This is a genomic window from Amycolatopsis sp. NPDC028719 (genome assembly GCF_055565395.1).
The window spans coordinates 468,472-518,422 of record NZ_JBVHUL010000003.1 but is presented as its reverse complement, the minus strand read 5'-3'; the positions used below and the strand labels follow the sequence as shown (position 1 = coordinate 518,422).

Annotated in this window: 18 protein-coding genes and 2 pseudogenes (1 of these 20 cut by a window edge); 11 read left to right on the top strand and 9 right to left on the bottom strand. The window is 73.3% G+C overall.

Features of this window, described 5'->3' with window-relative positions; translation table 11 throughout:
- The 5 genes and pseudogenes from ACZ4TR_RS16225 to ACZ4TR_RS16205 form a co-directional block, all read left to right on the top strand.
- Nucleotides 1–9,479, top strand: a 9,479-nt coding sequence (locus ACZ4TR_RS16225; RefSeq protein ID WP_465287763.1) for an SDR family NAD(P)-dependent oxidoreductase, incomplete at its 5' end; no start/stop codon positions are given.
- Nucleotides 9,480–9,523: 44 nt separating this feature from the next.
- Nucleotides 9,524–18,334, top strand: a pseudogene (locus ACZ4TR_RS16220) (type I polyketide synthase); the annotation flags it as partial.
- A gap of 40 nt (nt 18,335–18,374) precedes the next feature.
- Nucleotides 18,375–28,748, top strand: a pseudogene (locus ACZ4TR_RS16215) (type I polyketide synthase); the annotation flags it as partial.
- Nucleotides 28,741–29,499, top strand: a complete 759-nt coding sequence (locus ACZ4TR_RS16210) for a thioesterase II family protein (protein WP_465287762.1) — start codon at nt 28,741–28,743, stop codon at nt 29,497–29,499. The pseudogene ACZ4TR_RS16215 and the gene ACZ4TR_RS16210, both read left to right, overlap by 8 nt.
- 12 nt (nt 29,500–29,511) lie before the next feature.
- Nucleotides 29,512–30,765, top strand: coding sequence for an activator-dependent family glycosyltransferase (locus ACZ4TR_RS16205; RefSeq protein WP_465287761.1), 1,254 nt, complete (start codon nt 29,512–29,514; stop codon nt 30,763–30,765).
- A gap of 60 nt (nt 30,766–30,825) precedes the next feature.
- Here ACZ4TR_RS16205 and ACZ4TR_RS16200 read toward each other — a convergent pair whose 3' ends face one another.
- Nucleotides 30,826–32,013, bottom strand: coding sequence for an aminotransferase class I/II-fold pyridoxal phosphate-dependent enzyme (locus tag ACZ4TR_RS16200; RefSeq protein ID WP_465287760.1), 1,188 nt, complete (start codon nt 32,011–32,013; stop codon nt 30,826–30,828).
- Nucleotides 32,014–32,278: 265 nt separating this feature from the next.
- Between ACZ4TR_RS16200 and ACZ4TR_RS16195 the strand changes: the two genes are divergently transcribed.
- Nucleotides 32,279–33,493 carry a macrolide family glycosyltransferase gene (locus tag ACZ4TR_RS16195; RefSeq protein ID WP_465287759.1) on the top strand — a complete coding sequence of 405 codons (1,215 nt, stop codon included), beginning with the start codon at nt 32,279–32,281 and terminating at the stop codon, nt 33,491–33,493.
- A complete protein-coding gene (locus ACZ4TR_RS16190) occupies nt 33,490–34,548 on the top strand; it encodes a ketoacyl-ACP synthase III family protein (RefSeq protein WP_465287757.1) in 1,059 nt (352 codons plus the stop codon). Before ACZ4TR_RS16195 ends, ACZ4TR_RS16190 begins: the two co-directional genes overlap by 4 nt.
- Nucleotides 34,549–35,180: 632 nt before the next feature.
- Here ACZ4TR_RS16190 and ACZ4TR_RS16185 read toward each other — a convergent pair.
- From ACZ4TR_RS16185 to ACZ4TR_RS16170, 4 genes are all read right to left on the bottom strand, one after another.
- Nucleotides 35,181–35,327 (bottom strand): hypothetical protein, encoded by a 147-nt coding sequence (locus tag ACZ4TR_RS16185; RefSeq protein ID WP_364512412.1) that lies wholly within the window; start codon nt 35,325–35,327, stop codon nt 35,181–35,183.
- A 224-nt stretch (nt 35,328–35,551) separates the two neighbouring features.
- Nucleotides 35,552–36,244: a helix-turn-helix transcriptional regulator gene (locus ACZ4TR_RS16180; protein ID WP_465287756.1), complete on the bottom strand. Its 693-nt coding sequence runs from the start codon at nt 36,242–36,244 to the stop codon at nt 35,552–35,554.
- Nucleotides 36,245–36,625: 381 nt separating this feature from the next.
- Nucleotides 36,626–37,810, bottom strand: a complete 1,185-nt coding sequence (locus ACZ4TR_RS16175; RefSeq protein WP_465287755.1) for a cytochrome P450 — start codon at nt 37,808–37,810, stop codon at nt 36,626–36,628.
- Nucleotides 37,811–37,836: 26 nt separating this feature from the next.
- Nucleotides 37,837–39,048, bottom strand: a complete 1,212-nt coding sequence (locus ACZ4TR_RS16170) for a macrolide family glycosyltransferase (RefSeq protein WP_465287754.1) — start codon at nt 39,046–39,048, stop codon at nt 37,837–37,839.
- Between the two features lie 108 nt (nt 39,049–39,156).
- Here ACZ4TR_RS16170 and ACZ4TR_RS16165 point away from each other — a divergent pair, with 108 nt between their 5' ends.
- Nucleotides 39,157–40,161, top strand: coding sequence for an ATP-binding cassette domain-containing protein (locus ACZ4TR_RS16165; protein WP_364512402.1), 1,005 nt, complete (start codon nt 39,157–39,159; stop codon nt 40,159–40,161).
- 3 nt (nt 40,162–40,164) lie between these two features.
- Complete coding sequence (locus ACZ4TR_RS16160) at nt 40,165–41,013, top strand: ABC transporter permease (RefSeq protein WP_364512399.1); 849 nt, start codon at nt 40,165–40,167, stop codon at nt 41,011–41,013.
- A gap of 130 nt (nt 41,014–41,143) precedes the next feature.
- Here the strand turns inward: ACZ4TR_RS16160 and ACZ4TR_RS16155 are convergent, their stop codons facing one another.
- The gene (locus tag ACZ4TR_RS16155; protein WP_465287753.1) at nt 41,144–42,370 is read right to left on the bottom strand and encodes a macrolide family glycosyltransferase; all 1,227 of its coding nucleotides are present in this window, start codon (nt 42,368–42,370) and stop codon (nt 41,144–41,146) included.
- A gap of 205 nt (nt 42,371–42,575) precedes the next feature.
- Between ACZ4TR_RS16155 and ACZ4TR_RS16150 the strand changes: the two genes are divergently transcribed.
- Nucleotides 42,576–44,069, top strand: coding sequence for an ArnT family glycosyltransferase (locus tag ACZ4TR_RS16150; protein WP_465287752.1), 1,494 nt, complete (start codon nt 42,576–42,578; stop codon nt 44,067–44,069).
- Nucleotide 44,070: 1 nt separating this feature from the next.
- On the opposite strand, the gene rfbB is transcribed toward ACZ4TR_RS16150, so the two are convergent.
- From rfbB to ACZ4TR_RS16135, 3 genes are all read right to left on the bottom strand, one after another.
- A complete protein-coding gene (gene rfbB, locus ACZ4TR_RS16145; RefSeq protein ID WP_465287751.1) occupies nt 44,071–45,042 on the bottom strand; it encodes a dTDP-glucose 4,6-dehydratase in 972 nt (323 codons plus the stop codon).
- Nucleotides 45,043–45,061: 19 nt separating this feature from the next.
- Nucleotides 45,062–45,949, bottom strand: coding sequence for a glucose-1-phosphate thymidylyltransferase RfbA (gene rfbA / locus ACZ4TR_RS16140; RefSeq protein ID WP_364512388.1), 888 nt, complete (start codon nt 45,947–45,949; stop codon nt 45,062–45,064).
- A 398-nt stretch (nt 45,950–46,347) separates the two neighbouring features.
- On the bottom strand, nt 46,348–47,583 hold the full coding sequence (locus ACZ4TR_RS16135; protein ID WP_465287750.1) for a sensor histidine kinase: 1,236 nt from the start codon (nt 47,581–47,583) through the stop codon (nt 46,348–46,350).
- Between the two features lie 853 nt (nt 47,584–48,436).
- Between ACZ4TR_RS16135 and ACZ4TR_RS16130 the strand changes: the two genes are divergently transcribed.
- On the top strand, nt 48,437–49,951 hold the 5' portion of the coding sequence (locus tag ACZ4TR_RS16130; protein WP_465287749.1) for a LuxR C-terminal-related transcriptional regulator. Its footprint extends 684 nt past the window's final position; the window shows 1,515 of its 2,199 coding nt (coding positions 1–1,515); the start codon lies at nt 48,437–48,439; the stop codon falls past the right edge of the window.

Here is a 49,951-nt window from a genome sequence, read left to right as displayed (position 1 = left end):
TGTTGGCGTCAGACCCCACAAGGGAGTCTTTGGGGGCGCCCAAAACACGAAAGGCCACGTTGGGGCGCTCGGGTCCGGTGCCGCTGCTGCTGTCCGGGCGGAGCGCGGAGGCGCTGCTCGAGCAGGCCGGGCGGCTGGCCGAGGTGGTGGCTACGGAGGACGTCCACGACGTCGCGTGGTCGCTGGGGACCACGCGGTCGGCTTTCGAGCACCGGGCCGTCGTCGTCGGCGCCGACCGGGACACCCTGCTCGGCGGGCTGAGCGAACTCGCCGTGCGCGGGGTCGCCGGGACGCCCGGCAAGACCGTGTTCGTCTTCCCCGGCCAGGGTTCGCAGTGGGTCGGGATGGCCCTCGAACTCGCCGAAGCCGCGCCGGTGTTCGCCGACCGGCTCGCCGAGTGCGCTGCCGCACTTGCACCGTTCGTGGACTGGCAGCTGACCGACGTCCTGGGTGACGCCGAGATGCTCCAGCGGGTCGACGTCGTGCAGCCGGCCTGCTGGGCGGTCATGGTGTCGCTCGCCGCGTTGTGGGAGTCCTTCGGCGTCCGGCCGGAGGCCGTGATCGGGCACTCCCAGGGCGAGATCGCCGCCGCCTGCGTCTCCGGCGGCCTTTCGCTGGAAGACGGCGCGCGCGTCGTCGCGCTGCGGAGCCAGGTGATCCGGACGTCGCTGGCGGGCCGGGGTGCGATGGCATCGGTGGCCCTGCCGGCCGAAGACGTCGAACTGCTGCTGACCGAATACCCCGGTCTGTCGGTGGCCGCGCTGAACGGCGCCGCCGCGGTGACCGTCTCCGGCGATCCCGGCCAGGTCGACGCGCTGGTGGCCCGCTGCGCCGCCGACGGCGTCCGGGCCCGCAAGGTCCAGGTCGACTACGCGTCGCACTCCGCGCACGTCGAAGCGATCGAGGCCGAGCTCCTCGACGTCCTCGCACCGGTCTCGCCGGCGACGGCGCGGATCCCGTTCTACTCGACCGTCACCGGCGACTGGCTCGACACCACCGAGCTGACCGCCGCGTACTGGTACCGGAACCTGCGGCAGCGCGTGCTGTTCGCGCCCGCCACCGTGGCGCTCGGCGAGCAGGGCTTCGGCGTGTTCGTCGAGTCCAGCGCGCACCCCGTGCTGGGCACCGCGATCGCCGGGACCCTCGACGACGTCGTCGTCACCGGCTCACTGCGTCGCGACGAGGGCGGGCTCGCCCGCTTCCTCACTTCGGCCGGGGAGCTGTGGGCGCGCGGGGCCGAAGTGGACTTCTCGCCGGTCCTCGCCGGTGGGTCCACTGTGGATTTGCCGACTTATCCGTTCCAGCGCGCGCGGTACTGGCCGACGCTGCCCGGCCCGGGTGACGTCGCCGCGGCCTCGGACGCCGCCGACGCCGGGTTCTGGTCGGCCGTCGAACGCGACGACGCCGGCGACCTGGCGAAGACGCTCGGCCTGGACGCGTCCGCCGTCGAAGGCCTGCTCCCCGCCTTGGCGGCCTACCGCAGGCAACGCCGAGAAGAATCCACAGTGGACAACTGGCGGTACCGGGTCGGCTGGCAGCCGGTCACCGTCGAGGCCTCGCCGCGCCTCCAGGGCACCTGGCTCGTCGTGCGCCGACCGGACGACGAGACGGCGGTGCCACTGGACCGCTTCGGTGCGGAAATCGTCACCGTCGAGGCCGAGGTCGGCGTCGACCGCGCCACACTGGCCGAGCGGATCGGGGACGTCGAACCGGCGGGGATCCTGTCCCTGCTGGGCACGGACGAGTCCTATCGCGGGCTCGTCGACACGCTCACCCTGATCCAAGCCCTCAACGACCGGGACGCTCCCTTGTGGACGTTTACCCGGGGTGCCGTCTCGACCGGCAAGGCCGACGGGCTGCGCAACCCGGCCCAGGCGCCGGTGTGGGGTCTCGGCCGGGTCGCCGCCCTCGAACACCCCGGTCGCTGGGGTGGCCTGCTCGACCTGCCCGCGGACCTCGACGAGCGCGCGTTCGCCCGCGTGGCCGCCGCGCTCACCGGGGACGAAGACCAGGTCGCCGTCCGCGCGTCCGGGGTCTTCGCCCGCCGGCTCCTGCGGTCTCCGCTCGGTTCGGCGACCCCGGACCGCACCTGGACGCCGGAAGGAACCGTGCTGGTCACCGGCGGTACCGGTGGTCTGGGCGCGAAGGTCGCCCGCTGGCTCGCCGGTCGCGGAGCCGAGCGGCTGGTGCTGACCAGCCGCCGTGGCGCGGACGCCCCGGGCGCGGCCGAGCTGTGCGAAGAACTCGCCGCGCTCGGTGCCGAGGCGACCGTCGTGGCCTGCGACGTCTCCGACCGAGACGCCTTGGCCGCCGTGGTGGCCGAGTACCCGCCGACCGCCGTCATCCACGCCGCCGGTGTGCTCGACGACGGTGTGCTGTCGGCCCTCACCCCGGACCGGCTGGCCGCGGTGCTCGAGCCCAAGGCCCTGGCCGCGTTCCACCTGCACGAGCTGACCAAGGACCTCGGCCTGTCGGCGTTCGTCTCCTTCGCGTCGACGGCGGGGGTCTGGGGCGGGCCCGGCCAGGGCAACTACGCCGCCGCCAACGCCTACCTCGACGCGCTCGCCGAACACCGGCGTTCGCTCGGCCTGGCCGCGACGTCGATCTCCTGGGGCCCGTGGGCCGACACCGGGATGGCCGACGCCGCCGCCGTCGCCGAACGGCAGCGCCTGGGTGGCATCCACGCGCTCGACCCGGAGCTGGCGATTTCGGCGCTGCAGCAGGCCCTCGACCACGGCGAGACCACCCTGACCGTGGCGGGCGTCGACTGGGCGCGGTACGTGCCGTCGTTCACCGCCGTCCGGCCGAGCCCGCTGCTGCTCGGCATTCCCGAGGCGCGGCAGGCGATCGAAGCCGCGGGGGAGAAGACCCAGGGCGTCGGGCTGACCGAGCGCGACGTGCTGGAATTCGTCCGGACCCAGGTCGCCGGGGTGCTCGGCTACGCCGGACCGGGCGACGTCGAGCCGAACCGCGCGTTCACCGACCTCGGGTTCGACTCGCTGACCGCGGTCGACCTCCGCAACCGGCTCAGCGCCGCCACCGGCCTCAAGCTGCCCGCGACGCTGATCTTCGACTACCCGACCACGACCGCCCTGGTCACGCACCTCAAGGGCGAGCTGGGCGGCCCGGCCGAGGTCACGTCCACAGTGGACGTCACCCCGGCGAGCGTCGAGGACGACCCGATCGCCATCGTCTCGATGGCGTGCCGGTTCCCCGGCGGCGTGCGCTCGCCGGAAGACCTGTGGGCGCTGCTCTCCGGAGGCGCGGACGCGATCACCGACTTCCCCGGCGACCGCGGCTGGGACCTCGACGCGCTCTACGACCCGGACCCCGACCACCAGGGCACGTCCTACACCCGCCGCGGCGGGTTCCTCGACGGCGCCAGCCGGTTCGACGCCGCGTTCTTCGGCATCAACCCGCGCGAAGCCCTGGCGATGGACCCGCAGCAGCGCCTGCTGCTCGAGACCGCGTGGGAAGCCGTCGAACGCGCCGGGATCGACGCGACGTCGTTGCGCGGCGGCCCGGTCGGCGTCTTCGCCGGCTCCAACGGGCAGGACTACACCCCGCTGCTCGCGCTCGGCGACGACGAGGGTGTCGAGGGCTACACGATGACCGGCAACGCGGGATCCGTGGTGTCCGGCCGGATCTCCTACGCGCTCGGCCTGGAAGGCCCGGCCGTCACGGTCGACACGGCCTGCTCGTCTTCGCTGGTCGCGGTGCACCTCGCCACGCGGGCGCTGCGGTCGGGCGAGTGCTCGCTGGCCCTGGCCGGCGGTGTGACGATCATGTCCACCCCGTCCGGGTTCATCCAGTTCAGCCGCCAGCGCGGCCTCGCGCTCGACGGCCGCTGCAAGGCGTTCTCCGACGACGCCGACGGCACCGGCTGGGGCGAGGGCGCCGGGATGGTGCTCCTGGAAAGGCTGTCCGACGCGCGCCGCAACGGGCACCCGGTGCTCGCGCTGGTCCGCGGAAGTGCGGTCAACCAGGACGGCGCGTCGAACGGCCTGACCGCTCCGAACGGACCGTCGCAGCAGCGGGTGATCCGCGCGGCGCTGGCCGACGCGCGGTTGACACCGTCCGAAGTGGACGCCGTCGAAGCGCACGGCACCGGCACGGTGCTGGGCGACCCGATCGAGGCGCAGGCCGTCCTGGCCACCTACGGGCAGGACCGCGACCGGCCGCTGTGGCTCGGCTCGGTCAAGTCCAACATCGGGCACACGCAGGCCGCCGCCGGCGCGGCCGGGATCATGAAGATGGTCCTGGCCCTCGGCCACGACCTGCTGCCGAAGACCCTGCACGCCGACGTCCCGTCGTCCCATGTGGACTGGAGCACCGGCGACGTGCGACTGCTGTCCGACGCCGTCGAGTGGTCGCCCGACGGGCACCCGCGCCGGGCCGGGATCTCGTCGTTCGGCGTGAGCGGCACCAACGCCCACGTGATCGTCGAGCAAGCCCCGGAAGAGGCGCCGGTGGCCGAACCGACGTGGTCCGGTCCGGTGCCGTGGGTCCTTTCGGGACGGTCCGAAGCGGCGTTGCGGGCCCAGGCGGCTCAGCTCGCCGAGCAGCTCGAGACAGGGCAGCGACCGGCCGACGTCGGCTGGTCCCTCGCGACCGGCCGCTCGGCGTTCGAGCACCGCGCCGTGGTGATCGGCACCGAGACCGAGGAGCTGCTGCGGGGCCTGCGCGACCTCGCCGACGGACCTCTCCCCGGCCCGACGAGCGAAGGCCGGATCGGGTTCCTCTTCACCGGGCAGGGCGCGCAGCGGCTCGGCATGGGCCGCGAGCTCTACGCCGAACACCCGGTGTACGCCGAGGCGTTCGACGCGGTGTGCGCGCACTTCGACACCGAGCTGGACCGGCCGCTGGCCGACGTCGTCTTCGGGGACGAAGGCCTGCTGAACGAGACCGGCTACACCCAGCCGGCCCTGTTCGCGGTCGAGGTGGCGCTGTTCCGCCTGCTGGAGTCCTGGGGCGTGCGGCCCGAGTACCTGGCCGGGCACTCGATCGGCGAGCTGGCCGCCGCGCACGTCGCCGGCGTGTTCTCCCTCGCCGACGCGTGCCGGCTGGTCGCCGCGCGCGGCCGGCTGATGCAGGCGCTGCCCCGCGGCGGCGGCATGCTGGCCCTCACCGCTACCGAAGACGAGGTCACCCCGCTGCTCACGGACACGGTGAGCATCGCCGCGATCAACGGGCCGACGTCGATCGTGGTCTCCGGCGACGACCTCGACGGGATCGAGCAGCACTTCACCGCGCTGGGCCGCAAGACCAAGCGGCTCACGGTGTCGCACGCGTTCCACTCGCCGTCGATGGATCCGATGCTGGCCGAGTTCGCGAAGGTGGCCGAGCAGATCACCTTCACCGAGCCGAGCCTGCCGATCGTGTCCACGGTGACCGGTGCGGCCGCGTCCCTGCTCACGCCGGAGTACTGGGTCGGCCAGGTGCGCGCGGCCGTCCGGTTCGCCGACGCCGTCACGACCCTGCACAACCTCGGCGTCAACCGGTTCGTCGAGATCGGGCCGGACGCCGTCCTCGCGCCGATGGTCGAGGCGGCCGTGGCGGTCCCGACGTTGCGCAAGGGCCGCGACGAGCGGGTCACCCTGCTGGCCGCCGTCGGCGAGCTGCACGTCCACGGGCAGAGTCCCGAGTGGATGGCGGTGTTCGCCGGGACCGGCGCGCGCCGCGTGGATCTGCCGACGTATGCGTTCCAGTACCAGCGCTTCTGGCCGCACCTGTCCGGCATGCCGCTGGGCGACGTCGCCGCCGCCGGGCTCACCGCGGTCGACCACCCGCTCCTGGGCGCGGCGGTCTCCGTGGCCGGGGCCGACGAGCTCCTGTTCACCAGCCGGCTCGCGCTGTCCACGCACCCGTGGCTGGCCGGGCACGAGGTCATGGGCCAGGTGCTGCTGCCGGGCACCGCGTTCCTGGAGCTGGCCGTCCGCGCCGCGGACCAGGCCGGCTGCGCCCGCGTGGAGGAGCTGACGCTGGCCGCGCCGCTGGTGCTGCCCGCCCGCGGCGGCGTCCAGCTGCAGTGCTCGGTCGGGACACCCGCCGAGGACGGGACGCGCGCCTTCACCGCGCACTCGCGGATCGAGGGCACCGACGACTGGGTCCTGCACGCCACCGGCCTGCTCGCCGTCGAAGCGGGAAACCCGGGCGAACCGCTGTCCGAGTGGCCGCCCGCGAAGGCGGAACCCCTTGCCGTGGACGACTTCTACGACACCTACGCGGCGGGCGGGTTCGCCTACGGGGACGCCTTCCGCGGCCTGACCGCCGCCTGGCAGTCCGGCGACGACGTCTATGCCGAGATCGCGCTGCCCGAATCGGCCCGCACCGACGCACGTCGCTTCGGACTGCATCCGGCCCTGCTCGACGCCGCGCTGCAGGCCCTGCTCTACCTGCCTTTGGCGGGGTCCGGGCAGAGCAGGCTCCCGTTCTCCTGGTCGGGCGTCACGCTGCACGCGTCCGGCGCCGACGCGCTGCGCGTCAAGCTCGGTCTGGCCGGACCGGACGCCCTGGCGCTGACCATCGCCGACGCCGCGGGGAACCCGGTCGCCACCGTGGACTCCCTCGCCATGCGCCAGGTCTCGGCGGACCAGCTGACGACCGAGCCCAGCGGGCTGCGCGACTCGCTGTTCCAGGTGGACTGGGTCCCCCTGGAAACCGGGTCCGAACCGGACACCGGGTCCTGGGCCGTGCTCGGCCCGGACCAGCACAAGCTCGGCGTCCAGCTCGGCACGTCCGGCCCGCTGGTGTCCTATGGGGACGTCGACGCGCTGGTGGCCGCGATCACCGGCGGCGCCACACCTCCCGAGGTCGTCTTCGCGCCGCTCGCTCCCACCGGCCGGACGGCGGACCTCCCGGGCTCGGTCCGGGCGGCCACCGGACTGGCCCTGGACACCGTGCAGCGCTGGCTGGCCGAAGACGCCTTGGAAGGCGCGAAGCTGGTTTTCGTCACCTCCGGCGCGGTGGCCCACCGCGGCGAGGTGACCGACCTGGCCAACGCCGGTGTCTGGGGCCTGGTCCGCTCGGCCCAGGCCGAGAACCCGGCGCGGTTCCTGCTGGTCGACGTCGACGGCAAGGAAGCGTCCTACGGCGCGATCCCGGCCGCACTGGCCACCGGCGAGCCGCAACTGTCCCTTCGCGACGGTGAACCGCACGCGGCCCGGCTGGTGCGCGCCGAAGCGGCCGGTGGTGTGCTCAGCGCTCCGAAGGACGGGCACTGGCGGCTCGACATCGTCGACAAGGGCACCTTGGAGAACCTCACCCTGCTGCCGTGCCCGGAGGTGGCCGCCCCACTGGCGGACGGCCACGTGCGGATCGCCGTCCGCGCGGCGGGCGTGAACTTCCGCGACGTCCTCAACGCCCTCGGCATGTACCCCGGCGAGGCCGGCGCGATGGGCCTCGAAGGCGCGGGCGTGGTCACCGAAGTCGGCCCCGGGGTCACCGGGCTCGCCGTCGGCGACCGGGTGCTCGGCATGTTCCCCGGCGCGTTCGGGCCGATCGCGGTCGCCGACCAGCGGCTCGTCGCCCGCGTCCCGGACGGCTGGTCGTTCGCCGAGGCGGCGTCCGTGCCGATCGTGTTTCTCACCGCCTACTACGCGCTGGTCGACCTCGGCCGCGTGCAAGCGGGGGAGACCGTGCTCGTCCACGCGGCCGCCGGCGGCGTCGGCATGGCCGCGGTCCAGCTCGCGAAGCACCTCGGCGCCGACGTGTACGGCACCGCGGGCGCCGGCAAGTGGGGCGCGCTGCGCGAACACGGCCTCGCCGACGACCGGATCGCCTCGTCCCGGACCCTGGACTTCGAGGAGCGGTTCCTCGCGGCCACCGGCGGCCGGGGCGTCGACGTCGTCCTCGATTCCCTCGCCGGGGAGTTCGTGGACGCGTCGCTGCGGCTGCTGCCGCGCGGCGGCCGGTTCCTGGAGATGGGCAAGACCGACGTCCGGCTCCCCGCCGACGTCGCCGCGGCCCACCCGGGCGTCGCCTACCAGGCCTTCGACCTCATCGAGGCCGGGCCCGACCGCATCGCCGAGATGCTGCGGGAGATCCTCGGCCTGCTCGGCCAGGGCGTGCTGCGGCCGATCCCGGTCACGGCCTGGGACGTCCACCGCGCCCCCGCGGCGTTCAAGCACCTCCAGCAGGCCAAGCACGTCGGCAAGGTCGTGCTGACCGTGCCCGCGCCGCTCGACCCCGAGGGCACGGTCCTGATCACCGGCGGCACCGGCGGCCTCGGCGGGCTGCTCGCCCGGCACCTCGTCACCGAGCACGGCGCGCGGCACCTGCTGCTCACCAGCCGCCGCGGCCTCGCGGCCGACGGGGCGGCCGAGCTGCGCGACGAGCTGACCGGCCTGGGCGCGACCGTCACCGTCGCGGCGTGCGACGCGGCCGACCGCGACGCCCTGGCCGGACTGCTCGCCGGAATCCCCGACGACCACCCGCTGCGGGCGGTCGTGCACACCGCCGGGGTGCTCGACGACGGCGTCGTCGGCTCGCTGGACGCGGCCCGGCTGGACAAGGTGCTGCGGCCCAAGGTCGACGCCGCGGTGCACCTCGACGAGCTGACCCGTCACGCCGACCTCACCGCGTTCGTGCTGTTCTCCGGCGCCGCCGGGCTGTTCGGCGGGGCGGGACAGGCGAACTACGCGGCCGCGAACGCCTTCGTGGACGCCTTCGCCACCCACCGGCACGCCCTCGGGCTGCCCGCGGTGGCTCTGGCGTGGGGCCCGTGGTCGGCTGCCGCCGGCATGACCAGCGGGCTGACCGAGACGGACCTGGGCCGGATGGCCCGCGCCGGGCTGCTGCCGCTGTCCGCCGAGCTCGGCCTCGCCCTGCTCGACGCGGGTGTGGCTTCCGGCGAGGCGGCCGTGGTGCCGATGCGGGTCGACCCGGTCGCGCTGGCGTCCTCGGGCGCTCCGCTGTTCCGGGGGTTCGTCACCGCTCCGCCGCGGCGGGCGGTCGCGGCCGTGGCGAAGGCCGAGCCGGCCGGCCTGGCCGAGCGGCTGGCGGCGACGCCGGTCGCGGACCGCGAGGACCTGGTGGTGGGCCTGGTGGCCGGCCAGGTCGCCGCCGTGCTCGGGCACGCGTCCACAGTGGACATCGACGCCGGCAAGGCGTTCAGCGAACTGGGCTTCGACTCGCTCACCGCGGTCGAGCTGCGCAACCGGCTCGGCGCGGTCGCCGGGCAGCGGCTGCCCGCGACGCTGGTGTTCGACTACCCGACGGTCGCCGAACTGGCCGGCTACCTGCTCGAAGCGATCGCGCCGCCGGCACCCTCGGCGAACGGCCTGGTCGACGACCTGCGCGGTTCGCTCGCCTCGCTGCCCGAGGGCTACGAGGGCCGCGAGGAGATCACCGAACGGCTGCAGAGCCTGCTTGCGTGGTGGACCGGCACCACCCCCGAAGAACCGCAGTCGGACGACGAAGTCGCGGCCGCGTCCGCCGACGAGCTGTTCGACCTGATCGACAAGGAGTTCGGGGCGTGACCTCCGACAACGAGAAGAAGCTGCTCGACTACCTCAAGAAGGTCACCACCGACCTGAGGGCGGCGAACCAGCGGCTGCGCGAGGTCGAGGAGTCCGACGCCGAGCCGGTCGCGGTGATCGGCATGGGCTGCCGGTTCCCCGGCGGCGTGCGCACCCCCGAGCAGCTGTGGCAGCTCCTGGCCGCCGGCGGCGACGGCATGTCCGGCTTCCCGACCGACCGCGGCTGGCCCGCGTCGCTGTACTCCGGCGACGCCGGGCAAGCGGGCACCAGCTACGTCCGCGAGGGCGGCTTCGTCTACGACGCGGCGGAGTTCGACCCCGGCTTCTTCGGGATGAGCCCCCGTGAGGCGCTGGCCACCGACCCGCAGCAGCGGCTGCTGCTCGAGACGGCGTGGGAGACCGTCGAACGCGCCGGGATCGACCCGCTGTCGTTGCGCGGCACGAAGGCGGGCGTCTTCGTCGGCGGCACGTCCACCGGCTACGGCTCCGGCCTGACCGCGCTGCCGGAAGGCGTCGAAGGGTACCTGCTCACCGGCAACTCGACCGCGGTGATCTCCGGCCGGGTCGCCTACCAGCTCGGGCTCAAGGGCCCGGCGGTCACCGTGGACACCGCTTGCTCGTCTTCGCTGGTCGCGCTGCACTGGGCGGCCCAGGCGCTGCGGCGCGGCGAATGCTCGCTGGCGCTCGTCGGCGGCGTGACCGTGATGTCGACGCCGGGCATGTTCCTCGAGTTCAGCCGCCAGCGCGGGCTCGCCCCGGACGGGCGGTGCAAGCCGTTCGCGGCCGCGGCCGACGGCACCGGCTGGTCCGAGGGCGTCGGGCTCGTCCTGGTCGAGAAGCTGTCCGACGCACTGGCCAACGGGCACCCGGTGCTGGCCGTGCTCCGCGGGTCCGCGGTCAACTCCGACGGCGCGTCGAACGGCCTCACCGCGCCCAACGGACCGGCGCAGCAGCAGGCCATCCGGGCCGCGCTGGCGAGCGGCGGGCTCACGCCGTCCGATGTGGACGTCGTGGAGGCGCACGGCACGGGCACCACGCTGGGCGACCCGATCGAGGCGCACGCGCTGCTGGCGACCTACGGCCAGGACCGCGACCGGCCGCTCTGGCTCGGCTCGGTGAAGTCCAACATCGGCCACACCCAGGCCGCCGCCGGCGTCGCCGGCGTGATCAAGATGGTGCTGGCGCTGCGCCACGAGTTGCTGCCGCGCACGGTGCACGTCGACGAGCCGTCGCCGCACATCGACTGGTCGGCCGGGTCCGTCGAGCTGCTCACCGACAACGTTCCGTGGCCGGCCGGGGAGACTCCGCGCCGGGCCGGCGTTTCTTCGTTCGGCATCAGCGGGACCAACGCGCACGTGATCCTGGAAAGCTACGACGCGGTGCCTGCCTCGCCGGCTTCTTCGCCCGGCGGACCGGTGCCCCTGGCGTTGTCCGCGCGGACTGGCGAAGCCCTGCGCGAGCAGGCCGTACGGCTGCGCGAACACCTGCTCGGTCACGCGGAGCTGCCCCTCGCCGACACCGCGCTGTCCCTGGCCACGGAACGGTCGGCGTTCGAGCACCGCGCCGTGGTACTGGCCGCCGACGTCTCCGAGGCCGTGACAGCACTGGACGCACTGGCGGCCGGCGAGCCCGCACCGTCCCTTGTGGAGGGTGTCGCGCCGGGCAAGGCCGGCAAGACCGCGTTCCTCTTCTCCGGCCAGGGTTCCCAGCGGATCGGCATGGGCGCCGGCCTGCGTCGCGCGTTCCCGGTGTTCGCCTCGGCCTTCGACGAGGTGTGCGCGGGCTTCGGCATTCCGCTGGCCGAAGTGATCTCGGGCGAGTCCCTGGACGACACCGGGTACACGCAGCCCGCGCTGTTCGCGGTCGAGGTCGCGTTGTTCCGGCTGCTGGAGTCCTGGGGCGTGAAGCCGGACTTCCTCGCCGGGCACTCCATCGGTGAATTGGCCGCGGCACACATCGCCGGAGTCTTGACGCTGGCCGACGCCTGCAAGCTGGTCGCCGCCCGGGCGCGGTTGATGGCCGCTCTCCCGGCCGGCGGCGGGATGGTCGCCGTGCAGGCCACCGAGGACGAGGTCACGCCGTTGCTCGGCGAGCGCGTGAACCTCGCCGCCGTCAACGCGGCCGACTCCGTCGTCCTGTCCGGCGACGAGGACGCGGTGCTCGCGGCCGCGGCCGAACTGGCGTCCCGCGGTCGCAAGACGAAGCGGCTCGCCGTGTCGCACGCCTTCCACTCGGTGCTGATGGAGCCGATGCTGGCCGAGTTCCGTCAGGTCGTGTCCGGGCTGAGCTTCTCGACGCCGAAGATCCCGATCGTCACCGGCGAAGCCGCCGATCTGACCGACCCGGAGTACTGGGTGCGCCACGTGCGCGAGCCGGTCCGGTTCGCCGACCGCATGACGGCCCTGGAGGCTCGTGGTGCGACGCGGTTCGTCGAGGTGGGCCCGGACGGGACCCTCACCGGCATGGCGAGCGTGCCCGTCGTGGCGATGCTGCGCGCGTCGCGCGACGAGCGGGAGTCGGTGCTGTCCGCGCTGGCCGAGCTGCACGTCCGGGGTGGCGCGCCCGACTGGACCGCGCTGCTCGACGGCGCTCGCCGCGTCGAGCTGCCGACGTATGCCTTCCAGCGCGAGCGGTTCTGGCTGACCTCGCCGGAGTCCACCGCGGTCGGGGACGTCGACGCCGACCGCTTCTGGTCGGTGGTCGAGCGCCAGGACCTCGACGAGCTGGCCGCCACCTTGGACATCCCGCCGGAGACGCCGCTGAGCGACGTCCTGCCCGCGCTGGCGTCCTGGCGGCGTCGTCACCACGACGAGTCCACAGTGGACCAGTGGCGGTACCGGATCGACTGGCGGCCGGTGACGGGGACGACCGCGACCCGGTTGTCCGGTCGTTGGCTCGTGGTGGCGCCAGAAGGCGCCGGCGACGTCGTCGAGGGTCTGCGCGACCGGGGCGCGGACGTACGGCACGTGGCGGCTGTCGCCGCCCTGTCAGGGGACGAACCTGCCGGAATCCTCTCGTTGGTGGGCGTGGAGGACACCCTCGCGCTGGTCCAGGTCCTCGGCTCGCTGGGGTGGTCCGCGCCGCTGTGGTGCGCGACCCGGGGCGCGGTCTCGACCGGCCGGTCCGATCCCCTCGCGCACCCGGAGCAGGCGCAGGTGTGGGGCCTCGGCCGGTCCGCCGCGGTGGAGCACCCGCGCCGGTGGGGCGGCCTGATCGACCTGCCCGAGCGCCTCGACGGCCGTGGCCTCGACCGCCTGTGCGGAGTGCTCGCCGACGGCGCCGAAGACGAGGTCGCCATCCGGCCCGCCGGGGTCTTCGGCCGGCGGCTCGTGCGCGCACCGCTGTCCGCCGAATGTCCTGAGTGGACAGCGAGCGGCACGGTGCTGATCACGGGCGGTACCGGAGCGCTGGGCGGCCACCTCGCGAGCTGGGCGGTCGCGCGCGGGGCGTCGCGAGTGGTGCTGGCGAGCCGTCGTGGCCCGGCCGCGGTCGCACCGACCGCGCCCGAGATCACCGTGGTGGCCTGCGACTGCACCGATCGGGACGCGGTCACCGCGCTGGTGGACTCCCTGCCGGACCTGAGTGTCGTCGTGCACGCGGCGGGCGTCCTCGACGACGGCGTGCTCGACGGCCTCACCCCCGAAAAGCTCGACCGCGTGCTGCGCGCCAAGGCCACCACCGCCCGGCTGCTGCACGAGGCCACCACCGAGCGCGAGCTTTCGGCGTTCGTGCTGTTCTCCTCGCTGGCGGGCACCGTCGGCTCGGCCGGGCAGGGCAACTACGCGGCGGCGAACGCGTACCTCGACGCCCTGGCCGCGTACCGGCGTGCGCGCGGGCTTCCGGCGACCTCGCTGGCTTGGGGCCCGTGGGCCGACGCCGGGATGGCCGCCGACGAAGCCGTCAGCGACCGGCTGCGGCGCGGCGGTCTCGCACCGCTGACCCCTGAACTCGCCTTGTCCGCGCTCGACCGGGCGCTGGGCGCGGGAGACGTCACGGTCGCGCTCGCCGACGTCGACTGGCGGGTTTACGGGCCGGGTCTCACCGCCGTGCGGCCGAGCCGCCTGCTGACCGAACTGCCCGAAGCGGCCGCCGGAACCCCGCCGGTGGAACTGTCCGGACTCTCCGAAGCGGACCTGCTGACGCTGGTGCGCCGGCAGGTCGCGGCGGTGCTCGGGTACACCGAGGAGGTCGCCGCGGACAAGTCGTTCGCCGATCTCGGGTTCGATTCGCTGACCGCCGTCGAACTGCGCAACCGGCTCGGCCTGGCCACCGGGACCGAGCTGCCCGCGACGCTGATCTACGACTACCCGACCGCCGCCCACCTGGCCCGGCACCTGGCGGGCACGTCGAGCGAGGCGCCGGTCGCCGAGCGGGCGGCGGTGTCCACCGAGGACCCGATCGTCGTCGTGGCGATGGGCTGCCGGTTCCCGGGCGGCGTGCGGACCCCGGAGGACCTGTGGGAGCTGCTGCATTCCGGCGGTGACGCGGTTTCGGGCTTCCCCGCCGACCGCCACTGGGACATAGCCGGCCTCATGGCCGCCGGGGTCGTCACGGGCGGCGGCGCGTTCGTCGACGGCGTCACGGAGTTCGATCCGGCCTTCTTCGGCATCTCGCCGCGGGAAGCCCTGGCGATGGATCCGCAGCAGCGGCTCGTCCTGGAAACCGCCTGGGAGACCCTGGAACGCGCCGGGGTCGACCCTTCGGGTGGTCCGGACATCGGTGTCTTCCTCGGCACCAACGGGCAGGACTATCCGGCGGTGCTCGCGGGCTCGGGCGAGGACTTCGGCGGGTTCGTCGGCACCGGGAACGCGGCTTCGGTCGTCTCGGGCCGGGTGTCGTACGTGCTGGGCCTCGGCGGCCCGGCGGTGACCGTGGACACGGCGTGCTCGGCGTCGCTGGTGGCGCTGCACCTGGCCGCGCAGTCGGTGCGCTCGGGCGAGTGCGCGATGGCGCTGGCCGGCGGCGTGACGGTGATGGCGACGCCCGGCGCGTTCGTCGAGTTCTCCCGCCAGGGCGGGCTCGCGGCGGACGGCCGGTGCAAGGCCTTCGCCGACGAGGCGGACGGCACGGGCTGGGGCGAAGGCGCCGGCGTCGTGCTGGTCGAGCGGCTGTCGGACGCGCGCCGGCTCGGGCACCCGGTGCTCGCGGTGCTGCGCGGCTCGGCGATGAACCAGGACGGCGCGTCCAACGGTCTCACGGCCCCGAACGGTCCTTCGCAGCAGCGGGTGATCCGGGCGGCGCTGGCGAGCGCGGGCCTGGCACCGTCCGATGTGGACGCTGTCGAGGCGCACGGCACCGGCACCGAGCTGGGCGACCCGATCGAGGCCCAGGCGCTGCTGGCGACGTACGGCCGCGACCGCTCGCAGCCGTTGTGGCTGGGGTCGCTGAAGTCCAACATCGGCCACACGCAGGCGGCGGCGGGGATCGCCGGCGTCATCAAGATGGTCCTCGCGCTGGAGCACGGCGTCCTGCCGAAGACCCTGCACGCGGACCGGCCGTCGCGGCACATCGACTGGGACAGCGGCGCGGTGGCGCTGCTGACCGAGACGCAGCCGTGGCCGCGCTCGGAGCGGCCGCGTCGCGCGGGCGTGTCGTCGTTCGGCTTCAGCGGCACGAACGCGCACGTCATTCTCGAAGAGCCGCCGGTCGTGGAGGTTCCGGACGCTCCCGCGCCGGACGTCGTCTGGCCGCTCTCGGGCCGGTCGGAGACGGTGCTGCGTGCCCAGGCCCGGCGGCTCGCCGAGTTCGTCGAAGCGTCGGACGTCGCCCCGGCGGATGTCGCACGTTCGCTGGCGGCCCGGACGGTGTTCGGCCATCGGGCGGTCGTGACGGGCACCGACCTGCTCGCCGGGCTGACCGCGGTCGCTTCGGGCGCGAAGCACCCGGGCGTCGTCACCGGGCGGGCCGGCGACGGGGCGACCGGGCTGCTGTTCGCCGGCCAGGGCTCGCAGCGTGCCGGGATGGGGGCCGGGCTGTACGCGCGGTTCCCCGTGTTCGCGGACGCGTTCGACGCGGTGTGCGCGGTGCTCGACGCTTCCTTGGAGCGGCCGCTGCGGGACGTCGTGTTCGGCGACGCCGCGGCGCTCGACCGGACGGGGTACACCCAGCCCGCGCTGTTCGCGCTCGAGGTCGCGCAGTTCCGCCTGCTGGAGTCGTGGGGCGTCCGGCCGGACCACCTGGCCGGGCATTCGATCGGCGAGCTGGCCGCGGCGCACGTCGCCGGGGTGTTCTCGCTGGCGGACGCGGGCAAGCTGGTCGCCGCGCGGGCGAGCCTGATGCAGGCGCTGCCCGGGGGCGCGATGCTCGCCGTGCAGGCCGCCGAGCAGGACGTCGTCGAGGTCGCGGCGGGGCGCGCGGACCTGGCGGCGGTGAACGGGCCCCGGTCGACCGTGCTGTCCGGCGACCCGGCGGCCCTCGCCGAGATCGCCGCCGAGCTGACCACGCGCGGGGTGAAGTCTAGGGATTTGCGGGTCTCGCATGCGTTTCACTCGGCTCATATGGACGCGATGCTGGAGGAGTTCGCCGAGGTGGCGCGCGGGATCGGCTATGCCGGGCCGCGCATCCCGATCGTGTCCACGGTGACCGCGGACGCCGACTTCACGGACCCGCAGTACTGGGTCCGGCAGGTGCGCGAGCCGGTGCGGTTCGCCGCGGTGGTCGAGACGCTGCGCGAGGCCGGCGTCACCCGGCTGGTGGAGCTGGGCCCGGACGGCACGTTGTCGGCGCTGGCCGAAGGCGCGGCCCCGATGTTGCGCAAGGACCGCCCGGAGCCGGCGACGGCGATGCTGGCGCTGGCGTCCCTGCACGTCAGTGGCCCTGCGGTGGACTGGGCGCCACTTTCGGAGGGCGTGCGGCAGGTCGCGCTGCCGACGTACCCCTTCGAGCGGCAGGTGTTCTGGCCCGAGCCGCTGGTCCCGGTGACCTCGCCGGCCGGCAGCAAGCAGTACCGGGTGTCGTGGAGTTTGATCGCGGACCGGCCGCGGGCGGCGTTGTCCGGTCGCTGGCTCGTCGTGGTCCCGGCCGGGTTTGAAGAAGAGCCGCTGGTGAAGGCGGCGCTCCCGGCACTGCTCGAGGCGGGGGCCGAGCCGGTGCCGCTGACACTGGGCGAGCCGGATCGCGATGCTGTCGCCGCTGAGCTGCTCGGCCTCGGTCCGGTCGCCGGCGTCCTCTCGCTGCTCGGCCTGGCCGGGCACCCCACCCCCGGCCAGCCGTCCGTGCCGCTCGGCCTGGCGCTCAGCACCACCCTCCTCCAAGCCCTCGGGGACGCCGGCTTCGACGCCCCTCTATGGGCCGTCACCACCGGAGCCGTCGCCGTCGGAGCCGAAACTCCCGCGCAGCCGCTGTCCGCCGGGATCTGGGGCCTCGGGCGGACCGCCGCGCTGGAGCACCCGGACCGGTGGGGCGGCCTGGCCGACCTGCCCGCCGAACCCGGGGAACCCGAACTGACCCGGCTCATCGCGGCCCTAACCGGAACCGGAACCGGGGCCGGCGGCGAAGACCAGCTCGCCATCCGCCCCGAGGGCACCTTCGCCAGGCGGCTCGTGCGCGCCCCGCGCGAGGCGCCCGCCGAGCCCTGGACCCCGACCGGCCCCGTGCTGGTCACCGGCGGTACCGGCGCGCTGGGCGCCGAAGTCGCCCGGTGGCTGGCGCGCACCGGGGCGCCGCACGTCGTCCTCGCCGGGCGGCGGGGGCCCGCCGCGCCCGGGACCGCCGAACTGGAAGCCGAGCTCAGCGCGCTGGGCGCCAAGGTGACCATCGCCGCCTGCGACTTCACCGACCGCGCCGCCACGGCCGAGCTGCTGGACTCGCTGCCCGGTCTCGACGCCGTCGTGCACGCCGCCGGCGTCCTCGACGACGGCGTCCTGGACTCCCTGACGCCGCAGCGGCTCGCGACCGTCCTCAAGTCCAAAGTGGACTCCGCGGTCAACCTGGACGAGCTGACGCGCAACCGCGACCTGTCCGCCTTCGTGCTGTTCTCCTCCCTGGCCGCCACCCTCGGCGCGGCCGGGCAGGGCAACTACGTCGCCGCGAACGCCGTGCTCGACGCCCTCGCCGAGCACCGGGCCGGCCTCGGCCTGCCCGCCACCTCGATCGCGTGGGGCCCGTGGGCCGGCGCGGGCATGGCCGCCGGCACCGGCACCCGCTCCGAACGCGGCGGCATCCGTCCGCTGACCCCGGACGTCGCCACCGCGGCCCTGCATCAAGTCCTCGGCGGCAGCGACACCGTCGTCGCCGTGGCCGACGTCGACTGGGCGCAGTTCGCCCCCGGCTTCACCGCCGTCCGGGCCGCGCGGCTCCTCGACGACCTGCCCGAGGCCCGCCGCGCGCTCGAGACCGCCGTCAAGCCCGAGCCGGACTTCCGGGCGAAGCTCGACGCGCTGACCGGGCCCGAGCGGGACCGCGCACTGCTCGACCTGGTGCGCGCCGAGGTGGCCGCCGTGCTCGGGTACGCGAGCCCGGCCACAGTGGACCCCGGGCTGGCGTTCAAGGAACTGGGCCTCGACTCGCTCACCGCGGTCGAGCTGCGCAACGGGCTCGCCGCCGTCACCGGCCTGTCCCTGCCCGCGACGCTCGGGTTCGACTACGCCAACCCGGCGGCGCTGGCCCAGCACCTCGGCCGCGAACTCGGCCCGGCCGACCCGGCCGCGGCGGCCGAAGCCGAGCTGGACCGGATCGAAGCGGCCTTCGCCGCGCTGACCGCCGAGCAGCTGGCCGGCACCCGAATCACCGCCCGACTGCAGGCGCTGCTGGGCCGGCTGGGCACGGGCCCGGCGGAGAACACCCGGCAAAAGCTCGAGACAGCGAGCGAAACCGAGATCTTCGACTTCATCGACAACGAGCTGGGACTCGCGTGACGCGCGAGGTCGCCGGCGGGCGGGGTGCGACGTGAACGAGGAGAAGCTGCTCGGGTACCTGCGCAAGGTCACCGCCGACCTGCACGAGACCCGGGAACGCCTGCGGGAGGCCGAATCCGCCGCGCCCGAGCCGATCGCGATCGTGGCGATGGCCTGCCGGTTCCCCGGCGGCGTCGAGACGCCCGAAGACCTCTGGCGGGTGCTCGAGACCGGCACCGACACGCTGACGGACTTCCCGGACGACCGCGGCTGGGACCTCGACGCGGTCTACCACCCCGACCCGGACCACCCGGGCACGAGCTACGTCAGCCAGGGCGGCTTCGTCCGTGACGCGGGCGCGTTCGACGCGGGCTTCTTCGGCATCTCGCCCCGCGAGGCCCTGGCGATGGACCCGCAGCAGCGGCTCCTGCTCGAAACGTCGTGGGAAGCCCTGGAACGCGCCGGGATCGACCCGCTGTCGCTGCGGGGCGAGCCGGTCGGCGTGTTCGCCGGGACCAACGGCCAGGACTACCCGGGGCTGCTCAGCCTCGTCCCCGGCGCCGGCGACGGCTACGAAAGCACCGGCAACGCGGCCAGTGTCCTTTCCGGACGGATCTCCTACGCGCTCGGCCTGGAGGGCCCGGCCGTCACGGTCGACACGGCGTGCTCGTCCTCGCTGGTCGCGCTGCACTGGGCGGCGCGCGCGCTGCGCGAGGGGGAGTGCGATCTCGCGCTCGCCGGCGGCGTCACGGTCATGACGACGCCCGGCGCGTTCATCGGCTTCAGCCGGCAGCAGGGCCTGGCCGCGGACGGCCGCTGCAAGGCGTTCGCCGACGGCGCGGACGGCACGGGCTGGGGCGAGGGCGCCGGCGTCGTGCTGCTGGAGCGGCTGTCCGACGCCCGGCGCAACGGGCACCCGGTGCTTGCGATCGTCGCGGGTTCGGCGATCAACTCCGACGGTGCGTCGAACGGGCTCACCGCCCCCAACGGGCCCTCACAGCAACGGGTCATCCGCGCCGCGCTCGCCGACGCGGGCCTGTCACCGTCCGATGTGGACGCCGTCGAGGCGCACGGCACCGGCACGTCGCTGGGCGACCCGATCGAGGCGCAGGCGCTGCTGTCCACCTACGGCGAGCACCGGCCCGCGGGCCGGCCGCTGTGGCTCGGCTCGATCAAGTCGAACCTCGGCCACACCCAGGCCGCCGCCGGCGTCGCCGGGGTCATCAAGATGGCCCTCGCGCTGCGCAACGGTGTCCTGCCGAAGACCCTGCACGTCGAGCAGCCGACGTCGCGAGTGGACTGGACGGCCGGCGACGTCCGCGTGCTGACCGAGCCGGTTCCGTGGCCGGAGGACGGGCGGGTGCGGCGCGCCGGTGTCTCGGCGTTCGGCGTCAGCGGTACCAACGCCCACGTCCTCCTGGCCGCGCCCCCGGTCGAAGACCCAGCGCCAGGCCCAGAAACCACGCCCGACGTCGTTCCGTGGGTCCTTTCCGGACGGTCGGAAGCCGCGCTTCGCGCCCAGGCCGCCCGGCTCGCCGGTGTCGAAGGCGATCCGGCCGGGATCGGGCTGGCACTCGCCACCACCCGCTCGGCCTTCGAGCACCGGGCCGTGCTGGTCGGCGACGCGGCCGAACTGGCTGACGGCGTGCGCGCGCTGGCGAAGGGCGACGACGTGCCCGGGCTGGTCCGCGGCGCGGTCGCCGAAGGGCTGACCGCGTTCCTGTTCACCGGCCAGGGCGCGCAACGCGCCGGCATGGGCCGCGAACTGCACGACCGTTTCCCGGTCTACGCAGGCGCGTTCGACGAGATCTGCGCGGCGTTCGACCGGCACCTCGACCGTCCGCTCAAGACCGTGGTCTGGTCCGGCGACGACCTCGACGAGACCGCGTACACCCAGCCCGCGCTGTTTGCCGTCGAGGTCGCGTTGTTCCGCCTGCTGGAGTCCTGGGGCGTGACGCCGGACCACCTCGCCGGGCACTCCATCGGCGAGCTGGCGGCGGCGCACGTCGCGGGCGTGTTCTCCCTCGCCGACGCCGCCGAGCTGGTCGCGGCACGCGGACGGCTGATGCAGGCGCTGCCGGCCGGGGGCGCGATGGTGGCCCTCCAGGCCACCGAGGACGAAGTGACGCCGCTGCTCACCGGCGCCGTCTCCCTCGCCGCGGTCAACGGCCCGGACTCGGTCGTGGTGTCCGGTGAAGAGGTAGCGGCAAGCGAGGTCGAGCGGCACTTCGCCGCCCTCGGCCGCCGGACCCGGCGGCTCACCGTGTCCCACGCCTTCCACTCGCCGCTGATGGACCCGATGCTGGCGGAGTTCGCCCGGGTCGCCGAGCGGATCACCTACGCCCGGCCGCGGCTGCCGATCGTCTCGACGGTGACCGGGACGCCGGTGACCGACGAACTGACCACCCCGGGCTACTGGGTGCGGCAGGTCCGGGAGCCCGTCCGGTTCGCCGCCGCCGTGGCGGCGCTCGCGGCCGCCGGGACCACCCGGTTCCTCGAGCTGGGCCCGCACGGCGTCCTCGCCGCCATGACCGAGGAGTGCCTGCCCGGCACGACGGTCGCCTCCCTGCTGCGCAAGGACCGCGACGAGGTCCGGACCGCCCTGTCGGCCGTCGCGAGGGTGTACGTCCGCGGCGCGCGAGCCGCCTGGGGCGAGCTGTTCACCGGCGTGCGGGCACAGGCCCTGCCGACGTACGCCTTCCAGCGCGAAACCTACTGGCCCGACCTGCCCAAGCCGGTCGGCGGCGCCGCCCGGGACTCGCTGCTCACGCTCGACTGGGTGCCCGTTCCCGCGGGGGAGCCGGTCCCGGCGGCGTGGGCCGTGCTCGGCTCCGGCCACCGCGAACTCGGCGCCGCCCTGTTCGCCGAGCTGGGCGCGCTGGCCTGCCACCCCGATCTCGACAGCGTCGCGGAGGCGGGTGCGCTGCCCGACGTCCTCGTTGCCCCGTTCCGCTCCCGGTCCGAAGAGGACACTCCCGGCGAGGCGGCTGGTCGAGCGCTGCGGCTCGTGCGGGCCTGGCTGGCCGACGACCGGTTCGACGGCCGCACCCTGGTGGTGCTGACTCAGGGCGCCGCCGTCGCCGAAGGGGTGACGGACCTCGCCCAGGCTCCGGTGTGGGGCCTGCTGCGCTCGGCGGCCGCCGAGAACCCCGGCCGGTTCGTGCTCGCCGACGTCGACGACCCGGCGTCCGCGCGGCTGCTTCCCGCCGCGCTCGCCACCGGCGAACCCCAGTTCCTGCTGCGCGAGGGCGAGGTCCGGGCCGCGCGCCTGGCCAAGCTGACTTCGTCCGAGGCGGGCCCGTCCGCGTCGTTCGGTCCGGACGGGACGGTGCTCGTCACCGGCGGCACCGGGGCGCTGGGCGCGCTCGTCGCCCGCCACCTGGCCACCCGGTACGGCGTCCGGCACCTGCTCCTGGCCAGCCGGCGCGGTCCGGACGCCGACGGCGCGGCCGAGCTGGTCGCGGATCTCGTCGAGCTGGGTGCCGAGCCCGTCGTCGCGGCCTGCGACGCCGCCGACCGCGACGCGCTGGCGGCGCTGCTGGCGAGCATCCCGGAGGACCGGCCGCTGACCGGTGTCGTCCACGTGGCCGGCGTCCTCGACGACGGTGTCGTGTCCGCGCTGACCCCCGAGCGCCTGGACACCGTGCTGCGGCCCAAGATCGACGCCGTCACCCACCTGCACGAACTGACCGCCGACGCCGCGCTGACCGCGTTCGTCGTGTTCTCGTCGATCTCCGGCACGCTCGGCCCGGCCGGGCAGGCGAACTACGCCGCGGCCAACGTCTGGCTCGACGCGCTGGCCCGGCACCGCCGCGACCACGGCTTGCCCGCGCTCGCGCTCGGCTGGGGGCTCTGGGAGCAGTCCGGCGGCATGACCGACGCGCTCGCCGATCGCGACCGCCGCCGGCTGGGTGCCACCGGCATGATCCCGCTGTCCACGGTGGAAGGCTTGCGGCTGTTCGACGCGGCCTGCCGCGCCGGAGAGCCCGCGGTGCTGCCGATCCGGTTCGACTTCGCCGTGCTCGGCGCCGCTCCGGTCCTGCCGCCGGTGTTCGCCGGGCTCGTCCCGCCGCGCGCCCAGCCTGCTGCCGAACCCGCCGCCGACCGGCCCGCCGACGTGCTCGACGTCGTCCGCACCGCGGTGGCGCTCGTGCTCGGCTACGCGAACGCGGCGGCCGTGGCGCCGGACCGGGCGTTCAAGGACCTCGGCTTCGACTCGCTGACCGCCGTCGAACTCCGCAACCGGCTCGCCGCGGCCACCGGACAGCGGCTGCCCGCGACGCTGATCTACGACTACGCCACCCCGAACGCCCTGGCCGCGCACCTGGCCGGCGACGCGGGGACGGCAGCACCGGTGGCCGTCGCCGCCCGGACCGACGACGAACCGATCGCGATCGTCTCGATGGCCTGCCGGTTCCCCGGCGGCGTCCACACCCCGGACGAGCTGTGGACGCTGCTCGCCGAAGGCCGCGACGCCATCGGCGGCTTCCCGGCCGACCGCGGCTGGGACCTCGACGCGCTCTACGACCCGGACCCCGACAGCGAAGGCACGTCGTACGCCCGCGAAGGCGGTTTCCTCGACGACGCCGCGTTGTTCGACCCCGCCTTCTTCGGGATCTCGCCCCGGGAAGCCCTCGCCATGGACCCGCAGCAGCGGCTGCTGCTCGAGATCTCCTGGGAAGCCCTCGAACGCGCGGGCATCGACCCGGAGTCGCTGCGCGGTCAGCCCGTCGGCGTGTTCGCCGGGACCAACGGCCAGGACTACCCGGCGCTGCTCGCGCTGTCGCCGAAAAGCGCCGAAGGCTACCTCGGGACCGGCAACGCCGCGTCCGTGCTGTCGGGCCGGATCTCCTACGCGCTCGGGCTCGAAGGCCCGGCCGTCACCGTGGACACGGCGTGCTCGTCGTCGCTGGTCGCGCTGCACTGGGCGATCCAGGCGCTGCGCGCGGGGGAGTGCTCGCTCGTGCTCGCCGGCGGGGTCACCGTGTTGTCGACGCCGGGCTCGTTCGTCGAGTTCAGCCGGCAACGAGGCCTCTCGCCGGACGGCCGCTGCCGCGCCTTCTCCGACGACGCGGACGGCACCGGCTGGGGCGAAGGCTCGGGAATGCTCGTGCTGGAACGGCTTTCCGACGCGCGGCGCAACGGGCACCCGGTGCTCGCGGTCGTGCGCGGCAGCGCGGTGAACCAGGACGGCGCGTCGAACGGCCTGACCGCCCCGAACGGTCCGTCACAGCAACGGGTGATCCGGGCGGCACTGGCGAGCGCGGGCCTGCGGCCGTCCGATGTGGACGCCGTGGAAGCGCACGGCACCGGGACGTCGCTGGGTGACCCGATCGAGGCCCAGGCGCTCATCGCCACCTACGGCCAGGACCGCGACCGGCCGCTGTGGCTGGGTTCGATCAAGTCCAACGTCGGCCACACGCAGGCGGCGGCGGGCGTGGCCGGGGTCATGAAGATGGTGCTGGCCCTGCGTCACGGCCTGCTGCCGCAAACGCTGCACGCCGACGTGCCGTCGTCCCACGTGGACTGGTCCGGCGGTGCGGTCCGGCTGCTGTCCGAGCCCGTGCCGTGGCCGGACGACGACCGCGTGCGCCGCGCCGGCGTGTCCTCGTTCGGCGTGAGCGGCACCAACGCCCACGTGATCCTGGAGCAGGCCCCGGAGCGCCCCAATGTGGCCTTGGTTGCGTCTGACGCACCGAAGGCCACATTGGGTGCGTCTGACGCACCGAAGGCCACATTGGGGCGCTGGGTGCCCTGGGCCGTGTCGGGGCACAGTCCGGAGGCTCTGCGTGGCCAGGCCGAGCGGTTGCTGAGCCACGTCGAGACACATGGTGGCGAGCCCGCCGAGATCGGCGCCGCGTTGGCGGGTCGCACGGTCTTCGACCACCGGGCGGTCGTCGTCGGCGCCGACCGCGACGAGCTGGTCCGCGGGCTCGCCGCCGTGGCCGCCGGCCGGCCTGCGCCCGGCGTCAGCACGGGCGTGCGGGCCGAGGGTGACACGGCGTTCCTCTTCACCGGCCAAGGTGCGCAGCGGCTCGGCATGGGCGCCGGGCTGCGCCGCGAGTTCCCGGTGTTCGCCGAAGCCTTCGCCGAAGTGTGCGCCGAGTTCGACAGCCACCTCGACCGGTCGCTCCTGGACGTCGTCGACACCGAACCCGAGCTGCTCGACCAGACCGGCTACACCCAGCCCGCGCTGTTCGCGGTCGAAGTGGCCCTGTTCCGGCTCCTGGAGTCCTGGGGCGTCCGCCCCGACCGGCTCGCCGGGCACTCGATCGGCGAGCTGGCGGCCGCGCACGTCGCGGGCGTGTGGTCGCTGCCCGACGCCTGTGCCGTCGTCGCCGCGCGGGGCCGTCTGATGCAGGCGCTGCCCGCCGGGGGCGCGATGCTCGCGATCGAGGCCACCGAGGCCGAAGTCGTCCCGACGCTGCCCGCGGGCGTCGAACTCGCCGCGGTCAACGGCCCGGCGTCCGTCGTGGTCTCCGGCGCCGAGGACGGCGTCCTGGAGGTCGGGCGGCAGTGGGCCGGACGCAAGACGCGGCGCCTGCGCGTCTCCCACGCCTTCCACTCACCGCACGTGGACGCGATGCTCGCGGAGTTCGGCCGCGTCCTGGCCGGCGTCACGTTCTCACCGCCCGCCATCCCCATCGTCTCGACACTGACCGGCGAGCCGGCGACCGCCGGTGAACTCGCCTCGCCGGAGCACTGGCTGCGCCAGGCCCGGGGAACCGTGCGGTTCGCCGACGCCGTCGCCACCCTCGCCGGGCTGGGCGTGACCCGGTTCGCGGAGCTGGGACCGGACGGCGTCCTCACCGCGATGGCCGCCGCCTGCCTGGACGGCGGGCAGCTGGTCACCGCGCTGGTGCGGAAGGACCGAGACGAATCGAGTGAACTGCTGACCGCGCTGGCCAAACTGCACGTCGACGGATCCACAGTGGACTGGCGGACCGTCCTCGGCGGACCCGGCGATCCGGCGGAGCTGCCGACGTACGCCTTCCAGCACGAGCGGTTCTGGCCGGAGTTCTCCCTCACCCCGGCGGGCGACGTCACGATGGCGGGCCTCGACCGCCCGGACCACCCGCTGCTCGGCGCGTCGGTCACGAACGCCGAGGACGGCGCCGTGGTGTGCACCGGCCGGATCTCGCCGCGCACCCACCCCTGGCTCGCCGACCACGTCGTCGCGGGCAGCACGCTGTTCCCCGGCACCGGGTTCGTCGAGCTGGTCCTGCGCGCGGGTGAACAGGTCGGCGCGGGCGGCATCGACGAGCTGGTCATCGAGACGCCGTTGCCCCTGCCCGCCCGAGACGGCGTCCAGCTGCAGGTCGTGCTCGGCGCACCGGACGAGGCGGGCACCCGGCCGGTGACCGTCCATTCGCGACTCGACGACGAGCCGTGGACCCGGCACGCCGGCGGCCGGCTGGCCGCCGAACCCGGTCCCGTCCCCGAAGACCGGACGGAGTGGCCGCCGGCCGGAGCCGAGCCCCTGGACCTCGACGGCCTCTACACCGGCGGCCCGGACGGCGGGTTCGGCTACGGCCCGGCCTTCCAGGGCCTGCGCGCGGCCTGGCGGCTCGGCGACGAGGTGCACGCCGAAGTGGCCCTGCGGCCCCAGGAGCACGCGGACGCGGCCCGATCCGGCCTGCACCCGGCGCTGCTCGACGCGTCGCTGCACGTGCTGGGCACGGTCGCCGAGTGGGCGGGCCGGAACTACCTCCCGTTCTCCTGGAGCGGGGTGACGCTGCACGCGAGCGGCGCCACCGCGGTCCGGGTCACGGTCACCCCGAACGGCCACGACACCGTCAAGCTGAGCCTGGCCGACCCGGCCGGCCGCCCGGTGGCGTCGGTCGACGCGCTGGTCCTGCGCCCCCTGGTGGCCGGGGCGGTGCGGCCGGCGCGGAAGGCGCCCGAGTCGTTGTTCCGGCTCCACTGGCGGCCGGTCGCGGCGACCCCGGCCGACGCCGTCGCGCGACGGTGGGCCGTCGTCGGCGACGACCGCCTCGGGGTCGGGCCGGTGCTCGACGCGGGCGGCGCCACGTGTGAGTCCTATGTGGACCTCGATGCGCTCGGCGCCGCGGTCGGTCTCGGCATGGCTGTGCCGGAAGCGGTCCTGGTGGTCCGGACCCCGGCCGCCGGCGAGCTGCCGGACGTCGCCCGGGCGGCCGCGCACGACGTGCTCTCGCTGCTGCGGGACTGGCTGGCCGACGACCGGTTCGCCCCCTCCCGCCTGGTCGTGGTGACCCGGGGCGCGGTGGCCGCCGCGGCCGGCGACGACGTCCCCGGCCTGGCGTGCGCGCCGCTCTGGGGCCTGGTCCGCTCGGCGCAGGCGGAGCACCCCGGCCGGGTCCGGCTGATCGACCTCGACGACCACGCCGCGTCCGCCGCGGCGCTGCCCGCCGCGGTCCTCTCCGACGAGCCCCAGCTCGCCGCTCGCGAAGGCGCCCTGCTCGCTGCCCGGCTGACCCGGGCGACCACCGAGGCCACCACCGGGAAGCGCCCGTTCGGCCCGGACGGCACGGTGCTGCTCACCGGCGCCACCGGCAGCCTCGGCCGCGTGCTGGCCCGGCACCTGGTCACCGCGCACGACGTCCGCCGCCTCGTGCTGACCAGCCGGACCGCGGCGGGTGCCACCGACCTGCGGGACGAGCTGACCGCGCTGGGCGCGGACGTCCGGCTCGCCGCCTGCGACACCGCGGACCGCACCGCGCTCGCCGGACTGCTGGCGGACGTTCCCGACCTCGCCGCGGTCGTGCACGCGGCCGGCGTGCTCGACGACGGCGTCCTGTCCTCGCTCACCCCCGAGCGGATGGACGCCGTCCTGCGGCCCAAGGTCGACGCCGCCTGGCACCTGCACGAGCTGACCGCGGACCGGAACCTCTCGGCGTTCGTGCTCTTCTCCTCGGTGTCGGCGACCTTCGGCGCGCCCGGGCAGGGCAACTACGCCGCGGCGAACGCCTTCCTCGACGCGCTCGCCGCCCACCGGGCCGGCCGCGGCCTGCCCGCCCAGGCCCTGGCCTGGGGCCTGTGGGAGACCGGGATGAGCTCCGCGCTGGACCCGGCGGACCGGAAGCGGATGTCGCGCGGCGGCGTCCACGCGCTGCCCGTCGAGCAGGGGCTGGCGTTGTTCGACACCGCCACCGCGCTCGCCGAACCCGCGCTGGTCCCGGCGAAGCTCGAGCTCACCGGGCTGGGCGGCTCGGTCGCTTCCGTCCTCAAGGGGCTCGTACGGCCGGCCCGGCGCGCCGCGACGGGCGCCGCCCCGGTGTCCGGCGAGGCCGCCCTGCGCGCCGCGCTGGCCGGGAAGCCGGAGCCGGACCAGCAGGCGATCCTGCTCGACCTGGTCCGGGTCACCGCGGCCACCGTGCTGGGCCACGCCGGGCCGGATGCCGTGCGCCCGGACGTCGGGTTCCTCGTCGCCGGCTTCGACTCGCTGACCGCGGTCGAGCTGCGCAACGCCCTCGGCGCGGCCACCGGCCTGCGGCTGCCGCCGACGCTGGTCTTCGACTTCCCGGCGCCGGCGGACCTCGCCGCACACCTGCGCACCGAGCTGAACGTGGCTTCCGCCGCGCCGGTGGCGTCCACTGTGGACGCCGGCGAGACACTCGGTGCGTTGTTCCGCACGGCCTGCGAGCTCGGCAAGATGAAGGAGGGCTTCGAGCTGCTGCAGAACGCGGCGCTGCTGCGGCCCACCTTCGACACGGCCGCCGACCTGGCGCGGCAGCCGGGTTCGGTGCAGCTCGCGGCCGGGGAGCGCGCGCCGAAGCTCATCTGCTTCAGCTCATACGTGGCGCTGGCCGGGGTGCACCAGTACGCCCGGTTCGCCTCGCCGTTCCGCGGCGACCTCGACGTCCACGCGCTGCCGGCGCCGGGCTTCGTCAAGGGCGAGGCGCTGCCGAACAGCGTCCGCGCGGTCGCCGAGGTCCAGGCGGACTCGGTGCTGCGGGCCGCCGACGGCGCGCCGTTCGTGCTGCTCGGGTCGTCGTCGGGCGGGATGCTCGCGCACGCCGCCGCCGAGCTCCTCGAAGAGCGGGGCACGCCGCCCCTGGCCGTCGTGCTGCTCGACAGCTACCTGCCGCGCGAGGACTCGCCGCTGGACCGCTTCCGCGACGAGCTGTTCGGTGGCATGTTCGACCGCGAGGAGGTGTTCGCGCCGATGGATGTCGCCCGGCTCTCGGCGATGAGCTGGTACTTCCGGCTCATGGCCGGCTGGGAACCCGCGAAGCTGTCGGTGCCGCTCCTGCTGGTCCGCTCGTCCGAACCCCCGGTCGCCGACGAGCGGCTGGCCCCGGCGGACTGGCAGACGCACTGGGACACCGCCGACACCGTCGTCGACGTGCCCGGCAACCACTTCACCATGGTCGAAGACCACGCCGCCACCACCGCCGCGACCGTGCGCGGCTGGCTCGAGACCACCCTGAGGACGGAGTTCACGCATGACTGAGAACCCGGAGCTGTGGCTCCGCCGCTACCACGACGCGGACGCGGGTGCCGTCCGGCTGTTCTGCCTGCCGCACGCGGGCGGTTCGGCCAGCTTCTACTTCCCGATGTCCGCCGGGCTCGGCCGCTCGGTCGAGGTCCTGTCCGTGCAGTACCCGGGCCGCCAGGACCGCCGGCTGGAGCCGGGGATCGACAACCTTCCCGGGCTCGCGGACCGGGTCGCCGAGGTGCTGGCGGAGCGGACCCGCGAGCCGTTCGCGCTGTTCGGCCACAGCATGGGCGCCACGCTGGGGTTCGAGGTCGCCACCCGGCTGGAGCGGAACGGCGTGACCCCGCTGCACCTGTTCGCCTCCGGCCGGCGCGCACCCTCCTGCCGCCGCGACGAGTCCGTGCACCAGCTCGACGACGACGGGGTCATCGCCGAGGTGCGCAAGCTCGGCGGCACCAACGCGGCCGTGCTCGGCGACGAAGAGATCCTGCGGATGGCGCTGCCGGCGATCCGCAACGACTACAAGGCCGCCGAAACCTACGTCCGGCAGCCGGGACCGAAGCTGAGCACCCCGATCACCGTGCTGACCGGCGACGCCGACCCGAAGACCACCCTCGACGAGGCGCGGGCCTGGCAGGAGCACACCGACGGCGAGTTCGAGCTGAAGGTGTTCGACGGCGGGCACTTCTTCCTCGCCGACCACCAGCCCGAGGTGCTGCGGCTCATTTCCACGCGGCTCGCGGGCACGTTGTCCCGCCACCACTGAAAGGCACTCGTCGTGCGCGTGTTGTTCGTGACGCTGGACGAAAAGTCCCACCTGTTCTGCATGGTCCCGACGGCTTGGGCGCTCGTCGCGGCCGGGCACGAGGTGCGGGTGGCCGCGTCGCCGGGGTTCACCGACGTCGTCACCGGCACCGGCCTGACCGCGGTGCCGGTCGGCGTGGACAACACGATGCACGAGGGCATGAAGCAGAACCGCGACGCCCAGGAAGCCGACATCGCGAACTGGAACGACACCGACCCGGCGTCGCACACGTGGGAGGCGCTGCACCAGCGCTACACGTTCACCGTGTGGGCCGGGTTCGCCATCTACAACGACGAGATGGTCGGGGACCTGGTCGCGCACGCGCGGGAGTGGCAGCCGGACCTGGTGGTCTGGGACGCGCTGACCTACGCGGGCGCGATCGCGGCGAAGGCCTGCGGCGCCGCGCACGTCCGGCAGCTGTGCTGGGCCGACGTCTGGTGCGCCATGCGCGCGACCTTCCTCGAGCTGATGGCCGAACAGCCGCCGGAGCAGCGGGAAGACCCGCTCTTCGACTGGCTCGACCTGACCGGCCGGCCGTTCGGTGTGGAGTTCGACGAAGAGCTCGTCACCGGCCAGGCGACCATCGACCCGCTGCCGGAGTCGCTCGGCGCGCGCTCCGGCGTCCGGCGGCTCCCGGTGCGGCACGTCCCCTACAACGGCCGGGCCGTGGTGTGGGACTGGCTGCGCGAACCGCCGACGCGGCCGCGGGTGTGCCTGACGCTGGGTTCGTCCAACACGGACGCCTTCGGCGGCGACTACGTCTCGATTCCCGAGATCCTGGCCGCTTTGTCTGCTTTGGACATCGAAGTGATCGCCGCGCTGGTGCCCGAGCAGCGGAAGGCCCTCGGCGAAGTGCCGGCGAACGTCCGGGTCGTCGAGTCCGTCGCGCTGCACACGGTGCTGCCGAGCTGCGCGGCGATCGTGCACCACGGCGGTTTCGGCAGCTACGGCGCGGCGCTGGTGGCCGGCGTCCCGCAGCTGACGGTCACCACGCCGATCGCCGACCACCTCCTGCGTCCCCAGCGCCTGGTCGACGAAGGCGCGGGACTGTTGTTCACCCACAACGGCTTCACCGCCGGCGATCTGCGGTCCGCCGTGGCCCGGCTGGTCGGGGAACCGGAGTTCACGGCCAACGCGCGCCGCCTGCGCGACCTCGCGCTGGCCCAGCCGACTCCGCACGAGCTGGTGGCCGACCTGGAGAAGCTGGTCGCGGCGCGAACGCAGTGAATGACTCATTCCTTGCGTCCGGCGCCAGGAATGAGTCATTCACTGCATCGCTGCCCCGAGCTAGCGGGCCAGGCGGCGGCGGATCTCCGGGGCGTGCTCGAGTGCGAAGGTCACCAGGGCCGAAACTTCGCTGACCTGCTCACTCGTGACCGACGGTCCCGTCGGCAGCGTCAGCACGCGCCGGGAGAACGCGTCGGTGGCGGGCAGCGAGACCGGCCGCTCGGTCCGGTACGGCTCGCACTCGTGGACGCACGGCGAGAAGTAGCGCTGCGCCAGCACGTTGTCCGCCCGCAGCAGCTCGAGGATCGTGTCGCGGGACAGCCCGCACTCGTCCTCGTCGACCTTCACGACGTTGTACTGGTAGCTGTTGCGGTTCTCCTCGTCATAGCGGTGCATCTCCAGGCCGGGCAGCCCCGCCAGCTCGGCCGCGTACTGCTCGTAGTGGGAGCGGTTGGCGGCGATGGTGGCGGGCAGCGCGTCGAGCGAGGTCAGGCCCATGGCCGCGGACGCCTCGCTCATCTTGGCGTTGGTGCCGGCGAACTCGGTGACGTGCTCCTCGCCCCAGCCGAAGTTGTGGGTGTAGCGGGCGCGCTGGGCGAAGTCGTCGTCGTTGGTGACGATCGCGCCGCCCTCGAAGGTGGTGACGACCTTCGCCGCGTGGAAGCTGAACATCTCGGCCTTGCCGAACCCGCCGAGGGGCTGGGAGCCGAAGCTGCAGCCGATGCCGTGCGCGGCGTCGAAGAAGAGGGTCAGGTTGTGCAGCTCGGCGATCTTCTCCAGCTCTTGGATGGCCGCCGGCTGGCCCCACAGGTGCACGCCGACCAGCCCGGTCGTGCGCTCGGTGACCAGGCGCTCGACCTGCTCGGGGTCGATGCACCCGGTCGCCGGGTCGAGGTCGCAGAAGACCGGCGTCAGGCCGAGGTAACGCATCGCGTGCGCGGTCGCGACGTAGGTCATGGACGGCATGATGACCTCGCCGGAGAGCCCGGCCGCCCGGGCCATGACCTCGAGTGCGATCGTGCCGTTGCACGTGGCGACGCAGTGCTTCGCCCCGGCGTGGTCGGCGATCCGCGCCTCGAACTCCTTGACCAGCGGGCCGCCGCTGGTGAGGCGCCCGCTGTCGAGCGCCACTTCGAGCCGCTCGTAGAATTTCGCCCGGTCCCCGGTGCTCGGCTTTCCCACCACCAAGGTCTTTTCGAAGGCCATCGGGCCGCCGAACAGTGCCAGGTCGTCAACGCTGGTCTTCATGAAAGGTCCTTCCCCAGGGGTCGCGGTCTGCCCTTTCCCGCGATGACGTGCATTTCGTTGCTTTGCAACAGCTGTTGAGATCCCCCTCGTGCGGTCGTCTGCAGGATAAGGACGCGGTGACCGCGTGACGGATCTCGCCGGGAAACTCTGTGGAACCCCCTAGTCGTCCCGGCGTAGAAACGTTCAAAGCGGTTTTGGGGGGAAATAGCCAGAACTTGCGTGGTAGCCGGTGCGTCCCGGGGTGACGGTGCCCGACGATGCAGCGGTGAGCAGGCACATCGCCGTCTTCAGTTTCCCCGCGTACGCCCACGTCGCGCCGGTCCTCCCGATCGTCGCCGAGCTGGTGCGCCGCGGCCATCGGGTCACTTTCGCCGTGGTCGACGAGTTCGCCGCGAAAGTGGCCGCGACCGGGGCCGAAGTACTGCCCTACACCTCGACGTTCCCGTGGGCGACCGGGCTGGGCGACACCGCGTCCGACGGGTACGCGCTGCGGGCCATGCTGGCGTTCATGGGCGAAGGTCTCGCGCCGCTTTCCGCGGCGATGGACCGGTTCGCCGACGACCCGCCGGACCTGGTCGTGCACGACCTGGCGGCGTCCGAGACCGCGCGGCTCATCGCGCGGAAGTGGTCGGTGCCCACGGTGCAGTCGTGCCCGGAGTTCGCCTCCAACGAGCACTTCCGCCTGAACGAGGCGCAGGCCGAGTCGGACTCCGCCGCGCCACCGGACCTCACCGACCCCGCACTGTCCGCGTTCGTGGAGCACGCCGGGCAGCTGCTGGCCGACCACGGTCTGTCCGATGTGGACGCAGGTGGTGGCGACCCCGGTTATCACCTCGTCTACCTGCCGAAGGCGTTCCAGATCCACGGTGAGACCTTCGACGACCGCTTCGCGTTCATCGGGCCGTGCTTCGACCGGACGGCGCCGCCGGGGGAGTGGACCCCGCCCGCCGACGGGCTGCCGCTCGTGCTGATTTCGCTGGGTACCTCGCGCAGCCGGGAGCAGGTGGGTTTCTTCCGCAAGTGCGTGCGTGCCTTCACCGGGCAGCCGTACCACGTCGTGCTGACGCTCGGGCGGTGGGTCGACCCGGCCGAGCTGGGCCCGCTGCCGGACAACATCGAGGCGCACCCGTTCGTCGCGCACGCGGCGCTGCTGCCGCACACGCGCGTGTTCGTCACCCACGGCGGGCTGGGCAGCGCGATGGAGGCACTGCACTACGGCGTCCCGATGGTGGTGACGCCGTCCCAGAGCGACCAGGTGGTGACCGCGGACCGCATCGCCGATCTCGGGCTGGGCCGGGTGGTGTCGCGCACCGAGGTCACCGAGGACGAACTGCTCGAAGCGGTCGCCGCGACCGCGTCCGACCCCGTGATCGCCCAGCGCGTCCGGTGGATGAGCGGGCAGGTCGAGCTGGCCGGCGGGGAGATCCGCGCGGCCGACGCCGTCGAATCGTGGCTGGGAGCGAAAGTGGAGGCGAAGTGAAGCTGGCGGAGGTCTACCTCAGCGGGATCGGCACGTACGTGCCGGCGACCACCGGCGTCGAGGCGGCGATCGAGCAGGGGTGGATGACCGCCGAGGACGCCGAGGCGTCCGGGCTGACCGGCGCGGCCTGCGCCGGCGAGACCCCGGCCCCGGACATGGCGCTGTGGGCCGGGCAGGAGGCCGTGGCCCGCGCGGGCGTCGACCCGGAGGCGCTGGACGTCCTGCTGTATGCCGACAACTACCACTCGGGCCCGGACGGCTGGTTCCCGCAGTTCTGGCTGCAGCGGCACCTGGTGGGCGGCGACCTGCTGGCGGCGCAGCTGCGCCAGGGCTGCAACGGCATGTTCGGCGCGCTGGAGCTGGCCTCGACGTACCTGATCGCCCGTGGCGGCGGGACGGCGATGACGGTGGCCTCGGACAACTCGACGTCCCCGCTGGTGAACCGCTGGCGCTGCCTGCGTCCCGACTTCGTCATCGGCGACGGCGCGACGGCGGTGGTGCTGAACACGACATCCGGCTTCGCGCGGTTGAAGTCGGCGAGCTCGATCACGGTGCCCGAGCTGGAGGGCATGCACCGCGGCGACGAGCCGATGTTCCCCCCGGGCGCGACGATCGGCCGCTTCATGGACTTCGCCGAGCGCATCGACTTCTTCGGGTTCGAGAACCGCGACACGATGCTCCACAGTGGCCTGAACCTGCTGAAGACGCGTTCCGAGCTGATCGACCGGGTGCTGGCCGAGGCGGGCATCGGCCTCGACGGCGTCACGCGCATCGCGTACAACCACGGTTCGCGCAAGTACGTCGAGGACGGGCTGCTGGCGATGCTGGGCATCCCCCTGGAGAAGTCGAACTGGGACTTCGGGCGGGGGCTCGGGCACCTGGGGGCGAGTGACCAGGTGGCATCGCTGGCGAACATGCTCGGGACGGGGCAGCTGGAGCCGGGGGACCACGTGCTGATGGTCGGGATCGCGCCGGGAGTCAGTGTGGCCGGTGCGGTGGTGGAGATCCTGGACGTGCCGGAGTGGGCCGAGGCGGTCGTGCCCCGGGCCGGCTGAGGTAGAACGGGTGGGAGGTCGCCTTCAGCGGACGCGGTCCGGGGAAGGCGGCCTTTTCGCGTGCTCGGGTCCCGCGCCCGCACGGCGCTCGCACGGCACTGCGCCCGCACCGCACTGCGCCCGCACTGCAACCGCACCGCCCGGATCGCCGGCATTGCGCCCGGACCACCCGCGCCGCCCTCACCGCGCCTGCACCGCACCGTGGTGCGGTGCAGGTGACTCGGCCGGGGTTCAAGACCTTTGCCCGGGCACCGCGTCCGTCGACCGAGCGCGGGGCTGGCCAGGGTGGGCGACTTCGCCGGAACCCAGTCGTCAGACGGGGTGAACGACTCTTTCCCCTCGTCCGACGCGGTGAACGGGTCGTTCATGACGTCCGCCTGCCTACCCACCCGGCCGGGGTACCCCGCACCGACCCCTACGGACCACGCCGGACCACCCCCTGAACCGCCCACACCCACCCGCAACGGTCACTCCCCGTGCGACCACGCTTGCCACACTGTAGCCACAGCAATCCACGGGTGGAAACTGACCAACAACTCCGGACTCTCACCGTCCAGGCCCCGGAAACGAGAATCGGGTGGTCCGAGGCCATCCTCGTCCCACCCGATTCACTCGGTCAGCGGAGTACCGGCTCAGCCGCCGCTGCCGCCGCCGTACGCGCCGCCCAAAAGGCGGCTGCGGCGCTTGCGGTTCTTTTCGTCGTCGGCCTTGGCGTTGTCCGCCTTGGTGTCGGACGGCTTCTTCTTGGAATCGTCTTCCTTTTTCCCGAAAATACCCACTGCGCCTCACCTTTCCAGTGCCGCCGCCGTCGTGAAAATCGATCCCTGCCTTCGCAGGATAGCGCAGGGTACTGCCGCGCGCACCCGTCGCGACCCGCATTCGAGGGGATTTCCCGGCTTACGGGAAAAGAGCCGGCCGGGCGCTCGGGCCGGGACCGATGCCGGCGCGAACCGGACATCGAACCCCACCCGGGCGGCCCGGCCGGCCCTGGGAAGCGAAGTGCTCAGCGGATGTACTGCGGGGTCACCTTCGGCGGCCACTGGCCGATGCACAGGATGCCCTGCGAGTACGCCTTCGAGACCAGCGCCGAGCGGTTCGGCGACTTGAACTGCCGCAGCATCGCGCCGACGTGGTACTCGATCCCCTGCCTGCTCAGGTACAGCTTCGAAGCGAGCTGCACGGTCGAAATGCCGGCGGCGACGCCCTCGAGGACCTTCGCGTCGAGCTCGCTGAGGAGCTTGGTCTTCTCGATCGCCGGCCGCGGGGTCTCCACGGCGCGGTCCGGCTTGATCAGCACGACGATCGTGGTGACCTGGCCGGACTGGCTGCGCACCGCGATGCCGGTCAGCCCGCCCGAGAGCACCGGCTGGGCCGGCCGCACGCCCACCAGGCGCGCGCTGAAGCGGTCCCGGCGGCCTTCGTTCAGGCGCGCCAGCTGCTGCAGGGTGAACTGTTTGGCGCTCGGGTGCACGAAGTCCACAAAGCTCTGTCCGAAAACCTCGGACGCGGTCCGGCCCAGCTGACGGAGAAAGTCGCCATTGGCCTCGATCACCCGGAGATCCGGTCCCAGATTCGCGATGCAGACATCGGACAGGTCGAAAGCGGCGACGTTCTGGTTCTGTCTTTCGGCGACGGCCGGCAGGCCGTGCGGTACCGCCGCCGGCCGCTCGGCCAAGGAATCGACACGCGTGTTCATCGAGTTCGAACCCCCAGATTCGTTCTACGTTTCGAGGCATTGTCCACGGACAAAAGGCGTCGACGACCCTCGAGCTCCCCTCCAGAGGGTCGGCGGCAGCTGTCCGGGTGGGTTATTCACACCACCCCAGCGGAAACCTCGAGCCCTTCCCCAGAAGCTCCTCGAGTCCACCCGGCCAGCTGCGCTTCGGTCCGTTTCGTTGGAAACAAACCAAACGACGTCTCGTACGCTAGCCAACGGGTTATGGCCCGTCAATGCCGGCCGGGGGGTTGGGGGCTAACACTGGGGTCCGCCCGGCCGGAGGTACGGCACCCCGGGACGCACCTTCGGTAGTGCGGCATCCGCGCCTTCACCTCCCGCTCGCCGGCGGTTCCCGGCCGGTCAGCCCGCGGTGGTCGTGACCGGCAGCTGCTGCACGCCGAACACGCCGCCGGCGTGGAACGGCACCTCCGCGCCCGGGGCGATCCGCAGGTGCTCGAACCGCTCGAACAGCAGCTCCAGCGCGATCCGTCCTTCGAGCCGCGCCAGCGGCGCACCCAGGCAGAAGTGGATGCCGTGCCCGAACGCGGCGTGCGCACCTGCCTTGCGGGCCAGGTCGAACCGAGCGGGGTCGGCGAACTCGCGCTCGTCGTAGTTCGCCGACACGACCCAGGCCCAGACGATCGAGTCGGCGGGGATCACCGTGCCGGCCACCTCGACGTCGGCCGTGGTCACCCGGACCACGCGCGGGAACGGCGGCCGCAGCCGCAGCACCTCCTCCAGCAGCGGCTCGACCAGCGCCGGTTCGGCCCGGACCCGCTCGTAGACGCCGGGGGCGTCCTCGAGGCAGAGCAGCACGTTGCCGAGCAGCATGGTGGTGGTGACGTGCCCGGCGAGCAGCAGCAACGCGGTGAAGTTGCCGACCTCCTCGTCGGTCAGGCGCTCACCGTCGATCGAGGACTCCACCAGCCGGGTCAGCAGATCGTCGCGGGGCCGCGCGCGCCGGTCGGCGATCTGGGCGTTGAGGTACGCCTCCATCTCCTCGATCGCGATGGCCAGCTTCTCGCCGGTGCTGGGGTCGTCGACCTGCAGCGCCATCAGCGCCTCGGCCCAGCCCCGGAACAGCGCGCGGTCCGTGGCCGGCACGCCCAGCAGCTCGGCGATGACGATCACCGGCAGCGGGTAGGCCAGCACGTCGACCAGGTCGAACTCCGTCGCGTCCGGCTCGACCGCGGCCAGCAGCTCCCGGGTGAGCTCGGTGATCCGCGGCTCGAGGTCGGCGACCACCTTCGGCGTGAACGCCTGGCTGACCAGGCGGCGCAGCTTGCGGTGCTCGGGCGGGTCGATGACCAGCAGGGTGCCCGGGGGCGCCTGGTCCCCGGGCGAGGTCAGGCGCGTCGTGTCCGAAGAGAACAGCTGCGCGTCGGTGCTGACCCGGCGGACGTCGGCGGACCGGAACACGTGCCAGGCCCCCGCATCGTCGCGCCACACGGGCGTGTCCGCCCGCATCTTCTCCAGCCAGGTCAGCAGGGAAGCGCCGCCGTCCGGGGCGATTTCCGGGGCAGCGGTCAGCTCGGTGGTGTCCACGTCGGATTCACTCCTGGGTCAGGCGGTCAGGCGGTCAGTCGGGCCTCGACGCGGTCCGCGGCCGCCGCGGCGCCCCCGGCGTCGGTGATGTGCTCGCGCATCCGGGCCACGCGTTCGTGCGCGCCGGCGTCCTCGGCCAGGCCGGCGACGGCCTTCAGCAGCGACGCCGCGTCGACGTCGCCCGGGTCGACCCGGACGCCGAGGCCGAGCTCGGCGAGCCGGTCGGCGACGATCTCCTGCTCCAGCGTGCGCGGCACGACCACCGGCGGGACACCCAGCGCGAGCGACTCCATGGTGCTGCCCATCCCGGCGTGCGAGACGAACCCGCTCGCCCGGCTCAGCACGGCCGGCTGCGGCACCCACGGGTGCAGCTCGAAGTTCGGCGGCACCGGGCCGAGTTCCGCCGGCGAGACCAGGCGCCCGATCGTCATGACGACGTGCCACGGCGACCCGGCGAACGCCTCGAGGCACGAGGCGAAGAACTCGCGCTGGTGGTGGTAGCCGAAGCTGCCCATGGCGATCAGCAGCACCGGCCGGTCGTCCGGCGGGGTCCAGCCGCCCGCGCGGTCGCCCAGGCAGGGCCCGACGAAGGCGAACCCGTCGTCGAAGGTGTCGCCGCCGGGCTGGAACTCCCGCGGCAGGAACACGAGTTTGGTGTCCTCACGCGCTTGGGCGAGCTCGGCGGCGGACGTGCCGGGCAGGTGCTCGGCGAGCACGTCCCCGACCACCGACGCGGCCTTGGCGAGCGCGGGGTGGTCCGGGTCGGGCGCGGGGACCTTGCCCGCCATCGCGGCGTACGGCGAAAACCGTTCGTTGGCCACGAACGTCGAGCACGACAGGATGGCCGGGATCGACCACTTGCGAGCGAGCAGACGCCCGGTGGCGTAACCGAAAGCGTCGTACACGAAGACGTCCGGCCGGTCGGCTTCGAAGGCGCCGAGCGCGGTCCGCAGCGGCGCGAAGCCTTCCAGCGCCTGGGCGAGGCCCGCCTCCGCGACGACGTCACCGGTGATCTTCTCCGGGATCGCCACGGTGTCCCAGGACTTCGGCACGTGGGATTCGTAGGGCAGCACGGTGGCGCCGGTGGCGCGCACGGCATCGGCGTACTGCCCGGCCACGACGTAGCTCACCCGGTGGCCGCGCCGCACGAGCTCGGCCGCGACGGGCAGCGTGGGGTTGAGGTGCCCGTGGGCGGGATAGGTGAGGAAGGCGACGTGGCTTCCCGGCGGGGGAGTCATGACTCGAAAGCTAGTCGCGCGCGGCAGGCAGTCAACCATGTCTAGGCGAACCCCTCGGGTCCCGCGGTGAGCAGGGAAAAGGGTATTCCTCCTGTGTTAACTGTTGCCATGTCCGATTCGGCGCAGCGGAAGGAAGCGGCCGTGAGCCTGTTCGTCGAGGCCGAGGGAATCACCAAGACCTTCGGCAAGGTCCGCGCGCTGGACGACGTCAGCCTGCAGGTGCCGCGCGGCACCGTGTGCGGGCTGCTGGGCCACAACGGCGCCGGCAAGACCACTCTGGTCAACGTGCTGACCACCTTGGTGACGCCCACTTCGGGCCACGCCAGCGTCGCCGGGCTGGACGTGCAGCGCGACGCCGTCACCCTGCGCAGCCGCATCGGGCTCACCGGCCAGTTCGCGTCGGTCGACGAGCAGCTTTCCGGCTTCCGCAACCTGATCCTGATCGCCCGCCTGCTCGGCGCGTCCACCAAGGAGGCCAAGGAGCGGGCGGACGAGCTGCTGACCGCGTTCGGCCTGCGCGAAGCGGCCGCGCGCCCGGCGAAGACCTACTCCGGTGGCATGCGGCGGCGGCTCGACCTGGCCGCCAGCCTGGTCGGCCACCCCGACGTGATCTTCCTCGACGAGCCGACGACGGGCCTCGACCCGGCGGCCCGGATCGCCATGTGGGAGATCGTGGAACAGCTCGTGCGCGACGGCTCGACCGTGCTGCTCACCACGCAGATGCTCGACGAGGCCGACCGGCTCGCCGACAAGATCGTCGTGCTGGCCCAGGGAAAGGTGATCGCGGCGGGCACGTCGGCCTCGCTCAAGGCGCAGGTCGGCAAGCGCACGGTCACCCTGACGCTGGCCGACAAGCCCGACGCCGAGCGCGCCGCGGACGCGGTGCGCCGCGCCGGGATGGACCCGCGGGTGTCCGGAGTGGACGAACTCGCGGGGCTCGCGCTGACGGTACCGGTGGAGAAGTCCACCGACCTCGTGCGCGTCGTCCGCGCGCTCGACGACGTCGCGGTCGAGCCGGTCGAGCTGGCACTGGTCGACCCGCGGCTCGACGACGTGTACCTCGCGCTCTCCGGCGGGCCGGCCGATTCCCCCACCGACACCGAGAGGCACTGACCCATGAGCGCACCGACCACCTTGTCCGCTTCGGACCATTCCACTGTGGCCGGACCGGGCGGCAGCGGTCCGTGGCGGGGCACCTCGGTGCCGATGCAGATCATCATCCTGACCGGCCGTTCGCTGCGGGCGGTCGTGGCGTCCCGGGCGCTCGTGCTGCTGGGCCTGCTGCAGCCGCTCATCATGCTGATCCTGTTCAGCCAGGTGTTCGCGAGCCTGGCGGGCACCAGCTCGTTCCCGGCCGGGGTGTCCTACATCGACTACCTGATGCCGGCCGTGCTGGTGATGGGGTCGCTGTCGGTGGCGCTGCAGTCCGGCGTCGGCCTGCTCGACGACATGCGCAACGGTGTCGTGGCCCGGTTCCGCACGCTGCCGATCGCGTCGGCGTCGGTGCTGGTGGCGCGCAGCCTCGCGGACGTCGTGCGGCACGCCCTGCAGCTGGCGATCATGCTGGTGCTGGCCGCGACCCTGTTCGGGTTCTCGCCCGGCGGCGGCTTCACCGGCGTGCTGCTGGCGTGGCTGATGTGCATCGCGGTGGGCTGGTCGCTCAGCTGGATGTTCATGGCCATCGGCGTCTGGATCTCCAACGTCGAGGTGATGCAGGGCGTCACGTCCATGGTGATGTTCCCGCTGATGTTCGCGTCTTCGGCGTACGTCCCGCTGTCTTCGCTGCCCGCGTGGCTGCGCGCGGTGGCGACGGTCAACCCGCTGACCTACTCGGTCGACGCGTCCCGGAACCTGGCGCTGGGCAACCCGGTGGGGGTGGGGGGCCTGGCGGCGCTGGGCGCGGCCGGCCTGATCGGCCTGACCGGCGCGATCGTCGCCACGCGGGGCTTCCGCCGCTCCGCCTGAGATTTCGGATGCAGTGAATGACTCATTCCTGGCGCCCGGCGCCAGGAATGAGTCATTCACTGCATGGGGCCGGGCGCTCACCCGTCCGCCGCCGCCGCCGAGCGGGCCGGGTTCAGAACCCTGTTTTCGCCTACGGGAGCAGGGCTTCCAGGGCGTCGGCGGCCGCGGGGGCGCCGCCCGCCTGCTCGATCTCCTTGGCCATCAGCGCGAGCCGGGCGGGCAGCGAGTCGTCGGCCGCCAGCGCCGCCACCGCGTCGAAGATGACCTGCCCGCTCGCCTCGGTGACCGGGACGTGCCGGCCGAGGCCCAGTTCCGCGATGCGGTGGGCGTTGGCCAGGGTCTCGCCGCTGTGGGACACCGCGACGATCGGGACCTCGTAGCGCAGCGCCTCCAGGACGCTGCCCATCCCCGCCTGGCACACCAGCGCGGACGCGTGCTTCAGCACCGACGGGTGCGGCATCCAGTTGTGCGCTTCGACGCTCGGCGGCAGCTCGCCGAGTGCGGCGAGGTCGGCGCCGCGGCCCAGCGTCAGCACCACGTGCCACGGCGTGCCGCGGAAGGCCTCGATGCAGCCGGTGAAGAACCCGAGGTCCTTGCTCATCGACGTGCCCAGCGAGATCAGCACCACGGGCCGGTCGTCACCCGGCGGGGTCCAGTGGCCTTCGAGGACGGAGCAGTCCGCGGTCGGGCCGACGAACAGGTACCGCTCGCCGAACGTCTCGCTCCCGTAGTGGAACGCCTTGGGGATGTAGACCAGGCGCGGCTCGTCGCCGATCGGCGTCAGGCTGGCCATCGCCAGGTTCGGGTCCAGGCCGTGGCGCGTGAGCAGCGCCGAGACGCCCGCGCCGAACTCCTCGCCGAACCGCGCGAGACGCGGGTCCCGGTGGTCGAAGCCGGTGGCGGCGGGGTGGTCCTCGGGTGGCTGGGGCGAGCCGGGGATCTCGTCGTCGTCGTTCTCGATGAAGACGGGGCAGCTCTCGACGAGCGGGACGTCCCAGGCGCGGGCGAGCACGCGGGCGGCGTTGCCGCTGATGGTGTCGTGGACGATGAGGTCGGGCCGGTCGCCGGAAAGCCGGTCCAGCGCCGGTCCGAGCGCCGCGAAGCCTTCGCGCATGAGGTCGATGATCATCGTCACCGCGTCGTCGGCGCTGTCGACCTTGGTGACCGACGCGGGGAAGTCCGAGTGGTACGGCAGCACCTCGGCGAGGCTGTCGCCCAGCAGGCGCGCGAACTGCTCGGCGACGACGAACGTGACCCGGTGGCCGCGCTCGGCGAGCGCTTCGACCGGGCCCAGCATCGGGTTGATGTGCCCGACGCCCGGAAAGCTGAAGAAGACGATGTGCCGGCCCTGGGTCATGGCTGCAGTATCGCGAAAAAACCCCAGTTCAGAGCCGATTCACAGGCGAAGTCTAGGGGAATCGCTACCCTCACTTTCCGTGGTGAAACATCACTTCCGAGTGACTACGAAGGTTGCGAATCCGTGCCGCTTGATCGACTTTTGTTGCCTCGGCTGAGGACTCCCGGCCGCAGAAACGCAAGGTCCAGCCGGGTCTACTTGAGCTATGACCCTTACCAGTGAGACCACCGACAGCCGGCCGGGCCACACGCGCCCGGCGTTCGCGCGGACTCCGGTTCTCCTGATCGCGGGAGTCGCCGGAGCCCTGCTCCTCATCGCCAGCCGGAACTACGGGTTCTCCTTCGACGAGGCCTACTTCGTGGTGGCCGGCCGCGACCACCCCGCGTGGGGTTACTTCGACCAGCCGCCGCTGGTGCCGTTCCTGGCCGCGGGGCTGGACCACCTGTTCCCCGGCTCGCTCGTGGCCCTGCGGCTGCCCGCCACGCTGGCCGCCGCCGGCGGGATCGTGCTGAGCGCGCTGATCGCCCGCGAGCTGGGCGGCCGCCGCGTCGCGCAGACCGTCGCCGCCGCGGCGTACGCGATGTCCGGTGCCACGCTGATCTGCCACTACCTCGCGACCTACTCGATCGACCCGTTCTTCTGGTCGCTCGTCGTCTGGCTGGTCGTGCGGTGGACCCGGCAGCGGCGCGACGGCGGGGCCGACGACCGGCTGCTGTTCGCCGCCGGGCTCGTCACGGCCGTGTCGCTGCAGACGAAGTTCCTGGTCCCGGCCTTGTGGGTGACGCTCGCCGCCGCGTCGCTGGTCTTCGGGCCGCGTGACCTCGTGCGCCGGCCGCTGCTCTGGGCGGGTGCGCTGGTCGCGACGCTGACCACCGTGCCGACGCTGGTCTGGCAGGCCGTCCACGGCTGGCCGTACACGCGGATGTCCGAGGTCGTCGCCGCCGAGTTCCCCGGCACCGGCCCGTTCCTGCTCGAACTGCTGTCCGGGCCCGGCCTGGTGATCGGCGTGCCGCTCGCGCTGTTCGGCTTCGGGCGCCTGCTCGCCGCGCGCGACCTGCGGCCGTACCGCTTCCTCGGCGTCGCGTTCCTGCTGCTGATCGTGGCCTACCTGCTGACGTCGGGCCGGTCCTACTACGTCTACAGCCTGTACGCGCTGCTGTTCGCGGCCGGCGCGGTGGGCCTGCAGGACGTCAAGTGGCCCACGGCCGCGAAGGCGCTCGGCTGGCTCCTGGTCGCGGTGTCGGTCGTGCAGGCGCTCGTAGCACTGCCGATCTACCCGAAGTCCTGGGCCGAGCGCATTCCCGACGTGCCGCTGGTGCCGTTGACGGCGAAGGTCTTCGTGCAGTCCGACGGCCAGCTCGGCCAGCTCTCCGACGCCGTCGTGAAGGTCTACGCCTCGCTGCCGCCGGAACAGCGGGCCCGGACGGCGATCATGACCGACAGCTACGCCTTCGCCGCCGACCTGCAGCTCTTCGGCGGCGAACGCGGACTGCCGGACGTCTACAGCGCGCACCGCGGGTACTTCTACTTCGGGCACCCGGACGAGAGCGTCGACAGCGTCCTGTTCGTCGGCGACGCGAGCCCGCTGGTGGCCGGGGCCTTCGCCCACCGGCAGGAAGTGGTGCCGCAGCTGATGACCGTCTTCAGTGGGCGGACCATCGCCTGGGACGAGCTGTGGCCGCGGTTGCGCACGCAGTAGCTCAGCCCTTGAGCGGCTCCCACCACCCGCGGTTGTTCTTGTACCAGTCGACGGTGTCGCGCAGGCCGGTGTCGATGCCGACCCGCGGGGAGTAGCCGAGTTCGGTGGAGATCTTCGTGATGTCCACCGAGTAGCGGCGGTCGTGGCCCTTGCGGTCCTCGACGGGCCGGATCGCGGTGTGGTCCCGGCCGGTGATGGCGAGCAGCCGCTCGGTGAGCTCCCGGTTGGTCAGCTCGGTGCCGCCGCCGATGTTGTAGACCTCGCCCGCCCGGCCGCGCTCGGCCACCAGCTGGATGCCGCGGCAGTGGTCGTCGACGTGGAGCCAGTCGCGGACGTTGAGGCCGTCGCCGTAGAGCGGCACCTGGAGTCCGTCGACGAGGTTGGTGACGAACAGCGGGATGACCTTCTCGGGGTACTGGTAGGGCCCGTAGTTGTTGGAGCAGCGCGTGATCGAGGCGTTGAGCCCGTGGGTGATGAAGAAGGAGCGGACCAGCAGGTCGGAGGCCGCCTTGGAGGCCGAGTACGGCGAGTTGGGGGCGACCGGGTGGTCCTCGGGCCAGGAGCCTTCGTCGATGGAGCCGTAGACCTCGTCGGTGGAGACGTGCACGAACTTGCCGACCTCGCGTTCCAGCGCGGCCTGCAGCAGGGTCTGGGTGCCGAGCACGTTGGTGCGGACGAACTCCGCCGACCCGGCGATCGACCGGTCCACATGGGACTCGGCGGCGAAGTGCACGACCAGGTCGGTGCCGGTCAGCTCCCGCTCGACGACCTCCGGGTCGCCGATGTCGCCGGTGACGACCCGCAGGCGGTCGTCGGCGGCGACCGGCGCCAGGTTCGCCCGGTTGCCGGCGTAGGTGAACTTGTCGAGCACGACCAGCTCGTCCGGCTCGAAACCGGGGTAGTGGCCGGAAAGCACGTTGCGGACGTAGGCCGAGCCGATGAAACCGGCGCCGCCGGTGACCACCATGCGCATGGGAAGGATCCTCCGGGGTTCAGACCGCGGTGAGCGGCCGCGCGCGGCGCGCGAAGTCCATGACGTACTCGCCGTAGCCCGAGCTGCCGATCCGCTCGCCCAGCGCGTAGCACTGGTCGGCGTCGATGAAGCCCATGCGCAGCGCGATCTCTTCGAGGCAGGCGATCTGCACGCCCTGGCGGGCCTCCATCGTCTGCACGTACTGCCCGGCGTCCAGCAGCGACTTGTGGGTGCCGGTGTCCAGCCAGGCGAAGCCGCGGCCGAGGTCGACGCAGCCGGCGCGCCCCCGGTCGAGGTAGACGTTGTTGACGTCGGTGATCTCCAGCTCGCCGCGCGCGGACGGCTTGAGCCCCTTGGCGATCTCGACGACGTCGTTGTCGTAGAAGTAGAGGCCGGTGAGCGCCAGGTTCGACTTGGGGTTGGCCGGCTTCTCTTCGATGGAGATGAGGGTGCCGTCGGCGTCGATCTCGCCGATGCCGTGGCGGTGCGGGTCCGAGACCTCGTAGCCGAACAGGACGCAGCCCTTGAGATCGTGGGTCGCGGCGCGCAGCACGTCCGAGAAACCCTGCCCGTGGAAGATGTTGTCGCCGAGGATGAGAGCCGACGTGTCGTCGCCGACGTGCTCCTCGCCGATGATGAAGGCCTCCGCGAGACCGTTCGGGTGGGCCTGCTCGGCGTAGCTGAGCTGCAGGCCGAGCTCACCGCCGTCGCCGAGGAGCCGCTTGAACGCGGGCAGGTCGTGCGGGGTGGAGATGAGCAGGATCTCGGTGATGCCGGCGAGCATCAGCACCGAGAGCGGGTAGTAGATCATCGGCTTGTTGTAGACCGGGACGAGCTGCTTGGAGACGCCCAGCGTGACCGGATGCAGTCGGGAGCCACTGCCGCCGGCCAGGATGATGCCTTTCATGTGGGCCCCAGGTTCTTGGTCGGGAGGATCGCGGTCGGCCCGACCTTAAGCGGGGGAGTAGTAGGAGAATCTCCAGTCCTGCCGCCGCGCTCGGCTCGTGTGCCGGGCCACCGGTGCCGCGGATCGGGTCCCGCTCGCTGGTCCGCTCGCCTGCGACCCGGGCCGACCCAGGACCCGACCTGCACCCCGCCCTGGCCCTGGCCCTGGACTTGGGCCTAGCCCGGGCCGAACGTGCCGGCCGCTCGGCGAAGCCCGGCGCGAGCCGCAGATCTTGCGGAGGTCAGGTGATCCGGCCCGGCAGCCGCTGCGTGCGGCCGCCGCCAGCATGCAGTGAATGACTCATTCCTGGCGCCGGACGCCAGGAATGAGTCATTCACTGCAACGCAGGGGCGCGAAATTCAGCGGTGGCCGGACTTCTGGCGCGTCTCCGTCGTGGGCACGTAAGCCGGCAGATCGGCGGCGATCCGGAACCCGCCGTCGGGTGTCGGGCCCGTCTGCAGCGTGCCGCCGACCAGCTCGACCCGGTGGCGCAGGCTCGACAGCCCCAGCCCGGAGCCACTGCCGGCCAGGACGTCGTCCGGCTGGCGCCGGGGCGGGGTGTTGACCACGCGGATGCCGACGCCGTCCGGCCGGTAGCGCAGCTCGACGCGGATTTCGGCGCCCGCCGCGTGCTTGCGGGCGTTGGTCAGCGCCTCCTGCACGATCCGGTGGACCGTGCGCGCGATCGTCGGGGACATCTGCGAGCGCTCGCCCTCGACGTCCAGCTCCACCGGGATGCCGGCCGCGACCGACTCGGCGACCAGCGTCGAAGGGTCGGGCAGCTGCTCCGGCGTGCCTGCCGACCCGGTCCGCGGGCTCGGGTTCGCCATCCGTTCGGAGACGTCGGCCGAGGTCGTGTTCAGCACCCCGACCAGGTCGCGCAGCTCGTCGAGCGCCATCGCGCCGCGCGCGCGGATCTCCTCGGCGGCCTTGCGGACGTCGGGTTCCTTCGAGCTGATGCCGAGCGCCCCGGCGTGCAGGACCATCAGGCTGAGCCCGTGGGTGAGGACGTCGTGCATCTCCGCGGCCAGGCGGCGGCGCTCCTCGAACCGGGCCTGCTCGGCCAGCAGGTGCGTCTCGCGTTCCGCCCGCTCGGCGCGGTCGCGCAACTCCTGCAGCAGCTGCTTGCGCGCGTCGAGGTACAGCACGACCGCCGCGGGGCCGATCGTGCTGAGCAGGCCGACCGGGGTGATGGTCCAGCTGGGCGCCCACGGCTCGCTGCCGATGATCGCCAGCGCCCCGATGAGGGGGAACGCGACGCGCGGGCTCTGCGTCCGGACCAGGAAGATCACGATGACCGGCGTGATGCGGGGCAGGATCAGCGGGCTGGCCGGGTCCTCCGGGGAGAGCAGTCCCGGGGCGAGCGCGTCGGCCAGCACCGTCGCGAAGGTCACCGCCAGCGCGATGCCGGCGACCGTCTTCGGGAAGCGCCGCAGCCCGAGCACCGAGACGTCGACCACCAGCTGGAGGATCAGGTCGGCGCGCGGGCCGGCCCACCCGGTGGTGGGATGGCTGTTGATGCTGATCACCACGTCGAGCGCGCCGAAGATCACCGCCAGGCTGAGCAGGGTCGCCAGTTCGTGCTTCGGCCCCACGCGGGGCCCAAGCTGCTCACGCAGCGTGGTTCGAGTACCTGGAGTGACGTCCGACACGAGACCCACGTTAGCTCTCGGACCCTCGGCCCGGAGGCGGACCGGCGGTTCCCGGACCGGACTAGCGACGAAAGTTGCCCCGCGGCGGACCGACCGACAACTTTCGTTGGTTGCCCGTCACCCCGTCGGCCCACGGGCGCTGAAGGGGACCTCAAGTCTTGGTTAAATGTCCAGTTTCCGGTGCTCGGGAATGCTACAAGTATGTCACCCGTCCGGGTGGTGGCCTTCGCTGACAGCGAGCGTCGCGCCTGGTACGGTCACTCGTTAGTGGAGGAAGTGGCACAGATCGGACATCGCCGGTGGTTTTCTTCCCGGCGGCGGTGTCGATAGCGTTCGGACGGTCAGATCCTTCGGCGGCTCTGGGGGCTGCGGGAAAGGGCTCGGTTATGCCGGGCTTGCAGGAAAGGTCGATGGCGGCATGTCGGAACCCACTCCGAATCCGGTCTTCGCTGGTTGTTCGGGCGCATTGTCCCGGTGTGCGGTACTCGCGTGGACGGAGTCCGCGCAGGCCGTGCTGGTGGACGGGGCGCCCGACGGCGGCGTCCGTACCCTTCTGACGGACTTCGCGAGGTCGGAAAAAGGCCGGTCCGCGAACATTATTCGCATTTCCGGTACCGTGCTCGGAGAGACTTCCGAGTTCCGGGCGCTCACCGATCTGTTCGCCGGCCACGCCGATCCGGGCGGGGCCATTGCGCGCACCCTGGGACTGCCCGCGGAAGACGGTTCCGCGCTTCACCGGAAATTCCGTACCCTGCGATCATTGCTGCTTTCCGGGCCATTGCGGAAAAGGAATTCCGTGATCGTCGTCGAAGACGCTCAATGGTGCGACGAATCGTCGGTGCGGTTCTTCGACTTCCTGCTGCGGTGCGGCCGCGGAGAGCGGTTCCTGCTCGTCCTCTGCCGCCGCCCCGACGAGCCCGGCCCCGGCACCTGGGCGCTGGGGCAGATCGGGGCGCAGGACCGGTGCCACCGCTGGGAAGTGGCCGCGGCGCGGCCGGTCGACGCACTGGCCGGGCTGTCCGCGCAGGCACGGACGGTGGCCACCGCCGTCGCCGTCCTCGACGAACAGAACGTGACGAGGGTGGCCGCTTTGTGCGGGCTGCCCGCGCGGCCGGTGCGGATCGCCATCGACGGAATTCGACGCGCGAATCTGTTCGCCGGAAGCGTGCTCGACCGGTCGGTCCGAGCCCGCCTGCTCGCGGAAACGCCCGCCGAAGAACTCGCTCACCTGCATTTGCGTGCGGCCCGGGTGCTCAACGACGACGCGCGGCCCGCCGCGGAGGTCGCCCCGCACCTCGGCGCGCTGCCGCGGCTCGACGAGCGCTGGATGATCGATCTCGCGCTCGAAGCCGCGGCCGCCGCGGAACACCGGGGCGACCCGGCGACCGCGGTCGCCCACCTGTCCCGCGCGGCCGCCGCCGAGCCGGGCCGGCTCGACGTCCGGCTGGCCCTGGCCGCCGCCCGGCTCGACCTCGACCCGGAAGCGGCGATGACGGAGCTGCGCACGGCCGCCGGGCACGTCCGCGACCCGCGTGACCACTGCGCGGTGGCCGTGCTGTTCGCCCTCGCGGCCACCGCCGCGGACGCCGCCGGCCGGCGGCAGGCACCGCTCGGCGGCCTGGTCGACCGGCTGGCCGCGCGGCTCGGCACGGACTCGCCCGCGGTGCCCGTGGCGGCGCTCGCCGCCGCGGCCACGACCCGGGAGGCCGCGCGCGGCCTGCTGCGGGACCGGGCCGCGACCGCCCCCCGCGCGGCCGCGGCCCGCCACCCCGGTGCCCGGGACCTGGTGGACCGGGCCGCCGCCCTCGCGCTCGCCGGGCGCGGCAGCGAGGTCGCCGCGGCCTGCGCCCGCGCCGTGGTCCGGCTGCCGGTCGCGGCAGCCTCGAGCGCCGACCTGCTCGCCGCCGCGCGGACCCTGCGGCTGGTCGACGACGCGCCGAACGCCCTGCAGGCCCTCGACCGGGCGGTGGCCGAGGCCGCGGTGCGCGGCGACCGGGCCGGGCTCGGCCGGACGCTGGCCGCCCGCTACCAGGCGCTGCGGGAAAGCGGCGACCGCGAAGGCGCGCTCGCCGACATCCGCGTCGCGGCGCTGGCGAACGCGGGCCGGCGCCCGGGGCTCGAAGTCCGCATCGCGCTGGCGACCGCCCTCTGCGACGACGGCGAACCGGCTGCCGCCGAAGCGCTGCTGCGCGCGGCGCGTCCGGACGAACTGGACGCCGCCCCGGCGGAGCGCCACCTCTGGCTGCTCGGCCTGGCCGGGGCCCGGGTCCTGCGCTCCGATGTGGACGGTGCACTGGAACTGCTGCTCGAA

Bases quoted from the DNA above. Each gene is read 5' to 3' on its own strand.
- rfbB (WP_465287751.1), bottom strand. From the start codon at position 45,042: ATGCGCATGGTGGTCACCGGCGGCGCCGGTTTCATCGGCTCGGCCTAC.
- ACZ4TR_RS16150 (WP_465287752.1), top strand. From the start codon at position 42,576: ATGACCCTTACCAGTGAGACCACCGACAGCCGGCCGGGCCACACGCGC.
- ACZ4TR_RS16165 (WP_364512402.1), top strand. From the start codon at position 39,157: ATGTCCGATTCGGCGCAGCGGAAGGAAGCGGCCGTGAGCCTGTTCGTC.
- ACZ4TR_RS16210 (WP_465287762.1), top strand. From the start codon at position 28,741: ATGACTGAGAACCCGGAGCTGTGGCTCCGCCGCTACCACGACGCGGAC.
- ACZ4TR_RS16160 (WP_364512399.1), top strand. From the start codon at position 40,165: ATGAGCGCACCGACCACCTTGTCCGCTTCGGACCATTCCACTGTGGCC.
- ACZ4TR_RS16170 (WP_465287754.1), bottom strand. From the start codon at position 39,048: ATGACTCCCCCGCCGGGAAGCCACGTCGCCTTCCTCACCTATCCCGCC.
- ACZ4TR_RS16180 (WP_465287756.1), bottom strand. From the start codon at position 36,244: ATGAACACGCGTGTCGATTCCTTGGCCGAGCGGCCGGCGGCGGTACCG.
- ACZ4TR_RS16155 (WP_465287753.1), bottom strand. From the start codon at position 42,370: ATGACCCAGGGCCGGCACATCGTCTTCTTCAGCTTTCCGGGCGTCGGG.
- rfbA (WP_364512388.1), bottom strand. From the start codon at position 45,949: ATGAAAGGCATCATCCTGGCCGGCGGCAGTGGCTCCCGACTGCATCCG.
- ACZ4TR_RS16200 (WP_465287760.1), bottom strand. From the start codon at position 32,013: ATGAAGACCAGCGTTGACGACCTGGCACTGTTCGGCGGCCCGATGGCC.